This is a genomic window from Paraburkholderia sp., from assembly GCF_050742655.1.
Taxonomy (GTDB): Bacteria; Pseudomonadota; Gammaproteobacteria; order Burkholderiales; family Burkholderiaceae; genus Paraburkholderia.
Map to the genome: position 1 here is coordinate 57,672 of NZ_JBOIGG010000014.1, position 57,671 is coordinate 115,342.

A 57,671-nucleotide genomic window follows, 5' to 3' on the forward strand; every position below is an offset into this window, starting at 1 on the left:
GCCATGCACTCGCGGCTGTCGGCCTCAACGAAAACGCGCGCATCGTGCTGGAGAAACCGCTCGGCTATGACCTGCGTTCGTCGAACGCGATCAACGATGCCGTCGGCGAGATCTTCGCGGAAGAACAGATCTACCGGATCGACCACTACCTCGGCAAGGAGCCGGTGCAGAACCTGCTCGCGCTGCGCTTCGGCAATGCGCTGTTCGAACCGCTGTGGCGTCGCGAGTGGGTCGAGAGCATCCAGATCACGATCGCGGAAGAACTCGGCGTCGAAGCGCGCGGCGACTTCTACGACAACACCGGCGCGCTGCGCGACATGGTGCAGAACCATCTGCTGCAGCTACTCTCGATCGTCGCGATGGAGCCGCCGCATTCGATGGATTCCGATTCGGTCCGCGATGAAAAACTGCGCGTTCTGCGCGCGCTCAAGCCGATCGATCCGCGCGACATCGCGCACGTCGCGGTGCGCGGCCAGTATCACGCGGGCGTAGTCCGTGGCACGTCGGTGCCCGCGTATGCGACCGAACCTGGCGTGAAGCAGGACAGCACGACCGAGACCTTTGTCGCAGTGAAGGTCGAGATCGAAAACTGGCGCTGGGCCGGCGTGCCGTTCTTCCTGCGCACCGGCAAGCGGCTCGCCGACCGGGTCGCGGAGATCGTGGTGAACTTCCGGCCGGTGCCGCATTCGGCACTCGGCCCGACCGCGCTGCGCGCCGGCTCGAACCGTCTCGTCATCCGTCTGCAGCCGAACGAAACGATCCGGCTCTACTGTCTTGCGAAGCAGCCCGGCGAAGGGATGAATCTCGCCAGCGTCCACCTCGACCTCGCCTTCGACCAGTTCTTCCGCGAAGGGCAGATGGAGGCGTACCAGCGTCTCTTGCTCGACGTGATCAACGGGCGGCTCGCGCTGTTCGTGCGGCGCGACGAGCAGGAAGCCGCATGGCGCTGGGTCGAACCGATCCTGAACGAATGGGCTTCGGCGAACAAGCCGCCGAAGCCGTACGCGGCAGGCACGTGGGGACCCGCTGCAGCCAGCGCGATGCTGGCGCAGCACGACACGTGCTGGCTAGAGGAAGAAAACTGAACGGGGCACTGCCCGCGCGCCGAACCGTGCGCGGGTGCTGGAAGGACAATCATCTGGACCGCGCTGCGGTCCGCCCTGTGAACCAACAAAAAAGCAGCATGGAGGAGAAGTGATCGAGCTTCACGCTTTCGACGACCCGCGCGCCCAATCCGACGCGCTGGCGAAGGCGGTTGGCGACGCGTTACATGCGTCGCTGGCCGCGTCGGCAAACACGCCCGCGGGCGCGCGCACGGCGACGCTCGCCGTGTCCGGCGGCACCAGTCCGCGCCCGTTCCTGCAGATCCTGTCCACCCAGCCGTTCGACTGGTCGCGCATCGGCGTGACGCTCGTCGACGATCGCTGGGTGCCCGAGACCGACAGCGCAAGCAACGCGCGGCTGGTTCACGAAACGCTGCTGCAGAACGCGGCGCGCAACGCCGCGTTCGCACCGCTCGTCGACGTGACGCAGCCGCTCGATGCGCACATCGCCGCGCTGAATGCCGACCCCGCGCGCCGCGTGCCCGACGTCGCCATCCTCGGCATGGGTGAGGACGGTCACACCGCATCGATCTTCGCGGACTCGCCCGAGTGGGACTTCGCGATCTCCACGCCCGAGCACTTCGTCGCCGTTCATCCGAGTGCCGCGCCGCATGCGCGCGTCAGCTGGTCGATGAGCGCGCTCAAGCAGGTCGGCCAGCTATATCTGCTGATCGCCGGTCCAAGCAAGCTCGACGTCCTGAATGCCGCTGCCGCCGCGCCACAAAAAAATGCCATCTCGACGCTGGCGAACGACAAGGGAGTGAGACTCGATGTCTACTGGTGTGCAAACTAAGGCTGTGCCCGGTGTGGGCCAGCACGCCGACGGACCGAGGCTTCTCGCCGACATCGGCGGCACCAATGCGCGCTTCGCGCTTGAAACCGGTCCCGGCGAAATCGGCCAGGTGCTGGTGTATCCGTGCGCGGACTACCCCGGTGTCGCCGAGGTCATCAAGCAGTATCTAAAGGATGCGAAGATCGGCCGCGTGAATCACGCGGCGATCGCAATCGCGAACCCGGTCGACGGCGACCAGGTGAGCATGACGAATCACGACTGGACCTTCTCGATCGAAGCGACGCGCCGCGCGCTCGGCTTCGATACGTTGCTCGTCGTCAACGACTTCACCGCGCTCGCGATGGCGCTGCCCGGCCTCACCGATACGCAGCGCGTGCAGGTCGGCGGCGGCGCACGCCGTCAGAACAGCGTGATCGGTCTGCTCGGACCGGGCACGGGCCTTGGCGTGTCCGGCCTGATTCCCGCCGACGACCGCTGGATCGCGCTCGGCAGCGAAGGCGGCCACGCGAGCTTCTCGCCGCAGGACGAACGTGAGGACGTAGTGCTGCAGTTCGCGCGCAAGAAGTGGCCGCACGTGTCGTTCGAACGCGTCTGCGCCGGTCCCGGCATGGAGGTGATCTACCGTGCGCTCGCCGCGCGCGACAAGAAACGCGTCGCCGCTACCTGCGACACCTCCGAGGTCGTGCGCCGCGCGCTCGACGGCGAACCGCTCGCCGCTGAAGCGGTCGACTGTTTCTGCGGGATTCTCGGCTCGTTCGCGGGCAACGTCGCCGTGACGCTCGGCGCGCTCGGCGGCATCTACATCGGCGGCGGCGTGGTACCGCGTCTCGGCGAGGTGTTCGTGCGCTCGCCGTTCCGCGAGCGCTTCGAGGCGAAGGGCCGTTTCGAGGCGTACCTGCAGAACGTGCCCACCTACGTGATCACCGCCGAATATCCGGCGTTCCTCGGCGTGTCGGCGATTCTCGCGGAGCAGTTGTCGAACCGCACGGGCGGCGGATCGTCGGCGGTATTCGAGCGCATCCGCCAGATGCGCGATGCGCTCACGCCGGCGGAGCGACGCGTCGCCGATCTCGCGCTGAACCATCCGCGCTCGATCATCAACGATCCGATCGTCGACATCGCGCGCAAGGCCGACGTCAGCCAGCCGACGGTGATCCGCTTCTGCCGCTCGCTCGGTTGCCAGGGGCTGTCCGACTTCAAGCTGAAGCTCGCCACTGGCCTCACCGGCACGATTCCGGTCAGCCACAGCCAGGTGCATCTCGGCGATACAGCCACCGACTTCGGCGCGAAGGTGCTCGACAACACGGTGTCCGCGATCCTGCAACTGCGCGAGCATCTGAACTTCGAGCATGTGGAACGCGCGATCGATCTTCTGAACGGCGCGCGCCGCATCGAATTCTACGGGCTCGGCAATTCGAATATCGTCGCGCAGGACGCGCACTACAAGTTCTTCCGCTTCGGCATTCCGACCATCGCGTACGGCGATCTGTACATGCAAGCCGCGTCGGCGGCGCTGCTCGGCAAGGGCGACGTGATCGTCGCGGTGTCGAAGTCGGGCCGCGCGCCCGAACTGCTGCGCGTGCTCGAGGTCGCGATGCAGGCCGGTGCTCAGGTGATCGCGATCACGTCGAGCAATACACCGCTCGCGAAACGTGCGACCGTGGCGCTCGAAACGGATCACATCGAGATGCGCGAATCGCAGCTGTCGATGATCTCGCGCGTGCTGCATCTGTTGATGATCGACATCCTCGCGGTCGGCGTCGCGATTCGCCGCGCGTCGCCGGATCCCGACGTCCGCGAAGCGGTCGCAAAGGTCCGCGACGGTGCCGACGACGAAACGACCGCCGTGCTCCACTGGCTGAGTCACGGCGCGGCCTCTACCGCGCGCGACTAAAGCGACCAGGCGCCCGCTCGCAACACGACAGGCTCCTGCCGGAGCCTGTCGTCTCCCCTTTCCTATCCCTTCTGCGACGGCGCGAGCGACGACGGCAACGGCCGGTCGTGCCAACGCACGATCAGCATCCGTCCCACGTAGCAGAGCACGCCAGCCGTACCGATCGTGAAGCCCATGCCGACCGGCGTCGTGTCGTGCCACAGTCCGACCACGACGCTCGCGAGCGCGCCGAGCGCAAGCTGCATCGCGCCGAACACGGCAGCCGCGGCGCCTGCGTTGTGCGGATAGCGATGCATCAGATCGGTCGCGCAGTTGGCCGACAGCACACCCACCACGCCGACCACGAAGAACAGCCCGACGACAATCGACCACAACCCGCCCCACCCCGTCACGCACATCAGCGCGACGAACAGCGAGGCCCCAGCGCTGATCGTCGCGGCAATCGAGATGATGCGCAGCGGGCCCAGACGGCCGACGAAGCGCGTGTTCACAAAGTTGCCGATCATGATGCCGAACACGTTCAGACCGAACAGGAAGCCGTAGTGCTGCGGCGATACGTGGAAATGCTCGATGTATACGAACGGCGTCGCGGAGATGTACGTGAACATCGATGCGAACGCCATCCCGCCGCACAGCATGTGCCCCCAGACCATTGGATCTTGCAGCAGCCGGCCGTATGCGGCGAACGACTGCAGCACAGCTGAACTCGCACGCTTTTCGCGCGGCCAGGTTTCGGGCACGCGCAGATACGCGGTGACCGCGCAGCCCGCGCCGAACAGCGTCAACACGACGAACACGATGCGCCAGCTGCCGAGCAGCAGCAACTGGCCGCCGATCAGCGGCGCAAGCAGCGGTCCGACCGCCGTGACGATCGCGACCATCGACAGCACGCGCGCGGCGTCGGTCGGTTCGTGCGCGTCGCGCGCGATCGCCCGCGAGAGCACCGACGCCGCGCCCGCGCCGAGCGCCTGCAGAAAGCGCACGAACACGAGCGAGCCGATCGAAAAAGAGAACACGCACGCGACGCTCGACACCGTGAACAGCGCGATACCGCCGAGCAGGATCGGGCGGCGGCCGTATGCATCGGAGAGCGGTCCGTACAGCAGCATGCCGATCGAGAAGCCGGCCATGAAGCTCGTCAGCGTGGATTGCGCGACGCCCGGCACGACGCCGAACCCGGCCGCGATCGACGGCAAGCTTGGCAGATACATGTCGGTGGCAAGCGGACCGCATGCGGCGAGCGCGCCGAGCAACAGGATCAACCGGATGTCGGGCCGGTGTCGGATGGGGTGGGACATGGGGCGGGACATCCAGCAGGAGGCGGTCCGTTTTGCGCCACGCGCCGGACCTGATGGAAGAGTGGAGAAATTGGGGCGATTGTACTCGACGTGTCGGATGAGGCAGAACGTGAAAACCGATATGGCCGGCTTGTGCCGGCTTGTGCCGCCTCCTGCCATCCATCGGGCAGGAAGCGGCATACGTCCAGTTCACTACTCAGTCGCTACCACTTCGGTTAAACCGTTAGAAGCGGTATGTCGCGCCGATCTGGAAAAAGCGGCCAAGGTCGGTGTACAGCGACTGGTCGTAACCGGTGATGTCTGGCGTAGCCTGCCACTCGACGTCAAACGGAGGTTTCTTGTCAAACAGGTTCGAGATACCGCCATATATCGTCCAGTGTTTGATGCCGCGATAGGTCGCCATCAGGTTGAACTGACTGTACGACGCCACGGAACCCGTTCCGCCATCGCCAAACTCCGCCGCCACCGCGTTCGTGTAAGGACCTGTGTATTGCCAGGTCAACGCGGTCGTCAGGTTGTGGAAGTCCCAGGCCAGCGTCGTATTGCCCTTCCAGCGCGGATTGCTTGCACCGAACGGTTGCAACAGTGCGAGGTTATTGCCGGCGAAGTTCTGCGTCGCCGAACCCGGGCTACGGAGTTTGTAGTGCCACACGTAGGCCCAGTCGCCCGTCAGCGTGAACATACCGTAAGGCGTGCGCAGTGCCTTGCGGAAGTTCATATCGAAGCCGTCGGTATCGAGCGAGCCGAGGTTGACGAATGGCTGCACGATGTAGCGGATCGTGCCGTCCGGATTGCGAACCACCGTCGCCGGATCGTTCGCCTGAAGTACCGCATTCGGATCTGCTGTCCCGATCACGCTGTCGATGTGGACTTTGTAGAACGCCGCGCCGATATCGGTCAACGCGTCGGGCGACAACTGGAACCCGATGTTGTAGTTCTTCGTGCGCTCAGGCTGCAGATTCGGATTACCGGTGGTCTGCTCTGTCGTGAAGTGCTTCGTCGGCGTGCCGCTCGGATCGTTTGGATCGACCAGATTCTGGTGACCCAGATAGACCGCCTGCGAGTTCTCAACGCCTGTCGGCGCGCGGAAGCCGCGACTGTACGACGCGAAGGTCGTCAGCATACGCACCGGCTGGAAGCGCAGCGCGAAGCTCGGTGAGAAGGCACCGCCGAAATCGCTGTAGTGGTCGTAGCGAGCGGCTTGCGTGAACGTCAGATTGTGGATGATCGGAATATCGATCTGATAGAACAGCGCCGCCACGTTGCGCGAGCTATTGACCGTCTGCACGTTTGCCGGTGCCGTAATGCCCTGCGACGCCAGCGTCTGCGGGTTGATCAGCGACGATTCGTGGCGGAATTCCGTACCCAGCCCCAAGCCGACGTTACCGGCCGGCAGGGCGAACAGGTTCGCCGTCGAGGTCTTGGCGGTCACGCTATCGACCTTCGAGATCGCTTGCTGGTTGTCGTCGCTGAACACGCCGTTCAGACCATTAGGCGTCGAAGACGGATTCGCGAAGTTGTACGTGCCGTTCATCAGCATGTTCTCGACGCCAGCGACGTTCAGGCGATTCGAGTAGCTCGTATCGACCGTGCTCTGCGAATGGCCGTAGTCGGCGGACCAATCCCAGTTTCCGAACCGGGCGGCGTCGAACGAGCCCTTGATGCCAGTCGACGCCATCCAGAACGTCGACACGGTATCCGCCACGCCGACCTTGTTCGGGAACGTCAGGTTGATCGGCGTCGGCACGCCGAACGGGTTGAACGGATTCGATGCCGGCACCGTTCGCGAGAGCGGTGCGACAGAACCTGCCACCGGGTCAAACACGTTCGAATTGGCACTGAGCGCAGCGGGTCCCTGCAACTGCACGCTTTCATCACGGCTCACCCAGAAGCCAGCGTAGGCTTCGGTGTTCTCGTCAAGCTTGAAGGTGCCGCGGACTTTCGCGTTGAAGCGCGTTAGTGCCGGTGTCAGCGAGGTGCCGGGAGCGACGTTATACACGCACGCCTTCGTTCCTTTGCTGCCCGGTGGGCAAGGGTTAAGCGCCGTGTTGCCGTCAGGCGTGGTCCAGTACGATTGCTGGTTCGGACCAAATGGTGCTGCATTGCCGCCGGGGTACTGCGTGAAATCCTGGGACGACGTCATGTCGCGATCGGCAAGCGTCGATCCGCTGTCGCGGTAATAGCTTGCCGCCGCCGTGATGTTGAAGCGATCGGAGTTCAGGTCGCCGAAACCGCCGAGCACGCTGAAGCTGCCCTGGCCATTTCCCGGGTGCTGCGCCTTGCCCAGTTGGGTATCGAGCTGCAGACCCTGAAAATTTTTCTTGGTAATGATGTTGACGACACCGGCGATCGCATCGGAGCCGTAGATCGAAACCGCGCCAGTCTTGACGATGTCGATGTGATCGACGATGTTCAGCGGAATCGTGTTGACGTCGAAGAAGGTGTCGGTGAAGTTCACCGCTTGTGCGTAGTTGGCGACACGTTGCCCGTCGACCAGCACCAGCGTGTACTTCTCGCTCAGGCCGCGCAGTGCGATGCCGGCTCCGCCCGGCGCCGCGCTGTTCATCGTGGACTGCGACCAGCTGGCGCCCGAGTTCGCGGCGGTACCGCGCAGGAAGTCAGCCACCGTGGTGTAGCCACTTTGCTGGATGTCTTTCTGCGTAACCGTCTGGATCTCGGTAGTGCCGACCTTGTCCGAAGTTCGAATCAGCGAACCCGTGACCTCGAATTTCTTGAGCTGCTTGATGCCCGACGCCACGGCGGCGCCAGAACCCGGAGCGGGCGCCGTGGCGTCGTCCTGCGTGCCTGCCTGCGCGACCGTGACGGGCGATTCGACTGCAACCCCTGCTGCTGACGGCTGGCTCTGGGCAAACGCGGAAGTACCGACCATAGCCGTCAAGGCCATTTCCGCCCAAAGTATTTTTCGAATGGCCGATCGTGATTCTATTGGTTTCATATTCCCCTCTCTCGCCACTAACGACAAGTTGTTATGCGAAAAGACCTGGCACGCCTCTTCGCTTGCGGCACCCCACCGCGCGGATTCCAACGCCTGTTTTTCGAGACTCAAACAACGATGAATAAGGTTTTCGATTTCCGATAAACGCCTCCGTCACGTAACACGCAGCCATCCATGTATCGATATAAAATCTCGTTCTTACTCATGTCTATTATTAATTCAGTCATCCTAAATTAAGTGAATTGAAGTGATTCGCGTGGCGAAGCGAAGCAATCTGTTAAAGCAAGCTCGACCTTCCAGGCCTACCGGGTACGAATTCTTTTCCGGTCAGATGGATCCTGCTCCGAGACTACCGACGTGCATACCGAGTAGTCTTCCGCACCCGGTACGAGTGTGGTTCTTCGAAGCTCATTAATTCTTTGCAACGGAACACATAAAAATAATTTCCATTCCCCATGCCGTGCGCCTTCATCCAGGACGACGACTACCTCACCAGCATCCGGGCAAGCGGCTCAAAAAACTTCCGCTGGCCCGGTTACATGATCAGTAAAACTAAATTATTTTCCCAAATCTTGAAAACCAGAACTCAGCAATTCGTCACTGCGACAAATCTGTTTGGCCGACGTTCTCACGTCTACGACGTAATGCACCGTCACGCGAAACGCAACCGTAATGCCGGCGATGAGCCAACGGCAGGCGTTGTCGGGCCGCGTTCATGCTGCAAAAGACACCCTGGAATCTCCCGCTGTCGCAACGTCCTCAACGGTGCGCTGCAGTCACTTGCGAGACGTCCCACTCCACGTCTTTCATTTGCTGTACGGAAACGTATCAGCCCAGAAATATTTCGTCAAAATTTGTTTGATAGCCGAAACCAACATGTGCGATATGCGTAATGTGCCGTTATAGGTATTTACCCTCTCATGACACTGCATAAACGCGTGCGCCCAGCATGCTTTGGGCTACCTGGCGGCAAGACACCTGATTCGGTTTACCCCTGCTCAATCGCACTTCAGGCAACGCGGCGTTGCAAAGACCCCCTGTCGATTCGCACCAGAACACGCGCGGCTCCCTTCATGACTTTTACCAACGATAGCCATCGCAGGGCCTGCCGGAAGAGGCCAGAGCGAAACCGAAGAATTATTCTCTTGCGCAAGATATTGAAATATGCGCGGGTCGCGCACGCCTGAACTTGCGTCAGGTTGGATACGAACACGGTCGTTACGACAGATGAAGTCGTCGACCTCCGTAGCCGAGGGCGACTGCCGCATCGACCGGGTATCTGCGACGAAGCGATTGAGCAAAAAAAGACCTGCTCACCTAAGGGGAGGTGGCAGGTCGAGAGTACTGACAAGTTTACTTATCGAAAAGGATAAGCGGGATAAAGTGTAATGTTAACGAAAATATAATGTAAAGATAAACAATAAAGCCAGATGGTCGTTGACGCCCGAGAGAACGCATCAAGGGACGGTAGCACTTCAGCCTGACCTGGCCGGCGCCGCTCCACCGCGGCACACTGTTGCCCGCTGCGCGCAATCGGTTAAGCTGCCGTTTTTTCCCGCACCCGACGACCCCGCCGTGACCGCCTTTCTGCTGATCTGGAGCCCCAAAAAATGGCCGTGGCCGGAGCTGCCGGACATCGCGAAACGCGTGGCCGCGGGCGAAGCCGTCACCGACGTGTGGGGCTGCGGCGTTGCACGCAGCCTGCTGCCCGGCGACCGCGTGTTCCTGCATCGGGTCGCGTCCGAGCCGCGCGGTCTGTTCGGCTCCGGCTACGTGACGCGCGCGCCGTACGAGGTCGCCGATTCCACGACCAAACGCGGCTACCGGCTGTGCATCGACTTCGTCTACGACTGGCTCGTCGATGCGCACGTGCAGGTGGCGATCGGCCGCGACGCGCTGCGCGTGCATCCGTTCTCGGTGCAGACCTGGGACGCACAAAGCTCCGGCACGTCGATCAAACCGATCGCCGAAGGGGCGCTCGAGAAGCGCTGGGCCGAGCTGACCGGGAAACGCGCGTCGCCGCGACTGCCGATGCAAGGTGTGACGAGCACGGCACCGCCGCAATCGTCGAAAGCGAGCGCGCACGCGCGCCGGAAATCCTCCGCCTGACTGTGCGCCTGACTGCGCGCCCGACACCTGCCCGCGCGGCATGATGCCGCAGCGCCCGGCGTGCCGCACCGCCCGATTGACGGGACTCCGGTACAATTTCAGCCAGTCATTCCGTCGCCGCCAGGACCCGCGGCCCGGGCTCGCGGACGCGCCACCCGCCGCCGCTCCGCCCGCGCCCATCGGCACGCCGGCCACGCCATCCTTCTCGCAGGTCCACGTTCATGTCCAGGAATCAAACTCTCTTCGAACGCGCCCAGGTCAGCATCCCGGGCGGCGTCAATTCACCGGTGCGCGCTTTCCGCTCGGTAGGCGGCACACCGCGCTTCATCGAACGCGCGCAGGGCGCGTACTTCTGGGACGCCGACGGCCAGCGCTACATCGACTACATCGGCTCGTGGGGCCCGATGATCGTCGGCCACGTGCATCCCGAGGTGCTCGAAGCCGTGCAGCGCGTACTCGTCAACGGCTTCTCATTCGGTGCGCCGACCGAAGCCGAGATCGAGATCGCCGAAGAGATCTGCAAGCTCGTGCCGTCGATGGAACAGGTGCGCATGGTGTCGAGCGGCACCGAGGCGACGATGAGCGCGCTGCGTCTTGCGCGCGGCTTCACGAACCGCAGCCGCATCGTCAAGTTCGAGGGCTGCTATCACGGCCACGCGGACAGCCTGCTCGTAAAGGCCGGCTCCGGTCTGCTCACGTTCGGCAACCCGACGTCGGCGGGCGTGCCGGTCGACATCGCGAAACACACCACGGTGCTCGAATACAACAACGTTGCGGCGCTCGAAGAAGCGTTCAAGGCGTTCGGCAACGAGATCGCATCGGTGATCGTCGAGCCGGTCGCGGGCAACATGAACCTCGTGCGCGCGACGCCCGAATTTCTCGGCGCGCTGCGGCGGCTGTGCAGCGAATACGGCGCCGTGCTGATCTTCGACGAAGTGATGTGCGGCTTCCGCGTCGCGCTCGGCGGCGCGCAGCAGTTGTATGGCATCGCGCCGGACCTCACGTGTCTCGGCAAGGTGATCGGCGGCGGCATGCCGGCCGCGGCGTTCGGCGGACGGCGCGACATCATGGCCCATCTCGCTCCGCTCGGCGGCGTGTACCAGGCCGGCACGCTGTCGGGTAATCCGATTGCGGTCGCGGCGGGCCTGAAGACGCTGCAGCTGATCCAGGCGCCCGGCTTCTACGACACGCTCGCCGCGCGCACCATGCGTCTCGTGCAGGGCCTCGCGGGCGCCGCGCGCGACGCGAAGGTGTCGTTCGCGGCCGATTCGGTCGGCGGCATGTTCGGCCTTTACTTCGCGGACGCGGTGCCGGGAAGCTTCGCGGAAGTCACGCGCTCCGACGTGCCGCGCTTCAACGCGTTCTTCCACAAGATGCTCGACGCGGGCGTGTACTTCGCCCCGTCGGCGTACGAGGCCGGTTTTGTATCGAGCGCGCACGACGAAGCGATCGTCGACGCGACGATCGATGCCGCGCGCGGCGCATTCGCCGCGCTCGCAGCCTGAGCGGACGACGATGTTCTCGCAAACCGATTTCGTCCATATGGAACGCGCGCTCGCGCTGGCGCAGCGCGGCATGTACACGACCGATCCGAATCCGCGTGTCGGTTGCGTGCTCGTGAAAGACGACGCCGTGATCGGCGAAGGCTTCACGCAGCCTGCGGGCCAGGACCACGCGGAAATCCGCGCGTTGAAGGATGCGCGTTCGCGCGGCCACGACGTGCGCGGCTCGACCGCTTACGTGACGCTCGAACCGTGCAGCCACTTCGGCCGCACGCCGCCGTGCGCGAACGCGCTGATCGAAGCGCAGATTGCACGCGTCGTCGCCGCGATGGAGGACCCGAATCCGCAGGTGTCCGGCCGCGGCCTCGGTATGTTGCGCGACGCGGGTATCGAAGTGCGCTGCGGACTGCTCGCGAACGAAGCGCAGGAACTGAACATCGGCTTCGTATCGCGGATGACGCGGGGTCGTCCGTGGGTCCGGATGAAGGTCGCGGCGTCGCTCGACGGCCGCACCGGGCTGCCGTCCGGCGCGAGCCAGTGGATCACCGGCGAGGCCGCTCGCGCCGACGGCCATGCGTGGCGCGCGCGCGCATCGGCGATCCTGACCGGCATCGGCACCGTGAGGGAAGACAATCCGCGCATGACCGTGCGCGCGGTCGACACGCCGCGGCAGCCGCAGCGCGTGCTGATCGACAGCCGGCTTGAAGTGCCGCTCGACGCGCACATTCTCGCCGGCGCACCCACGCTGATTTTCTGCGGCACGCTCGACCCACACGACGAACAGCTCGCCGAACGTGCGGAAGCGCTGCGCGCGCGCGGCGCCGAACTCGTGCCGCTCGCGAACGCGGCGGGCAAGGTCGATCTGCCGGCGATGCTGGCCGAGCTCGGCCGGCGCGGTACAAACGAACTGCACGTCGAGGCCGGCTACAAGCTGAACGGCTCGCTGCTGCGCGAGGGCTGCGTCGACGAACTGCTGGTCTATCTGGCGCCGAGCCTGCTCGGTGTCGAATCGATGGGTATGTTCAATCTCGCGGCACCCGGTTCGCTCGACGACCGCGTGCAGCTGAATTTTCATGCGGTCGACCGGATCGGTGACGATCTGCGGATTCTCGCGCGGCTTGCCGCACCGCTCTCCCGTACCGAGTTGCACTGACTGCACTGACAGAGGACACAGCACGATGTTTACCGGAATCGTCGCGGCAGTCGGCCGCATTGCATCGATCACTCCCCTTGGCAGCGACCCCGACGCGGGCGTGCGGCTCACCGTCGACGCGGACACGTTAGGTCTCGACGACGTCGCACTCGGCGACAGCATCGCGATCCAGGGTGCGTGCATGACGGTGATCGAAAAGACCGCGAGCACATTCGCAGTCGACGTGTCGCGCGAGAGCCTGAACCGCACGGTCGGGCTCGCGCAAACCGGCGACGTGAATCTCGAGAAAGCGTTGCGTGCGCACGACCGGCTCGGCGGGCATATCGTGTCGGGTCACGTCGACGGGCTCGGCACCGTCACGCGCTTTGCTCCGGTCGGCGAATCGCATGAACTGCGCGTGCTCGCGCCGCGCGAACTCGGCCGCTATCTCGCGTACAAGGGCTCGATTACCGTCAACGGTGTGAGCCTGACGGTCAATTCAGTGGACGATCGCGCGGACGGCTGCGAGTTCTCGATCAACCTGATCCCGCATACCGTCGAGGTGACGACGCTGCGGCATCTGGTGGCGGGGGCGAAGGTTAATCTCGAGATCGATATGATTGCGCGGTATGTGGAGCGGATGTTGACGTCGTCTCCGGAAGGTTTGTTGCAGCGCTAACGCCAGGTCTGACGGCGGCCGCCCGCTCACTTCGCCGCAGCAGCCGCCCCCGTCAACCACCCATCGATATCCCCCAGCACCGCCTTCTCGATACCGAGAAAACCGTGCGGCGAATGCCCGCCGCAGCCCGTCGACTTGTCGCCGCCGCCTTCCGTTGAATCCACCGAAACGAAATCGAAGTGGTTGTGTTCGGCGAGACGCTTGCCCGCATACGCAGGCGACGACACGCACGCGTCATGCTCGTTCGACACGACCAGCACGCGATGCGTCGTGCCGTCCACATCGAGGTTCGCCAGCGTGCCGCCGCCGCGGCGTGAGAAGGTCACCGGGGACGTGAGCACGAACGCGTCGGCCAGTGCAGGATCGCGTTGCAGCGCGTTGCCGACCGACAGCGTCCCGGCACTCGTGCTGACCAGCGCGATCTTCGCGTTCGGGAAGCGCTGCCGCAGCGTAGCGACGACGACCTGTGTGTCCTTGAACGATTCCTTACCCAGCCGAAAGAGGCCGTCGACACCCTGCGCGTTATCGGACGGCGTATCGACCAGCGCGACCGCATCGCCCTGCTCGATCCAGTAACGCGCCGAGCGGATCAGGAAATTGCCCTTGAGCGTGGTCGCCCCCGCCGCATCCAGATGCAGCGCGCCCGGCGTGCCGGGAAACAGAACGACCACCCATGGCGGGTTCGGCGACGGCGACTCGATGAAGAGGCTCTGCATGACGCCGTCCCGCGTCGGAAACGTCGCGAGGTCGCCATGATCGAGTGGCGTCGCATAAGCATGGGCAGCGACAACGCACGCCGCAATGGCACAGCCCAAGCGTTTCATGCCGATGGAACCGCCGGACGTCGATAGATTCCTCACGCTGATCTCCTTCGAGTTGTTCAGTGCGGCATCCCATTGCCGGGTTATCCGCGGAATAACCCGGCCCTCCCACCCGTTTTATCCACAAGGCAATCGGAAAAACCGGCCCACGCGCGACACATCGGCAGGACAGGAGTGGATCATGAAAAAACTGATTCGTATCGGAATATTGCTCGCCGGTCTCGGCATGCTCACACCCGCGTTCGCGCAAACCGACGACGGGTCGCAAACGGTCGACGCGGACAATTGCCGGGCCGTATCGGGGCAGGCGGAAATCGACGGCACGATGCAGCAGATCGTCGGTCGCGCGTGCCAGCAGAGCGACGGCACATGGCAGATCGTGCAGACCGACGACGGCAACGCGTTGTGGTACCCCGCCGACGCCTATCCGTATCCCGATCCGTGGTGGTACGGTCCGCCGCTTTTCATCGGCGCGGGCATCGGCTTCATCTTCGTGGACCGCTTCCACCACTTCCATCATTTCAACCACTACAACCATTTTCATCAATACGGGTACAACCGCTTCGGTGCGTCGGCGAGGGGCGGCTTTCATCGCGGGTACGGCGGCGAGCATCGGCGTTGACTGCGTCGTCCTGTTGGAGCAACGCGACGGGCCCGGCGAACCGCCCGAAACACAGAAAAGCGAACCTCGATAGTCCGGCGAACGGCCAGGAGGCACGCGGGCGTCCGCGTGGCGTAAAATACGCGCTTTCCCGAATTTCTCGCCAACATGACGCTCGCCTCCACCCTTGAGATCATCGCCGAACTGAAGGCCGGCCGGATGGTGATCCTGGTCGACGAAGAAGACCGCGAAAACGAAGGCGACCTCGTCGTCGCAGCCGAATTCGTCACGCCGGAAGCGATCAATTTCATGGCCCGCTACGGTCGCGGGCTGGTCTGTCTGACGCTCACGCAGGACCGCTGCAAGCAGCTGAACCTGCCGCTGATGACCTACCGCAACGGCACCCAGTACGGCACCGCGTTCACGGTCAGCATCGAGGCGGCCGAAGGCGTCACGACCGGCATCTCGGCCGCCGACCGTGCCCGCACCATCGCCGCGGCGGTCGCGCACGACGCGCGTCCGGAGCACATCGTCCAGCCTGGCCACGTGTTCCCGATCATGGCGCAGCCGGGCGGCGTGCTGATGCGCGCAGGCCATACCGAGGCGGGCTGCGATTTCACGGCGCTCGCGGGCCTGACGCCGGCCGCGGTGATCTGCGAGATCATCAAGGACGACGGCACGATGGCGCGCCTGCCCGACCTGCTGACGTTCGCGCAGGAACACGGCCTGAAGATCGGCACGATCGCCGATCTGATCCACTACCGCAGCCGCACCGAATCGATCGTCGAGCGCGTCGCCGAGCGCACGATGCAGACCGCGCACGGCCCGTTCCGCGCGGTGATGTACCGCGACCTGCCGAGCGGCTCGCCGCACATCGCGCTGGTGCGCGGCACGCCCTCGGCGCAACGCGACACGCCGGTGCGCGTGCACGAACCGCTATCGGTGCTCGATCTGCTCGAAGTCGGCGCGTCGACGCACTCGTGGACGCTCGACGCCGCGATGAAGGAAATCGCGCAGCGTGATCTCGGCGTCGTCGTGCTGCTGAATTGCGGCGATTCGCGCGATCACCTGATCGACGTGTTCAAGGCATTCGACGAAAAAGACCGTGCGGAAGCGCTGAAGCGCCGCCCGGTCGACTTCAAGACGTATGGCATCGGCGCGCAGATCCTGCGCGAACTCGGTGTCGGCAAGATGCAGGTGCTGTCCAATCCGCGCAAGCTCGGCAGCATGTCCGGCTACGGCCTCGAAGTCACTGGCTTCGTCCCGATGCCCGGCTGCCCGCCGCAACCGTCCACCTGACCCGACGCTTCAGCGCACCCGCGCTCCCTCCCCTTCTACGGACCATTTATGGAAATCGGACAATATCAACCGAATCTCGACGGTGACGGCCTGCGTGTCGGCATCGTCCAGTCGCGCTTCAACGAGCCCGTCTGCAACGGCCTCGCCGACGCGTGCATCGAAGAACTCGAACGCCTCGGCGTGACCGGCGAAGACGTGCTGCTCGTCACGGTGCCGGGCGCGCTCGAAGTGCCGCTCGCGCTGCAGAAACTCGCCGAAAGCGGCCAGTTCGACGCGCTGATCGCACTCGGCGCCGTGATCCGCGGCGAGACGTATCACTTTGAACTGGTGTCGAACGAAAGCGGCGCGGGCATCACGCGCGTCGGCCTCGACTTCGGCATTCCGGTCGCGAACGCGGTACTCACGACCGACACCGACGAACAGGCCGTCGCACGGATGACCGAGAAAGGCCGCGATGCGGCCCGCGTCGCGGTCGAAATGGCGAATCTCGGAGTCGCGCTCGAACAGCTCGGCGGCGATGACGACGACGATGAAGAAGACGAAGAAGAGGAACGCGCATGAAGAGCGCCCGCCGACGCTCCCGCGAACTGGCCACGCAGGGGTTGTACCAGTGGCTGCTGTCGGGTGCCCCCGGCGGCGAGATCGATGCGCAGCTGCGTAACGCGCAGGGCTTCGACAAGGCCGACCTCGAGCATCTCAATGCGCTGCTGCACGGCGTGATCCGCGACGCGGACTCGCTGTCCGCGGATCTCACGCCGTGCCTCGACCGTCCGATCGAGCAGCTGTCGCCGGTCGAACGTGCAGTGTTGCTCGTCGCCGCCTACGAACTGAAGCACCACGTCGACATTCCGTACCGCGTCGTGATCAACGAGGCGGTCGAGCTCGCGAAGACCTTCGGCGGCGTGGATGGCTACAAGTACGTGAACGGTGTGCTGGACAAGCTGTCGGCCCGTCTGCGTGCCACCGAGACGCAGGCCGCCCGCAAGTCCTGAACGCCGGCAGGCACAACGGAAGCAACGTATGACCACCGTGACCGAACCCCTGTTGCGGCTCGCCGCCCGCGTCGACGCGATCCAGCCTTTCTACGTGATGGAGCTGGCGAAAGAAGCGGCACGGCTCGAGCGCGCCGGACGCGACATCATCCACATGGGCATCGGCGAGCCCGATTTCACCGCCCCCGAACCGGTCGTCGAAGCGGCGGCGAATGCGCTGCGGCGCGGCGTCACGCAATACACGAGCGCGCTCGGGCTGCACGCACTGCGCGAAGCGATCGCCGGGCACTACGCGCACGCGTATGGCATCGACGTCGATCCCGCGCGGATCGTCGTCACGGCGGGCGCATCGGCGGCGCTGCTGCTCGCGTGCACGGCGCTCGTCGATCGCGACGACGAAGTGCTGATGCCCGACCCGTGCTATCCGTGCAACCGGCACTTCGTCGCAGCCGCGGAAGGCAAGCCGGTCCTCGTGCCAAGCGGGCCCGCCGAACGCTTCCAGCTGACCGCCGCCGACGTCGAACGGCTGTGGACCGACCGCACGCGCGGCGTGTTGCTCGCGTCGCCGTCGAACCCGACCGGGACGTCGATCGAGCCAGACGAACTGCGACGCATCGTCGGTGCGGTTCGTGCGCGCGGCGGCTTCACGATCGTCGATGAAATCTATCAGGGGCTCAGCTACGACGCGCAGCCTGTGTCGGCGTTGTCGTTCGGTGACGACGTGATCACCGTCAACAGCTTCTCGAAGTACTTCAACATGACCGGCTGGCGCCTCGGCTGGCTGGTTGTGCCGCCTACGCTGGTCGATGCGTTCGAGAAGCTCTCGCAGAACCTGTTCATCTGCGCGTCGTCGCTGGCGCAACATGCGGCGCTCGCGTGCTTCGAACCGGATACGCTCGCAATCTACGAAGCGCGCCGGCTCGAATTCATGCGTCGTCGCGACTTCATCGTGCCGGCGCTCAAACAGTTGGGGTTCGGCGTGCCGGTGATGCCCGATGGCGCGTTCTACGTGTACGCCGATTGCAGCACCGTCGCGCATCCGGCCGCGGGCAACAGCGCGGAGCTGACGCGCGCGATGCTGCACGATGCAGGCGTCGTGCTTGTGCCGGGCGTGGACTTCGGCTCTTACGCGCCGCATCGGTATATCCGGCTGTCGTACGCGACTGCTTTCTCGAAGCTCGAAGAGGCGGTCGACCGGCTGCATCGTCTGTTTGGTTGAAGGCCGAACGGCTGCGCTGCTTCTTGTGTAGGGACGTAAAAAAAGCACCCTCGGGTGCTTTTTTCTTTGTGTTGCTGTCGGGCCTGGCCAGCTTGAAACGTCAGGCGCCGAGTTCCGGCGAGGCCGTGCGTTTCGCTGCTGCGTTCGCGTCGTCCTGCTCGGGCGCCTTCGTCGGTGTCGCGGCGACCGTTTTCGCGGTCAGGGGATGCGCGGTGTCGAGCGTTACCTGCACACGCTTCGCCGCACCGCTCGCCGCGTTCGGCGACGCGGGCTGCGTAGCCGCCGTAGCCGTGGCCGGAGCCTGCGGCGCGTTGATCGGTACCTTGCGGCCGTGTGCGACGTCGCGCAGACGACCGCGCTCCGCCATCACCTTCGCGCCGTAGCCGCCGTCGTCCTGCGTCGACGAACCGACGTACAGACGCAGACCACCCGGCAGCGAACCGCCGCGCGCGATGCAATCCTTCAGTACCAGCGCGCCGACCTTGATGTTGGTCAACGGTTCGAGCGCGGTGCTCTGGCCGCCGAAGTACTGGAACTTGTCCGAGTGGACCTTCGACATCACCTGCATCAGGCCCTGCGCGCCGACACCGCTCTCGGCGTACGGGTTGAAGCCCGACTCGATCGCCATCACGGAAAGCAGCAGCAGCGGATCCAAGCCGACTTCGCGGCCGGTGTCGAACGCCGCTTTCACGAGTTCACCGACCGGTTCCTGCGCGACGCGGTAGCGGCGTGCGAGGTACGACGCAACGAGATCCTGTTCGCGGCTGGAGACGAGCACGCGGTCGTCGCGGGCATCGGCAGAGACGCGCTGCGTGGGAATCAATCGCGCGAGCGAACCGACGCTCGGCAGCGTGCGCGGGTCGAGGCCATTGAGCGCAACCGTGCCGCCGTTGCCCGAACCGCTGCCGTCGAAAACGCCGTCATAGCTGGTGTTGGAGGTGCCGCCGCTGGTGTCGCTGCCCGTAGCGGTGCCGGACAGCGAGTCGTCGGACGACGAACCGTTACCGTTGGCCGGCCCGAAGGACGGCAACGGATTACCTTGCAGCAGACGGGCCGGACCGGCCTGCACCGCCGCCGACAGCACCGGCATCAGCCGGGCGGCCAGGGTGCCGCGCCACGAAGGCAACAGCCACAAGGCCAGCGCAAACAGCACGGCGAATCCGCCGACAACGCTAAAAAGATGGTGACTTACACGCGTCCCGCGACGCAGCACTGCGCGTACAGCTTGCGCAAGGCGCTCATCGGGACGCCACGATAACCAGGCGTTCATTCAGATGATCTCCCATGTTGCATGGTCCGCGAAGCGCCGGGCGAGCCGGCAACATGCATGTGTTCGCAGACCAAGACGCCGCGCGCTCTGGTTAGGACGGCAGCGGCGTCGGGAAAAACGGCATAAAACCGTTGGGGAACCGGTGAAAGATCCGCCTGCATGCAACGAAGCACGCAACCGGGGGTTCCCACACGAAAAACCAGCGTCGGATGGCGCTGGCGAGGACAACAAATAGACCGTCTGAAGCCGTGCAGGGGTCGGCTAACGGCGACGCGTTGCGTCTTAAAGGACCGGGGGCGGTGGCGATAAAACTACGGCCCTGCAACCAATGTCGACGGATTCTAGCAGGGTTTTATAGATCGTCAACACTATAGAAAGCCAAAACCATAACCAAATGTAATAATGAACAGCGTTCAGCAGGATGAAAACCGCGCGCTGCGTATGTTTCAGGCCGATGGCATTTTTGCCTTCGAGGGTGCGTCCGCCAACGTACCCGGCAACGCGGGTAAAATTGCCGATCCCTTACGGCATGCGGTTGCGTGCCGCCGCCCTTCTTCCGCCGCACCGTGCGGCCCCGGACCCGATGAAATACAAAGATCTGCGCGACTTCGCCGGCCGTCTCGAAACGTTGGGCGAACTGCGCCGTATCCCGCAAGACGTCTCCCCTGTACTGGAAATGACCGAGCTGTGCGACCGTGTGCTGCGCGCCGGTGGGCCTGCCTTGCTGTTCGAGGCTAAACGGCGCCATGCGTTCCCGGTGCTCGGCAACCTGTTCGGCACGCCTCGGCGGATCGCGCTAGGCATGGGTATCGACGTGGCGGTCGATACGGACGCGGCTTCCGGCCCGAATGCCGGCGATGCAGCCGCGCTGCAGTCGCTGCGCGACGTCGGGCGGCTGCTGTCTGCCCTGAAGGAGCCGGAGCCGCCCAAGGGCCTCAAGGACGCCGGCAAGCTGCTCTCGCTCGCGAAGGCCGTCTGGGACATGGCACCGAAGACCGTGAGCGCGCCGCCGTGTCAGGAGATCGTCTGGGAAGGGGCCGATGTGGACCTCGCGAAACTGCCGATCCAGACCTGCTGGCCCGGCGACGTCGCCCCGTTGATCACGTGGGGGCTGACCGTCACACGCGGGCCGAACAAGACCCGGCAGAACCTCGGTATCTATCGACAGCAGCTGATCGGCCGCAACAAGCTGATCATGCGCTGGCTGGCGCATCGCGGCGGCGCACTCGACTTCCGCGAATTCGCGCTGAAGCATCCGGGCCAGCCGTATCCGGTCGCCGTCGTGCTCGGCGCCGATCCGGCGACGATCCTCGGCGCCGTTACGCCTGTCCCCGATACGCTTTCGGAGTATCAGTTCGCAGGCCTGCTACGCGGCGCGCGCACCGAACTCGCGAAGTGCCTGACGCCGGGCGTCGATACGCTGCAGGTGCCGGCGCGCGCGGAGATCGTGCTCGAAGGCTTCATCTATCCACAGGAAGGCACGCCCGAGCCGGCACCGTCCGGCGCGCCGCCGCGGCCGTCGAAAGGCGCGAGCGCCACGTACGAACACGCGCTCGAAGGCCCCTACGGCGACCACACCGGCTACTACAACGAACAGGAGTGGTTCCCGGTGTTCACCGTCGAGCGCATCACGATGCGGCGCGACGCGATCTACCACTCCACCTATACCGGCAAGCCGCCCGACGAACCAGCCGTGCTCGGCGTCGCGCTAAACGAAGTGTTCGTGCCGCTGTTGCAGAAGCAATTCACGGAGATCACCGATTTCTATCTGCCGCCCGAAGGATGCAGCTACCGGATGGCGATCGTGCAGATGAAGAAGAGCTACCCCGGTCACGCGAAGCGCGTGATGTTCGGCGTGTGGAGCTTCCTGCGCCAGTTCATGTATACGAAGTTCATCGTCGTAGTCGACGAGGACGTGAATATCCGCGACTGGAAGGAAGTGATCTGGGCGATCACGACGCGCATCGATCCGTCGCGCGATACGATTCTCGTCGACCGCACGCCGATCGACTATTTAGACTTTGCATCGCCGGTCGCGGGTCTAGGCTCGAAGATGGGCCTCGATGCGACGAACAAATGGCCTGGCGAAACGGATCGCGAATGGGGTCGTCCGATCGCCATGGACAAAGCCGTCAAACAGCGCATCGACGCGCTGTGGAACGAACTCGGGCTATAGGCCATAGGCCGCGCGGCGCTCCAATGCAACGCGCTCGCGCAAGAAGATCAACCTGAAAGAGGCTGTGGCACGAATGCATGCGTGGTCGATGTTGTCGGATGGGTTTTTTCTGTCGTTGTCGTTGTGTCTCGATATCGGTCTCGTCAACGTCGCGGTCATTTCGCTGACGCTGACGCACGGCTTCAGGCCGGGATTCTGGCTCGGCCTCGGCTCGTGCTTCGGGGATCTGCTGTATGCATCGCTCGCGCTTGCCGGGATGGCCGCGCTGCTGCAGTTCGACGCGGTGCGCTGGATCGTATGGCTCGGCGGCGCGGCGATCCTGTTGTTCCTCACATGGAAGATGGCACGCGAAGCGCTCTATCCTGCATCGGCGCCGCCGGTCGAAGGCGAGGCCGACACGCGGGCGCCTCACCTGAGCGCGTGGCGCGGTTTCGTGCGCGGCGCGTTGCTGGCGATCTCATCGCCGAGCGCGATCCTGTGGTTCGCTGCGGTAGGCGGCGCGCTGATCGCGAAAGCCGGTGCGACCACGCTGACGACCGCGCCTGTGTTCCTCGGCGGTTTCTTGCTCGGTGGCCTGTGCTGGACGCTCTTTCTATGCGGCCTCGCGAGCCACGGACGCAAGCGCGCCGGGACGGGACTGCTGCGGGCGTGTCACGTGCTGTCGGCACTGCTGTTCGCGTATTTCTCGTATAGCGTGATCGTCAACGGATATCACGATCTGATCGTGCACGCCGCGCGCTAAACCGCCGTGGCAACGCATTCACCGCCCCAAAACAAAACGGCGTAACGCGGCAATCATGCCTGCGTTACGCCGTCGAGCGTAAGGCGGAGACGGTCGCCGCACGGGAATTGAATCGCCCGCGCGACACCGGCCGCTTAACGGCGCCAGCCGCGGCCGTAACCGTGGCCGTAGTAGCCGCCGCCGCGATAGTAGCCGTGGTGCCAGTACGGATGACCGTAGTAGCCGCCGACCACGACTGCCGGTCCGCCGTATCCACCATATCCGCCGTAATAGACGGGCGGCGGCGGCGCGTACACGACGGGCGGCGGGGGTGCGTAATACACCGGCGGCGGCGGTGCATAAACCGGATAGGCCGGCGCGAACGGGATGCCGATCCCGACGCCGATCGACACGTGCGCTTCGGCCGCAGTGGTGAGCCCCACGCCAAGCGCGGCGGCAACGATGAACGGAACGATCTTTTTCACTTCTCTTCTCCTGGCGGCGCGGCCCCGTGGCCGTGTCGCAAAACGGGCGTGCTCTCTGGAATTCACTCTATCCAAAAAGGCCATGCACCGCTTTATGCATTTGTTGCAAATTGCAATCGATGCGACAGCTTCCTTAACGACGGTCAACCGGTGCAAAGAAAAAATGGTGGGGTACCCGCTAAAAATCAAGGGTTTGCACGGACAGATGTATCGCAACGGACGATTTTACCGACGTCGAAGCCACCGGCTGGCGCACTCCGGTAACCTTTAATTACAAATGAGCAGGCATGTCGCGTGCGTCGCAGGCAAGAAAAAGCCCGGCGCGTGGCCGGGCCTGGCGAGAAACACGTACGGGAAACAGTAGCCTCAGCCGACCTTCACATACGTGAACTCGCGGCTGACGCTCGGCGGCACGTACGCGCCGCTGATCCGCACGCGCGGCGTGAGACGCTTTTTCTGGTCCCACCAGCGACGGCGCTGTAAAGGGGTGAGAAACCGCAGGTGCTTCCGATACGAAAAGATGCTCATGACGACCTCCCGAATCTGCCTGGAACGGAAAAAATCGACAACGACAGCCACCACATCTGCATGAAAAAACGGCACCAGAGAAATTGTGAGCAGTTTTCGAACCCGGGTGCATCGTGCCGCACGATATTCACCCGCTCGCCTCATACGGCGTGAAAACAGACTGACGAAAACCACGTCGAGATAATGGATCGGCGATACTCGGTGCTTGCCCGACCCCTCCCGATTGCCTGCCTGGAGCAGAACCATGTCCCAGCCCTCGTTGCCACGCGTCGGTTTTATCGGCGCGGGCCGACTCGCACGTTGTCTTGCACGCGGCTTCGCGCGCGCCGGCTATCCGGTCGCAGCGATCGCCAGCCGGACCGCTGCCACTGCGCACGATCTCGCCGGGGAATTCGCGGGCTGCGTCTCGTCAGGCGATCCGCAGACCGTCGTCGAAGCAGCCGATATCGTCTTTTTAACCGTCCCCGATGACAGCATCGGTACGACAGCGAACACTCTGCGCTTCAGTGCATCGAGTTCCACCAGCCGGTCGGCATGGGGGCTCGTGCATTGCAGCGGCGCGTCGCCGGTCGAACTGCTCGAACCGGCGCGCGCGCAGGGCGTCGCGATCGGCGGTTTTCATCCACTGTATCTGTTCAGCGGCGCGCCTGCCGACATCGAACGGATCGTCGGCTGCTCGGTGACGATCGAGGCGGACGGCGCACTTCACGAAGCGCTCGCAGCGATGACGTCCGCGCTCGGCTGCCACCCGCTGTCGATCCCCGGCGGCGGCCGGATGCTGTATCACGCGGCTGCGCACTATGCGGCGAGCTTCGCGCTGTGCGGCCTCGCCGAATGCGTAGCCCTGTGGCGCACGCTCGGTTTCGCCGAGGACGACGCATTGCGCGCGGTACTGCCGATGCTCGCCGGTACGATCGAGACCGCGCGCGACCGCGGCCTGTCCGGCGCGCTCGCCGGCCCGATCTCGCGCGGCGATACCGGCGTCGTGCAAAAGCAGCTGACGCTGCTCGAAACGCTCGGCGGCGATCACGCCGCGCTGTACGCGCTGATGTCGCGGCGCGGCATCGAACTGGCACGCCGGCGGCCGTCTCCGCCTGCCGGCATCGACACGATTGCCGAGGCCGTCGAGAATTCGCTCGCGCGCTCGGTGAATCAGGTATCGGCTGGTGCAAGCGTCAAGTAAGCCGTGATAATGTGACGTCCGGCCGCGACACCGCACACGCATCAAACACAACACACGCGCCGCATGGCCGCCGGCCCACGCGAACAACACCCGAAGCAAAGAGGACACAAGATGTTCGGCGATATCGCCCGCTTTCTGCTCAATACCGTTTTCACCCTGTTCGGCGCAGCGCTGCTGCTGCGCGCATGGCTGCAGTTCGTACGCCTGCCGCCGTATAACCCCGTCTCGAACGCGGTGCTGCAATTCACCAACTGGCTGGTGCTGCCGCTGCGCCGCGTGATTCCGGGAACGCGCGGCATCGACTGGGCAAGCATCGTCGCGACGCTGATCACGGCGCTCGTCTACGTGGTACTGACAATTGTGCTTGTCGGCCTCGATCCGCTCAGCCTGATGCCGGCGCTACTGATCGTCGCGCTGCTCACGGTCGTGAAATGGGCACTCAACCTGATCATCTGGATGACGATCCTGATGGCGCTGCTGTCGTGGCTCAACCCGCGCTCGGCGGCCATGCCGATTCTTTATCAGCTGACCGCGCCGCTGCTGAATCCGCTGCGGCGCATCGTGCCGCAACTGGGTGGCATCGACCTGTCGCCGATCCTGCTGTTCGTGATCGTGCAGGTGCTGATCATGGTTGTCACGCGCGCGGCGGTGTCGTTGACGCTGTTCGGGATTTGACTGGCCGGAGGGGCCAGTTTCGTTACGCGGGTTTGCGCAAACCGGTGGAACCCGCGTAAAATGGCGCGCTCTGCGGGCGTCGTATAATGGTAATACCCTAGCTTCCCAAGCTAGAGCCGTGGGTTCGATTCCCATCGCCCGCTCCAGTTTTTCCAGCCCTCTGTTGCGCCAGCAATCTCCCGGTCAGTTTCCGGTAGCGTTCCATCCGATGCTCCCTGCCCGCACGCTGTCGCCCCACACCCCGCTGCTATAATCCGCGCCTGGCCGGACACCCCGGCCGCGCAGCAATATCATTATGCCCGCCGTGCGACCCATCCGTCGCCTCACCAACCGCTGTTCCCGATGATGATTCACGATCCAAACGAAGCCGGCCGTCCCGATGCCGATCCGCCCACCGACGATTCGCAGGTGCCGCACCTGCGGCGCATCCGCAGCTTCGTCACGCGTGCGGGGCGTGTGTCGACGGGCCAGCGTCGCGCGCTCGACGAAATCGGGCCACGCTTCGTCGTACCGTTTTCCGCAACGCAGCCTGACTGGGACGCCATCTTCGGCCGACGCGCGCCGCGCATCCTCGAGATCGGTTTCGGCATGGGCGCGACGACCGCGGAGATCGCCACGCATCGTGCGGACGACGATTTCCTCGGCGTCGAGGTTCATGAGCCTGGTGTGGGCGCATTGCTGAAGCTGATCGGCGAGCAGAATCTGTCGAACATCCGCATCCTCCAGCACGACGCGGTCGAAGTGCTCGAGCAGATGATCGCGCCGGAAAGTCTCGACGGCGTGCACATCTTTTTTCCGGATCCGTGGCACAAGGCGCGGCATCACAAACGCCGTCTGATCCAGCCGAAGTTCGTCGCGCTGCTGGTGTCGCGACTGAAGCCCGGTGCGTACATTCATTGCGCGACCGACTGGCAGAATTACGCGGAGCAAATGCTCGAGGTACTCAGTGCCGAGCCCGCGCTCGTCAATACCGCGCAGGACTATGCGCCGCGTCCGGATTATCGTCCGGTGACGAAGTTCGAGCGCCGCGGGCTGCAGCTCGGACACGGCGTCTGGGACCTCGTGTTCAGACGACGCGACGCAGTCTGAACATAAAAAAGTCCGCACAAAAGTGCGGACTTTTTCGTATCCACGCATCGCGCGGCATCACAGCGTCCAGCTTAGCCCACCGCTATATCCCACCAGCAGGATCAACAACCCGAAGCCGATCCGATACCACGCGAACGCCGTGAAATCGTGCGCAGCGATGTAGCGCAACAGCCAGCGCACGCACGCGAACGCGCTGACGAACGCCGCGATAAAACCGATCGCGAACGTGCCGAGCATGTCGGCGGACAGCAGGTGCCAGCTCTTCGCCATCTCGTACAACGTCGCGCCGAAGATGATCGGGATCGCGAGGAAAAACGAGAACTCCGTGGCGACGCGCCGATCGAGGCCGAACAACATGCCGCCGATAATCGTCGAGCCCGAACGCGACATCCCCGGGATCAACGCAAAGCATTGCGCGAGGCCGACCTTGAGCGCGTCGAACGGGCGCAGATCGTCGATCGATTGCACGCGCGCCGCCACCGCGCCACGCTCGCGTCCGCGTGCCTCGACCCACAGGATCAGCACGCCGCCGACGACCAGCGCGAACGCGACCGGCACCGGCGAGAACAGCGCGGCCTTGATTGCTTTTTCGAAGAGAAGACCGAGCACGACTGCGGGAATCGTCGCGACGATCACGTTCAGCGTGAAGCGACGCGCGTCGGGCCGCGTCGGTAGACCCACAACCACGCTGCCGATCCGCCGCCGAAATTCCCAGCACACCGCGAGGATCGCGCCGAGCTGGATGACGACGTCGAAGGTCTTCGCGTGTTCGTCGGTGAAATCGAGCAGGCTTCCTGCAACGATCAGATGGCCGGTGCTCGACACCGGCAGGAATTCAGTCAGCCCTTCGACGACGCCGAGAATCAACGCCTTGCAGATCACGATCCAATCCATCCGGAGCCCTTGTCGCTGTATGAAACCGTGACGGGCTTCGCTGCGCTCGACCTCGGCGGAACGCGGCCCGTACGGCCGCGCACGCCGTCATTTTTCGACGATCTGTACGCGTATGCCGTTTGTAAGGATAGTGATTGTACCGGGTTCGTAGCTCACGCCGGCAAATTGCAGTTGCTCGGGCTTGAATGTGTAGATCGGATAGTTGTTCAGCAGCTGGGTGGCGAGCAGTCCGGCGGCCGCGCTGATCTGTTGCGAGTACGCCTGCGCATCGCCGCTGACGTCGACGTGATCGACGCCCGGCGACTTCAGTACGACCGAGCGACTCGCAGCGTCGTACGCGAGCTGGCTCGACAGCGTGAACACAGCGCTCACCGGCTGCGGCATGAACGGGCTCGCGAAGTGCGCGTCGAGCCGCACGGTCACGCGATTCGTATCCGGCAGGAAGCCGACCACCGGATTGGTCAACGCGACGTCGAAGACCTGCGACACGGTGCGTTGATACGGAAACTTCCGCTGCACCGCGTCCTGCACCTGCTGCTGCGAGAACGTGTAGTGCTGCGGGATGAATGGAAACGTCGATGCCGCGCAAGCTGCGAGCGACACGGCAATCCCTGTAGCCGCGCAGGCAGCGAGAAGGAAGCGGCGTCGGGCCGGCAGTGCGAATCGGGTCATGCGTGATCTCCTGTTGAAGCGGACGCGCGTCACCGCGCGGGTCGGGTCTGCTGTTCGAGCTGCGTGAGCCACGCGAGTGCCTCGATCCGCGTCGTGCCACACATCTCCAGTTGCGGTTGCAGACCCGAACAGCACGCGGGCCGCTTGGGCTGGCCGAAGATCGCGCAGCGCAGATCGTCGCCGAGCTGCACGCAGCGCACGCCGGCGGGCTTGCCGTCCGGCATGCCGGGAATCGGACTCGAGATCGAAGGCCCGATGCAGCATGCGCCGCAATCGGGACGACACGCGTGATCGTCAGTACGGAATGCGAGGTCGTGATTCACTACACTTTTCCTGAAGCTTGTTAAGCAGTTGCGAGTAGATCGCGACGCAACGAACTTCGCATTGTGCCATCGCTGCGGATGCGAGCCTTTAGCGCGATCGCAGCAGTCCCTGCGGTATATGTCATATCCAGTCGCCGTTCAGTTCCGTAGCGATTTCCGCGCGGACGACTGCTTGCGCGGCGGCATCATCATGAAATTGATGCGCAATCTCGAATTGCGCATCGACGAATTCGAATCAGCTTATGGCGTTCGCTTCGCGCAAAAGTTCGCGCCGGAGATCGAGCGACTGCAGAGGTTCGAGCGCAACGGGGTGGCACGGGTCGGACGCTACGTCGAGGGGCACGACGCGCGGCACTTCTCGCGCACGGTGTGACGTCGCCCGTGCCTCGCCGGGCCGCCCAGCACCTTGCCTTGCCACCCGTTTTCGGACATAATCCGCCTCTCGCCGCGGGCGCATTCGCGCCGCCGTCAGGCAAGCCCAGGTGGTGAAACAGGTAGACGCAGGGGACTCAAAATCCCCCGCCGCAAGGCGTGCCGGTTCGAGTCCGGCCCTGGGCACCAATAGTTGTTCCGGGATAGGCCGCAGTATTCCAAGAAGCCCCGTAAGATCAATGTCTTGCGGGGTTTTTCTTTCTTCGGCGATCCGGCCTGGCATTTGGACAGCCGGTGATGTCGAGCGGTATTTTCGGTGGTATCGGCTTCGCTGCTGCCCTCTTCCGGCAGGAGAGACCACCATGCCGCTCACCTGCACCCGGGTCGGAAACGCGCGTTGCAACCCGAAGAACAGCGATCGCACCTGGTGTTTCGCGCGTCGCCGTCAGTCAGCAGATCCGCGCACTCGAGAAGTTTCCGGGCAAGAGGCACTGCCCCTCTTCAACTCGCGGTGACATCGTCATCGATCGGCGCGCCCCTCGCTTTAGGCGACATCGCCAATGATGTTACGGGCATGGCTGCCTAATGCCACGATGGCCACGACGCAGATATTCCTCCGAAGGCAACCACGCTTTTCGGGGCGACGGCTAGATCAGAAGATCCCCGAGCAATGGACAACTCGACAAACGCACCGGGCCGCCTGCGGTGACGAGTACTTGCTCCTCCAGCTTTACGCCTTCTGAACCACCCTTTTCCCCAATGAAGCTTTCGACTGAGACCACCATGTTCTCTTCAAAGGTTCCGTCGTAACCCCACTCGTCGAAATCTACCGCATACGCGACGCTCGGATACTCATCAACCAGACCACACCCGTGCACCATCATCATGTACCGGTTATGCACGTACTTTTCCGGCACTGCCCAGCACTTGTCAGCAAACTCCCGAAACGTTACACCCGGTTGTAGCAGACTGCAGTTATGAGAAATCTGATCTCTCGCATGACCGAACAGAGTGCGTTGCTCCGAAGACGGATTTTCCCCGGGGCATATGAAGCTTCTCGAGATATCCGAAAGATAACCACCGGGGCCTACCATGTCGGTATCGAACCCAACGATGTCTCCCGCGTTGATGACGCGGTTGGAAGCATCTCTAAACCAAGGGTTGGTTCTTGGCCCTGAGCTAAGAAGACGCGCCTCACTCCACTCTCCGCCATGGGCGGTGTTTGTGTCTTGAAGCACACTCCACAGCTGGTTTTCGGTAATCCCAGGCTGTAGTGCTTCGCGCATTCTAGCCACGCCAAGGTCACAAACACCCATCGATATCCTATGCTGCTCAATTTCTTGCGGGCCTTTAATCAGACGCGCCATCTCTGTTAAGGGCTGCGCATCGTGCAAAGAAATTCCCTCTGCCCGCAACAGCTCCGCTCCCCATGGATCACATTTGTCGACTGCGAGACGGTTGTTTCCTCCGCCATGCTGACGCACTACGTCGGCGATACAGCGTGCCCACTCGGCGGCCTTTTCGTGAACCCTTGGACCCGCGAGGAAATAATTCCACGGGATCGTTGGTCGGATTTCGTTGATCGATTCAATGCCTTCGCTGTTATGGCGGCTGGTAGCAAAGTCAAAAAGTATAGTAGGACCATCGGTGGCGACGAAGACGTATCGACTGGGCGCGTGCATCACCCATATGCCGAGGCTGTTTGTATCTGTCGCGTACCGGATATTGATCGGATCAGCGAGCAGCATCCCCGCGTAGTCGTGCATTCGCAACTGCATGCGCAGCCTTTCAAGGCGATACGCTCGTAACGCGGGACGATCGACAGCCTCGAAGGCTTCGATCAAGGATTTATCGATTTCACTGGCTCGATGCTCTTTCACTAATCCATCGAGGCGATAGCTACGAGATTCTGCCAAGGTCGCTTCCGATGCATTGATATCGTGGTGATGGCGGCTATCCATAGGGTTACCTGTTCAGCGGTAGATGGAGATCTCCGAACGCCGCGACGAGTTGCCGGTTGCGTGAAAGCAAACCTTCCCGGCCAAAACGTCCGCCCGCTCTCTACCGGCGATTTCTGGGAAAATTAGTGCAATTGCTGAATCTGTATTTGCCGCACATTGCAATCCGGCGTGCAGATACGGCCCGATCATATTGCTCGCTGGACGTCCCTCCGTAAACGCAGGAAAAGAAAGGCGCGAGGTTAATCCAAGGTTAACGTGACTGAATGGTCGTCAGCGAGCGCTCAAAGGGCATCGAATCTATGCCGCATCGCGGTCGCAGAGAAAAGAAGTCTTGATCCACTCGGCAACGGCCTCGGTAGCCGCCGCCCCAGGTGAGAGGACGGTCAAATGAAATCCATGACAGCGGACTGGGTCAGCCTGGATCGGTTGGACAAGGGTTTTGTTTGCGAGGAACTGCCTCATGAGTGGAGGGCCAATAAGCGCGAAGCCCTGACCGTCAAACACCGCCTGCACCAGGTTCGTGTATGTGTTGACGGTGATATTAGACTTGGCCGCATCCATGTTCACACCTTGATTAGTGAACCACGTGGACCATCTTGTCAGGCGATCATACGGCCCCTCAAGATGGATCAACGGATGTTTCAGCAAATCGCCAGGTTTGATCGGTGGACTTCTGTTCGCAAGATAAGTGGCTGAGCACGTAGGTGCGATGGTTTGTGACGTCAGAAGAACCGAATCTGCGTCAGGAGGGGCTGATCCATACGTCACAGCAATGTCTACGCTGTTGTCAGCGCCAGACAGCTGGTCTGAAACGATGAATCGCAGCTCGATATCGGGATGCAGCGCGCGAAAGCCGCCAAAATTTGGCAGGAGCCAGTAGGTCGTAAAACCCGCGGTAGCGCTTATAGTGACAATGTTATCAATAGGCCTTGAGCTGATCTCTATCGTTGCCTGAACGGCCTGTCGCAACGCAGACGATATCGCTGCATGGTATCTGGCTCCGTTGTCCGACAGCCGTATTGTCCTGTCGAGTCGATGGAAGAGCTGTACTCCCAGGAAGCTTTCCAACGCCTGTATCTGCTGACTTACCGCGACTCGTGACACGTTCAACTCGATAGCTGCACGGGAAAAGCTCAGATGCCGTCCCGCGGCCTCAAACGTGACCAACATGTTCGGCGGCGGAAGCGTCATCTTCAACGAACTCATATGCCCGATCTCCCATAGCTCCGGTATGACTACACCGTAACCGGCTCTGTTCCCATCGCTGAAAAGTTACTTTTTGACTATCGTTTCAGCCCATCGCACTCCACTTATGGAGCAGCCGAAACGGACACGACATGCCCAGTGACGTGATAGTTGCGTGGGTCACTTCCAAATGGCTCTCGTTCAGACAGCGTCCTTTCCTGACCGGGCGTCAAACCGAATTCCCTTCGGTAAGAAGTCGTAAAGTGAGAGTGTGATTGAAACCCGCACACGACCCATATCTCTGTCAACGAGATACTGCTTTGCAGTAGCAATTGCCGGGCGCGGCGCAGTCGCAAAGACCGATAGTGTTGCATCACGGACTGCTCGAACGCGACCTTGAACAGGCGTAAAAGCTGCCGTTCGCAAACACCGCTGCGCTCTGACAGTGCGACCAGTGATAGAGGCGTCTCGATGTTACTCTCCATGAGTTCCAGAATGTCGGAAAGTAACTTTCTCGATGAACCATACCGCGCTGTTTTCTGCCTGGCGTCGGAAGTCCGGATGCTCTCGACTGAAAACTGGTCCGAAATCATCGCGACGACTTCTGCTCCCACCGTCAGCCTCACTATGTACAACATCATCTCCAGCGGAGCGATCCCGCCAGCGCAAGTTATCCGGTCACGATCAACCTTGAATATACATTTTTGAAATGCTACTTCGGTAAACGCTTCCGTTTGAGCAAACAGGTATTCCCAATGTATTGCACATGTGTAGCCTGTCAGCACTCCCGCTTTCGCTAAAACATAGGCGCCTGTACAGATGCCACCGAGAAATGTTCCCCCACGTGCGAAGTGCCTGACCAACTTGAGATGGTCCGCCGTGGTTGCTCGCTGAACTTCGTTGCCCGCGCAGACGAAGAGGATGTCCGCCCGGCCGATTCTGTCAACAGGGGCCGTGTCAACCGTTAAGCCATTGCTCGCCATCACAGGCAGCCCATCCGGGCTGAGCACCGACCATTTGAAAATGTCTTGCCCACTTACCTGATTGGTCATCCGTAGGACTTCGAGCGCGTTTACGAACGCAATCATGCTGAAATTCGGAATCAGCAGAAAGACAAAATGCCTCGCGGAAGCTAATCTTGCTTCGGATTCTTCAGCCTTCGAAGATGGCAAGTCTGGCGATCGACTTCTTAGGGTTGACATCTTTGATGTTGACCAATCCTCTAGTCACGAAAGGCCTATCCGAGGAAGCACTCGCAATACCTGGCGGACCAGCATTCCCGATTAAGCCCTGATTACAGCCTTGACTTCGAGATAGGCCTCGAAGCCCGCCTCACCGCATTCCCGCCCGTTACCTGACTGCTTATACCCACCAAACGGGGCGGACGGGTCCCATTGCGGTTGATTTATTTGTACCTGCCCCACACGTAGCCGCGATGCAACTTTTGAAGCTGTTACATCGCTTCCCTGCACGTAACCGGCAAGCCCGTAAGGTGTGTCGTTCGCTATATCGATAGCCTCATCGACACTTTCATATGCGATCAGCGATACGATCGGGGCAAAGGTTTCATCCTTGGCAATGCGCATGTCGGGCGTCACATTCGCGAAAACCGTGGGCTGAATGAAGTACCCTTTTTCGATACCGGCCGGGAGGTCAGTCCCGCCCGTTACCAGAGTGGCGCCGTCGCTCATTGCCGAGTCGATCAGCGATCTCGCCCGATTGAACTGAGCTTCATTGACAACCGGACCGAGTTGCGTCCCCTGATCAAAAACGTTGCCGCAACGAAAGCCCTCAGCAGCTTCTTTGGCTAGAACGACTGCCTGCTCGTAATGGCTGCGGTGAACGAGCATTCTTCCGGGTGCGGTGCAGGACTGACCGGCATTCCGATACGCCGCATGCACACCCGCCTTGACTGCCGTTTGAAGATCAGCGTCCGGCAATATGATGTTTGCTGAATTCCCGCCCAGTTCCTGATGCACGCGCTTCACCGTATCTGCCGCGGCTTTGGCCACAAGCACCCCTGCTCTGGTGGAGCCTGTAAAGGAGACCATGTCCAGACCTGGGTGAGATGACATGGCGGCACCCACAGTCGCACCGTCACCATTCACGAGATTGAACACACCTGGCGGTACATCCGCGTCATGCAACAGCTCGGCGAGATACATGGCACTCAGGGGCGAGTACTCGCTCGGTTTTAGAACGACGGTGCAACCGACCGCGAGAGCAGGAATGAGCTTCGTTATGATTTGCAGCACCGGGAAATTCCACGGCGTGATCAATCCGCACACCCCAACAGGCTCCATAACAAGTGTGGTCCCTCCGCGCGTCCTCTCAAACTCGAAGCGTTCCAGGATCTCAATTCCCTTCTGGATATGGACCAGCGATCCTTCCACCTGAGCCTGTCGGGAGAACGTGATCGGGGTTCCCATCTCAAGGGTCATCCGCCTCGCGAACTCTTCGCGGCGTTCCTTGAATAGTATTTCGATGCGACGGAGCAAGCCGAGCCTGACGTCTGCCGCCGACTTTGAAAACGAAGCAAAGCTTCTTCTCGCTGAAGCGACAGCCGCATCAATGTCCACCGGGCCTCCCATCGCAATTTCGCCGACGGATTCAAGGGTCTCGGGATTGGTGACAGCCCGCCGAGCGCGGCTAACCGCACGAACGAATTGCCCGTCGATATAGAAGTGATCAAGGTAGCGCACTAATTTTCCTTAATTCAAAAGCAGTTGCAAGACGAACCAGGACGAGCGAAAACGTATCCACGAAACGAGTTCAGTCCAACATTCACGCGGCCGCTGATTGGACTACCGTGTCCGACTGGGACAGCACCTTGCGCCCGTCTTCACTCTGCCTCTGACCGCGCAGGTTTCGCGGCACGATTGCACGTATCACATCTCGCATGTCAAGCGTGCCGACAACGATGTCCCCGTTGGTGACCCGGAACGTCCTGTCTGGGTTGCCCTGCGCTTTCACCATCGCAGCTTCCAGCGTCTCACTCCCTTCTATAGAGTCGACTGACTGCATCGGCGCAGGCGTATCGCGATTCATAATTGACTCAACCCTGAGTACGCGTGCCCGGTTTATATCGTTAACAAACCTTTCGATGTACTCGTCGACCGGACTCAGAATGATGCTTTGAGGCGCTCCTTGCTGAACGATCTTGCCATCCTTGAGGATCACAATGTGGTCCGCAATCTTCAGCGCCTCCTCAAGATCATGTGTAATAAAAACCATTGTTTTGAAAAGCTCGCGCTGAAGTTCGATCAGCAGATCCTGCATGTCCGATCGCGTCAACGGGTCGAGAGCAGAGAATGCTTCGTCCATGAGTAGCACACCCGCGTCCGATGTCAATGCCCGTGCAATACCAACCCGCTGCTGCATCCCACCCGAAAGCTGGTGCGGATATCGACTCTCAAAGCCGGATAGACCCAGACGGTCGATCCAGCGCCGTGCGTCTTTCTGTATGGCCTCTTTGCTCTGACCGCAAACCTTCTTGGCGAGCCCAACATTTTCAAGAACAGTGAGGTGCGGCATCAATGCGAAATTCTGGAACACCATCGACACACTCGATCGCCTGAATTCCAGCAACGCCCGTCCGGACAACCTCGTGATATCCCTGCCGTCCATGAGAATCTGCCCGGCCGTGGGAACAATCAGGCCGTTTAAATGACGGATAAGCGTAGACTTCCCTGAGCCTGAAAGGCCCATGATCACTGTGATCTCCCCAGAACGCATGTCGACGTTGATGTCATGCAGGCCTATCACGTGCCCATGTTTCTCGAGCAATTCAGATTTACTGACGCCATCCCGAACCAGAGGCATCATTGACCTGGCGTTTGGTCCGAAAATCTTGAAGCACTCCCGGACGGAGATCTTGATGTCACTGCTCACTAGCGTTCTCCTTGAGTGTGCACACTGAGGCGTGACATCGACGCTTTAGTAACGCGATCGAAAAGTATCGCTAAAAACACGATTGAAAGACCCGCCACCAGTCCGACACCGAGCTCAAGATTATTGATGCCTCGTAGCACCATCACACCCAACCCGGGCGCCGAGACTAGCGAGGCAATCACCACCATGGACAACGACATCATGATGGTCTGATTTACGCCGGCCATGACGCTGGGAAGCGCAAGTGGCAGCTCAACGCCAACCAGCTTCTGGTACCAGCTCATCCCAAACGCGGATGCGGCTTCACCAACATTGCCGTCCACCTGTCGAATACCGAGGTCCGTCAGTCTTATCATGGGAACGATCGCGTAAAGGATGATGGCGATCCCGTAGAGTTTGGGTTCCGTTACGCTAAAGAGGAAGATCAGGGGAATGAGATAGACGAACGAAGGTAGCGTCTGAAGCATATCTAACACCGGCAACATGCTGCTTTTCAGCTTGTCGCTTTTTGACATGGCAATTCCGACTGGCATGCCCACAATGATGCAAATTACCGTACACGTGAACACTATTGCTGTTGTCTGCAGCGCGTAATGGAGGTAATCGACCAGTCCGAGGCAAAAAAGGATTCCGGCGGCCAGTGCCGTTATCTTCTTCGAGCGCGAAAGCCCGTACGTTACGAGCAGGAGTGCGAGTGTAATGACCCACCATGGAACAACGTCCACCACATGCAGCGACAGGTTGAGCATCCAGGACAGGGGTTGGGTAAGCGGATCGAGAACCAGCTTTAACGCATGTCGGATGTGCAGGAAGCCTTGCTCAATGCCCGACGTGAAATCTCGGGTCCTCGGGATTGCGGGACAGTCCGCATTCAATGCGTCCAGCGAAGGAAACGGGACATTCCATCCGCTCGTGTCTTTTGAAGTGGCGGATTTCGCAATAAGTTGGGCGAGCGACACAGGTCCTGCCTGGGCGTTGGCGTCGCACCACTGCCGCAGTCCCGGCGCACCAAAAAAAGCGTTGTAGATGTTCATGGAATTCAATCCTCGCTTCCAGATTCTCTTTGGTCACGTGGCCGCCTCGAAGCAGCGGGGCGCAACGAAAGCGATGCAAGGGCGACAGGCTGAACATGCATGCCCGAGCGCCCTTTGATATGACGTTACTTGATCACTGCGCTGAGTTTGGTAAGCGCGTCGGGCGACAGCCAACTCTTCCAGAGATCTTTGTAGTGCGTCAAAAAATATGCCGCAGTCTCATCCGCCGTCGCCTTATTAGCTTCCTGCCACGCCAGCAGCTGACTCATCAGCGCGTTCGTGAATGAAACGTGGCTCATCAGGCTCACGATGTCGGGATGGGCATCGTGGAACGGCTTGGACATCGTAGTGAGAACGGGCGCGGGAGGCCATCCTGTCTTGCCCGGCGAGGCACAGTCCAGACGAGCATTGCACTTCGCGACGTCTGGGACAACCGGGCCCATGTCCACACTGACCATCGGATACTTGCCAAGCAAAGCGGTAGGCGCCCAGTAGTAGCCGAACCAGGGCTTCTGATCTTTATAGGCAGAAGCCAAAGATGCCGCAAGCGTTTCTCCCGAACCGAAGCTGACCACTTTGACGCCATGTCCCTCGAGGTTGAACGCTTTGACGAGGTTATTGTTGGAAACGGTCGATCCCCAGCCAGGCGGGCCATTATTGAACTGCCCTCCGACCAGGTCCGGGTGTGCAAGGATGCCTGTCAGACTCTTCAACTCAGGATGCTTGTCCACGAGATATTTGGGCACCCACCAGCCGTCTTGCCCTCCGTCGGAAAGCACCTTTGCGACCGCGACAATCTTGCCCTGCTTCTCAAGCGTGTAGTAGACGTCTGCGACCGCCGGCCAGACCTCTGTCAAGATGTCCGGCTTACCGGTTTCTGCCAGTGAGGTCAAAGCCGGAACCGTCGATGTCGGAACCTTCTGTACCTTGCAACCGTATCCCTGTTCCATGAGAAAACTCGACACGGCTGTGACGACGGCTGCTGACGACCAGTTCATTTCCGTGATGGTCACGGAGCCACATTCCGCAGCCATCGTGGGAACCGGGATCGAACTGATCAGCAAAGCTGCGGAAATTGCGAGAAGCGATTTCATACAATGGGTCCCTATCCTATGTTCCGTTGTGTGGTTACTTTCTTCTACCTCGAGCCGCGGGTTAGTGCCGGGTGCTGCCATTCATCCAGTCTGCTCACGCGATACTGGTGAAAGTCTTCAGATGTCGAGCCTTGGTCCCGTAGCGTTCCTCCAGGATCATCTCAGCACCTTTCTCACCGATCACGAGGCTAATCGCGTTCAGGTTTCCGCTTGGGATCTGAGGGATGATTGACGAGTCGACCACTCGCAGACGATCTATGCCGATGACCTTGAGGTCCGGGGTGACAACCGCGTCTGCGTCAACACCCATCTTGCAAGTCCCGCAGGGATGAAAACTTCCACCCGCGTTTTCCCTGATGTACGCCAACCACTCGTCATCTGTCTGGACATCGTCGCCTGGCTTGCACTCACCCATGAAATACGGAGCGAAAGCCTTCGACCGCAGTGCCGACCTGGCGATTCGAGCACCCGCAATTAGCGTCTCGCGATCGTATGGATCGCCAAGCATATTGAACTGGATACTCGGTGACGCAAACGGGTCTGCGGACTTTAATCTCACATATCCGCGGCTCCTTGATCTGTTCACATTCGGTTGCAGGTTAACTGCCGCCTCCTTCTCCATCCGAATGCCCTGATCGGTGTAACTCGAAGAGAACGCGGCAAAGTGATACTGGATGTCTGGATACTTGAGCTCCGGTTGCGTCCGGATGAGACCTATGCCGCTGTACGAGAACGTGGCCTGGCCCGATCGCGACAGAACGAATCGCGCGCCATGCCTGATCATTCCAAGTGCGTTGAATTCCTGGTTTGCCGTGCGGACGTTAACGAACGCCTTGACCTGACAGGCCGGATGCTCCTGAAGATTGCGTCCAACAGCTGGGTTGCCAAAGATGACCCTGATCCCCGCATCAGCTAACTGATCAGTAGGTCCGATCCCCGAATGCATCAGTATTTTGGGAGAGTTGATTGCACTTGCACTCAGCACGACCTCTCCTGAGCAACGCTCGACGCACGTCCGTCCGTCGATGTCGAATTCAACTCCAACCGCCGTATTGTTTTCGATCAGAACCCGCCGTACGAGTGCACCCGTCAAGATCTTGAGATTTGCGCGACCTTTTGCTGGATCAAGATATCCTCGTGCCGCACTCCATCTGATGCCTCGATGCTGCGTCGAATGAAGAATCGCTACGCCTTCGGTTGGCTCGGCGTTGAACGACGCGTTTCTCGGGTAGCCAATCTCCTCCATTGCGTCGAGAAAAACATGGGTCAGCCTGGGCACGCCCTGAATCTCACTGACTACGATGGAGCCCGACTTCCCGTAGATATCGCTAACGCCATCCCGGTTGCACTCGACCTTCATGAAATAGGGGAGAAGTTCGTCGTAAGACCAACCTTTATTGCCGAGCGCCGCCCAATGATCATAGTCACCCCGATTACCACGGACGTACCACGTAGCATTAATTGAGCTGGACCCGCCCAGCACCCTGCCCCTTGGAACAATTTCCGTCCGGTTATTGCGAGTGGGGTCCGGCTCCGTCGGGAACATCCAATCGGTTTCAGGATTGTTCATCGCCTTCATCGCCAGGGCCGGTATCTTGATGGTGAAACGGCTATCGTCGCCTCCAGCTTCCAGAAGCAATACCTTATGACGGGGATCGACGCTCAGACGATCCGCCAGAACGCATCCCGCCGATCCCGCACCTATGATGATGAAATCCCAACTCATTGTTTCGTGCCTCTACCGGTAGCTGACCGAGCAAAAGGTTGCTACATCGTTAACGGATACGGGCAATGGCACACGCCGGACAACGCTTCCCGGTAGTGCGCCGGGCGATTCAGCCTCCGTCGACAGCCACCGTCGCATTCCCCTCCTGCTTTCTGGTTCGGCCGATCAACCGGCTTAGCGTGCGCATCACCACTGCGATCTCCGGCGATGGGACACCTTCCAGCTGGGCATCCTGAAACGCGATCCAGCGTTCCCTGATGGCTTCACGAAGAGCCAGCCCAGCCTCGGTCAGTTGCATGCCACCATTATCGGCACGAGTGAGCAGTGACTTCTTCGCAAGCTCCGAGACTGCGTCCTCGACATCTCGTTGTCCGAGGTACGTTTGACTGGCGATACCGTCTGCCTTTATGCCAGGGTAGCTACAAACACTTGCGAGCACCCTCGCGACGGCGACGCTAACACCTTCGGCACGCCGGTGTTCCTCAAACGCTTCTGAAAGCGAATGATGGGCATTAAAGATTTGTTGCAGCACATTGTTTGAGGGAGTATCGGGCCTTGCATCTGCGATAGCTTCCGGTTCAGCCGGCACGTCAGGATGCTCGCACGGTATGTTGTACTGTCCTTGACTGAAGATCAGAGGAATTCCTTCGAATCTTGCTAGCTGCTTCACATGGCCAATGAGAATCATATGATCACCGCCTTCATGTCGAGCGTCGACGCTGCACTCGAAATGGGCGATGCAACCGGCCAGGAGGGGCGATTCAAAGCGCCCAGCGGCCCATTCAACACTCTCGAATTTATCGACGACCTTGCTCGAAAAGTGCCTCGACAATTCGATCTGTTCAGACGAAAGAATGTTGACGGCGAAATACTTGCATGTTGAAAACGCAGGGAAGCTACGCGATTTCTTGTCGATCGACCACAGCAGAAGCGGCGGATCAAGCGACAGCGATGAGAAGGAATTGACCGTGACAGCCGAGCGATCCGCACCATCAGCGGTCGTCAGGATGGCAACGCCTGTTCCGTACTGACTCAAGCACCGACGGAACATACGCGGATCGTCAGCAGGGTTCCCCTGCTCTACCAGCAGGGCCGCGCTAAGAGTCCGTTGATCGGGTGACTGAACCATCATTTTCGACACTCTCGCAATAGGTTTTACCGAAGTGAAATCGCTTTTCGCCGTTCACGCATACATGCTGCGCGGCTCTCCCAGACCGAGATTCTGGCGCAAGGTTTGACCCTCGTATTCCTCACGGAATCTTCCACGTCGACGCAGTTCCGGGAGCACATGCTCGACAAAATCATTCAGCGCGTGAGGCAAGTGCGTCGGAGTGATGTTGAAGCCGTCAGCGGCTTTTGCATCCATCCACGCTTCCATGGCATCCGCAACGTCACTTCCCGTACCGATGACAGTCAAATGCTCCTGCGCCATCGCGATCCGTTTGTAAAGTTGCCGGATCGACAGCCCTTCTCGCTGGGCTGTCTCGTAGTACATGTTCGCGCTGCTACGCAAACCAACGTTTTCGAGGGGCGGCGCCGGTACAGGACCGTCCAGGTCCAGGTGCGACAAGTCTCCGAATGAGCGTTTCAGTATTGAAAGCCCAACGAGCGGATCAATGAGTTCTTCGAGTTTGCTATATTTTTCCTGGGCTTCTTCCCGCGTCCGACCAACGATTGGAGTCAGTCCGACCATCAGGAGGAGGTCATCCTCAGACCGCTGGCAAGACTCAAGACGGTTCTTGACGGATGAGTAGTAATCTTGTGCCGCCTTGATATTCTGCTGCGCAGCAAAGACGATGTCACAGTGCCTTGCAGCGATCTGCTGTCCCACTTCGGACGTCCCTGCCTGAACAAGAATCGGGCGTCCCTGCGGCGAGCGCCTGACACTAAGCGGGCCGCGCACTGAGAAGTGTTTTCCGACGTGACCAAGTACGTGCAGCTTCGACTCCTCGTAGAACACGCTTGATTCTTTGTTATGTAGAAAAGCGTCCGCGTCCCAGCTGTCCCAAAGGCCTGTCACCACGTCAACGAACTCCGCGGCCCGCTCATATCGGGTCTCGTAATCCAGGTGTTTAGCGCGATTGAAGTTCCAGGCCTCCTGTTCCGACCAGGACGTCACAACATTCCACCCGCAGCGTCCCGCGCTAATCTGATCGAGAGATCCATACTTTCGCGCGATATGGTATGGCTCGTTGTATGTCGTTGACGCGGTCGCCACCAGACCGATACGCTGAGTCTGGCCCGCGAGCGCCGAGAGAAGTGTAAGCGGCTCGAGCTCCACATTGTGACTGGAACGGCATAGCGAACCCTTGGGCACGTCGTCATAGCGGATCCCGATTCCATCCGCGAGGAAAAGAAGGTCGAACTTATTCTTCTCGGCTACTTTCGCGATGCTTAGATACGATTGAAACTGCGACGCGGCATCAGCAAGCAGTTCCGGGTGACGCCACGCGCCGAGGTGATATCCCAGATACCTCATCGACAGGCCAAGTTTCATCTGCTTCTTGCTCATCGGGTCCTCTGATTTTTCCGTTTCAATCGCCGCAAAAGGGAAGGTCGAACCCTCCCGCGCCACGTCGGTCGACCACCATGCTCCGTAACCGGCCCACTTCTCAGTTGTCCGCCCGCACGACACGTGTGTAAGCTGATTGCATCGTATGCGCGACGTAACTGGCCGTAAACGCAGGAAAATAAAAGGCCGTTGTAAAGCCTGGCTTATCAAGACACCTTGCAACGGGATAGACGCCGTCGCCGGACAACAACGTAGCCCGGTCGTCAGCCGGGCAGCGCAGGTATCTTCGGCTTTGTCGCATTCGATTCGATCGAGAAGCCTCTATAGCGCACTCCACCGAGGCTTGGGACAGCGTTTTGTCCATTTGACATGCATCCCATATAAGAGATATTTTCCCAGATATGGAAAATACCTCTTCCCCCGATTCGACATTCGACCGCCAGATCGCCCAACGCCTGAAAGGACTACGCAGCGAACGAGCCTGGTCGCTCGACGAACTCTCGTCGCGCAGCAGCGTCAGCCGCGCGACGCTGTCGCGGCTCGAAAACGCCGAGGTCAGCCCGACCGCGAACGTGCTCGGCAAGCTATGCACCGCATACGGTCTGACGATGTCACGCCTGATGCGTCTCGTTGAAGAGGACTTCGTGCCACTCGTGCGGCGTGCCTCGCAGCCGGTGTGGCGCGACCCCGAGCACGGCTTCCTGCGACGCTCGGTATCGCCGCCCGCGCAGACGCTAGCTGGCGAGGCGCTCGCGTGCGAACTCGCCGCGGGCACGCACATCGTGTACGAAGACACGCCGCGGCCGGGGCTAGAGCATCATCTCGTGCTCGTCGACGGGCGCCTGTCGGTCACCGTCGACGGCCGCTCGCACGACCTGCAGCCTGGCGACTGCCTGCGCTACCAGTTGTTCGGCGCAAGCGCATTCACGACGCCGTCCGACAGCGCGGCGCGCTATTTTCTGTTCATCGTGTGAGCCCGCCATGACCGCCGACATCTCGTCCTGCACCGCCGCCGATCTGTCCGCGCATCTGCGCGAGCTTGGCGAGTTGCTGCACGCCTGTGTGCATGCTGGCGCGAGCATCGGCTTCGTGCTGCCGTTCGTCGCACGCGACAGCGAAGCGTTCTGGACCGACGGTGTGCTGCCGGGCGTGCAGGCAGGCACACGCCTGCTGCTGGTCGCGCGGCAGGCGGGGCATATCGTGGGAGCGGTGCAACTGGATTACGACACGATGCCCAACCAGCGCCATCGCGCCGAAGTGCGCAAGCTGCTGGTGCATCCGGCGTTCCGGCGACGCGGTATCGCGCGGGCGTTGATGCATGAAGTGGAAAGCGCGGCGGCCAGGCTCGGCCGCACGCTACTCACGCTCGACACGCGCACCGGCGATGATGCCGAGCCGCTGTACGCGTCGCTCGGCTACCAGACGGCGGGCGTCATTCCGGGCTATTGCCGCGATACGGTAGAAGACCGTCTCGATTCGACAACGGTCATGTACCGGACGCTTTAAGCGCGACGATGCATCGCGCGAAGGCCAGCGATTACCGGCCGTCCACGCGCACCAGCGCATGTGCCGCTTGCCGCTGCTTCACCAGGTAACCGACCCACATCACGATCAACCACACCGGCACGAGCCACACCGACACCGAGAGGCCAGGCGTCATCGCGAGAATCACAAGCACCATCGCCATGAACGCGAGGCACACCCAGTTCGCGAACGGGAACCACAGCGAGCGGAACACCAGCGTTTCGCCGGCCGCAACCATCGCCTTGCGCGACTTCAGATGCGTGAGGCTGATCAGCGCCCAGTTCAGCACGAGCGCCGCGACGACGAGCGCCATCAGCACGCCAAGCGCCTGCGCGGGAATCAGGTAGTTGACGATCACGCACGTGAACGTCGCGAGCGCCGACAGGCCGATCGCCATGTACGGCACACCGCGCCGGTCCACCTTCATCAGCGCGCGCGGCGCATTGCCCTGCTCCGCGAGGCCGTACAACATCCGGCTGTTCGCATACACGCCGCTGTTGTACACCGACAGCGCAGCCGTCAGCACGACGACGTTCAACACGTTCGCAGTGAGCGTCGACCCGATCTGCGAGAAGATCATCACGAACGGGCTGCCGCCCGCCGCGACCTTGCTCCACGGATACAGCGACAGCAGCACGACCAGCGAGAAGATATAGAACACGAGAATCCGGTAGATCACCTGATTCACCGCCTTCGGAATGCTCCGTTGCGGCTCGTCGGCTTCGGCCGCGGTGATGCCGATCAGCTCGAGGCCGCCGAACGAGAACATGATCACGGCAAGCATCATGAAGAGCCCGTGAAAACCGTGCGGAAAGAACCCGCCGTCGCGCCACAGGTTCGTGATCGATGCCTGCGGGCCGCCGTTACCCGTCACGAGCAGCCAACCGCCGAACAGGATCATCCCGATCACGGCCACCACCTTGATGATCGCGAACCAGAACTCGGTTTCGCCGTAGGCCTTTACGTTCGCGAGGTTGATCGCATTGATGACGGCAAAGCACACCAGCGCCGACACCCACGCGGGCACGCCGGGCCACCAGTAGTGGACATAGGTGCCGACCGCGGTCAGTTCGGCCATGCTGACAAGCACGTACAGCACCCAGTAGTTCCAGCCCGACAGAAAGCCCGGGAAGTCACCCCAGTACTTGTACGCGAAGTGACTGAACGAACCAGCGACCGGCTCTTGCGCGACCATCTCGCCGAGCTGCCGCATGATCAGGAACGCGATCACACCGCCGATCGCGTAGCCGAGGATCATCGAAGGACCGGCGGCCTGCAGCACGCTCGCGGAACCGAGGAACAGACCGGTGCCGATCGCGCCGCCCAGCGCGATCAACTGGATGTGACGGTTTTTGAGCCCGCGCTTCAGGCCCTCTTGCTGCCGTGGATTATTCAAGCTGCGCCCCAGTGTATGGATGTCGACGGCCGGCGCGCACGCTTGTCTCCGTGATGCGTGCCGGCAAAGGCGACGATTGTACTGCGCACCAGCGCAGTGCACTCATGCCGGTCGATACGATTTCCAGCCACAGGGCATCTGGAACGCGCGGAAGTTCGGCGAGAGTCGGGGCCGCCGAACCGCTCCGCCACCGCTACCGCAGATTCGTCGTCGCGAGCTCGACGACTTCGTCGCCGCGGCCGTTCAGCACCGCGCGCAGCATGTACAGGCTGAAGCCCTTCGCCTGCGCCCACTCGATCTTCGGCGGCAGCGCGAGTTCGTGCTTCGACGTGACGACGTCGATCACCGCCGGCCCCGGATGGGCGAACGCGCTGCGCAACGCATCGGCGAGGTCTTCCGATTCGGTCACGCGCACGCCGTAGATGCCCGCGCCCTTCGCGATCGCCGCGAAGTCGGTGGTGGCGAGATCGGTGCCGGTATCGAGGTAGCCGCCCGCCTTCATCTCCATCGCGACGAAGCCGAGCACGCTGTTGTTGAAGACGACGACCTTGATCGGTAGATCGAGCTGGCGCGCGGTGAGCAGATCGCCGAGCAGCATCGACAGACCGCCGTCGCCCGACAGCGACACCACCTGCCGTCCCGGCGCCGCGGCCTGCGCGCCGAGCGCCTGCGGCATCGCGTTCGCCATCGACCCGTGATTGAACGAGCCGTGCAGCGAACGCTTGCCGTTCATCGTCAGATAGCGCGCGGCCCATAGCGTCGGCGTGCCGACGTCAGCGGTGAACACGGCATCCTCGTTCGCGATCTGGTCGACGAGGCTCGTCAGATACTGCGGATGAATCGGCCGGCCCGGATCGGACGGCCGCGCAAGATCGTCGAGCCCCTTGCGCGCCGCCGCGTAGTGCTTGAGCGCGCGATCGATGAAATGCCGCCCGTCCTTGCGTGTGAGCTTCGGCTGCAGCGCCTGCAGCGTTGCGCGCACGTCGCCGACGAGCCCCAGCTTGAGCGGCGCGCGCTTTCCAAGCGCCTTGCCGCGCCGGTCGATCTGCACGATGTTGGCGTGCGGCGGATAGAAGTTGCGATACGGGAAATCGGTACCGAGCATCACCAGCGTGTCGCACGACATCATCGCGTGATAGCCGGAGCTGAAGCCGATCAGCCCGGTCATGCCGACGTCGTACGGGTTGTCCCATTCGACGAACTGTTTGCCGCGCAGCGCATGCACGGTGGGCGCACCGAGCGTGTCGGCGAGCGCGACCACTTCGTCGTGCGCGCCTTCGCAGCCGCTGCCGCACAGCAGCGTGACGGCGTCCGAGCCGTTCAGCAAATCGGCGAGCCGGTCGATGTCCTCAGCGGCCGGTGTCAGGACCGGCGCGCCCGCCAGCGCGGACCATGCGGGCGTCTCATCCGGCGCATCTCCGAGTGCGACGTCGCCGGGCAGCACGATCACCGCGACGCCGCGATCGACGATCGCGGTGCGCATCGCGGTCGCGAGCACACGAGGAAACTGCGATGGGTTCGTCACCAGCTCGACGTAATGGGAGCACTCCTTGAACAACTCCTGCGGATGCGTCTCCTGGAAGTAGCCGAGCCCGATCTCCGACGACGGAATATGCGCGGCAATAGCCAGCACCGGCACGTGATTGCGATGGCAGTCGAACAGTCCGTTGATCAGATGCAGGTTGCCCGGCCCGCAGCTACCCGCGCAGACCGCGAGCTTGCCGGTCGCGGCGGCATCGGCGCCTGCCGCGAACGCGGCGACTTCCTCGTGACGCGTATGCATCCAGCGAATCGAACCGAGTCGGTGCAAGCTGTCCGACAGGCCGTTCAGGCTGTCACCCGTCACCCCCCAGATTCGTTCGACGCCGGCCGCCGCGAGCGTTCGGGCCAGAAAATCCGCGATTGTTTGCTTGCTCATGCTGTACTCCGCTCAGTGGGCTAATCAGTGAGAAAGACAGTGCCGCTGGAATGCCAGAGAGTACCGCTTCCTCGCGAAACGTGTCACCGCACGGCGCAGCGTTCGACGCAGATTCGAGCTAGCGCAACATGAACGACATCGCCGACAGGCAGTTCAGCGTACGCACCACGTATTCCGTCGACTCCGCGTGAAAGCTCAACGTAACCGCGTCGACACGTGTAAGCGTCGGCCACTGGCAGAACAGATCGGCAAGCGCGCTGGTCTGCACGCGCAGTTCGCATTCGGCCGGCTTCGCTTCAGCACGGGTAGATTCCTGCGCGCCCCCGGTGGCGAGATGTTGCTGAACCACTTCGCGTGCTGCGATTTCGATGGCAGCGCGAGCGCTCGCCGGCGATTGCGTGACGCCGCTCGTTTGCCCCGTCGCGCTCTTGGTGATCACAAAGCGCGCACGCGGAAAACGCTGCGCGGTTTCTTCGGCGAAGATGTCGTCACCCGATAAAAGCCCTATCTGTGCCCCATATTCTTCCGCAAGCGCACCGTACACACCAGCCTCGCCCACTTCCATGCCGTTCAGCAATACGCGCGCGAAGGCAAAGCTGTTGATGGTGTGCGCGAGAATGCCGCGCGTCTGGGACATCGCGTGATAGCCGATCATGAAGACCAGTGCCGCGCCGTATTCGAGCCCGGCCATCATGCCGAGCGTGCGCGGTTTGCCGAGTACGATCTGAGCGCGTGCATCGAGTAGATCGGGCAGCAGATTGCGAAACCCGCCGTGAGAATCATTGACCCACACCTGCGTTGCGCCGCCGGCGAATGCACCTTCGATCGCAGCGTTGGCTTCGAGCGTCATCCACCGGCGCGCCGCTTCATATTCGCCGTTACCCGCGCGTGTTTGCTCGGGATGAAACACACCGGCAATGCCTTCGATGTCGGCAGAAATGAGGACTTTCATGAACGAGTGGATTCAAGTAGTTGGGCGAGATCGGGCACGCTGTCGCGTAGCGATAACCGTCGATGGCCATCGCGCCCCGTCACGGATACAGCGCTCCACAGGACATCGAGAATCGCCTGCTCGACGCTGTCCGCACAGGCGGCAAAGAGCGGGTCAAGACACCGGTCGGCAAGCAACGGTGGCAGCGTGATGAAATCGGCTTCATGCGGTACGGTGTAGGCCGTCGAAAACGACAGTGCGATATCGCCACTGCCGTGTCCATAAACCGAGCCAGTGCGCGCGAGGCCCGCTGCCGCGCGCAATGAGAGACGCCTGAGTTGCCGCGCATCGAGTGGCGCGTCGGTGGCGGCGATCATGATGATCGAACCCTGCTCGGGTTTCGTTGGCGGAATCGTTGGTGAATTCGTTGATGAAATCGCGTGCGCCGCACGTTCGGCCAGTACACGTCCGAGCGGCATACCGTCGGCGGTCAGCATCGGCAGCCGGCCGAAGTTTGCCAGCACGAGCACGCCGACGGTGTACCCCTGGCCCATTACGCTCACCACGCGCGACGCATTGCCGATACCGCCTTTCAGATCGAAACACGACATGCCACGCCCCGCCCCGACCGATCCGCTCACCACATCGGCGTTTGCGGCTGCATAGGCGTCATCGAAATGCCGTTCGTCGATGGCCAGCGCCTGGATATCGTTCAGGTAGCCGTCATTGCATTCGAATACCAGAGGATTGACCGTCGACCACTCGCGTCCGATACGCGGATTCGCTCGAACGGCCGCGCGAATCTGCGCCTGCGCAAGTGCAGCGACACCGAACGTATTGGTCAGCGCGATTGGCGTTTCCAGCGTGCCGAGTTCCGCGACCTGCACGAGCCCGATGCTCTTGCCGAATCCATTGATCACCGACGCGGCCGCCGGCACCTTGTCGAGAAATGGATCGCCGCCATGCGGACGAATCACGGTCACGCCGGTCTGAACAGCACCTTGATCGAGCGTGCAGTGTCCGACAGTCACGCCCTGCACGTCGGCAATCGTATCGAGCGGACCGGCGGGCAATATGCCGACGTGCGGCGCACGCTGTGAAACGGTCGAACTCATGGCCGGTCGAGCTTCGGATCGAGTGCGTCGCGCAAACCATCGCCGAGCAGGTTGAACGCCAGTACGGTCACGAAAATCGCCAGACTCGGAAACAGCGCGATATGCGGCGCCGTGACCATATCTGCACGCGCTTCGTTGAGCATCGCGCCCCACTCGGGCGTGGGCGGTTGCGCGCCGAGTCCGAGAAACGACAGACTCGCCGCCGTGATGATCGACGTACCGATACGCATCGTGAAGTACACCACCACCGAAGAGATCGTCCCCGGCAAAATGTGGCGCACGATGATGGTCCAGTCCGACGCACCGATGCTGCGCGCCGCTTCGATATACGTGAGTTGCTTAAGCACGAGCGTATTGCCGCGCACGAGCCGCGCGAACGCCGGGATGCTGAAGATCGCCACCGCGCAGATCACGTTGATCATGCCGTTGCCGAGAATGGCCACCACGCCGATCGCCAGCAGAATGCCGGGAAAAGCAAACAGTACGTCGGCGACCCGCATCGTGATGCGATCCCACCAGCCCTCGTAGTAGCCGGCGAGCAAGCCGAAGAACGTGCCCACCACCGCGCCGATCGCTACGGACAGAAACCCTGCTTCGAGTGAAATGCGCGAACCCGCCAGAATGCGGCTGAAAATATCGCGGCCGAGCGAATCCACTCCGAACCAGTGTGCCGCGGAGGGGCCTGCGTTCAACGCATCGTAGTCGAAAAAATTCTCCGGATCGTACGGGACGAGATGCGGCGCAGCGACCGCGACGGCGATCAGCAGCAGCACGAAGATGCCGGCGCCGAGCGCCATGTGCTGCTTGCGGAACTTGCGCCAGAACTCGCTCCACGGTGTGCGGATCGCGCGTTCGACGGGAGCGGTGCCTGGCGCATTCGGCTCGGTGGCGGTCGTGCTCATGCGGGCCTCACTTGAAACGGATGGTCGGGTTGATCACGGCGTACAACACGTCCACGACCAGATTGATGATGATGAATTCGAGCGAGAACAGCAGCACTTCGGCCTGAATCACCGGATAGTCGCGCATCGACACGGCGTCCACCAGCAGGCGTCCGAGCCCCGGCCAGTTGAACACCACTTCGACCACGATCGAGCCGCCAAGCAGAAAACCGAATTGCAACCCCATCATCGTGACGACGGGAATCAGCGCATTGCGCAGGCAATGTTTGACGATCACGAGCCGCTCGGGTACGCCCTTCGCGCGCGCGGTACGCACGAAGTCTTCGTTCATCACTTCGACGAACGACGCGCGCGTGAAGCGCGCCATCACCGCCGCAACCGCCGCGCCGAGCGTGAGCGAAGGCAGAACGTAGCTCTGCCACGAACCATCGCCGACGACAGGCAGCCAGCCGAGCTTCACCGAGAAAATCTCCATCAGCAACATGCCGAGTGCGAACGCGGGAAACGAAATGCCCGACACCGCGAGCGTCATGCCGAGCCGATCGGGCCAGCGGTTGCGCCACACGGCCGAGACGATCCCGATACCCATGCCCAGCACCACCGCCCACACCATGCTGGCCAGCGTGAGCAGCAACGTCGGCACGAAACGCTCGCCGATTTCCTGGCTGACCGGCCGCTTGCTGCGTGTCGAGATACCAAAATCGCCGTGCGCGATCTTCACGAAGAAGCTGACGAACTGTTGCGGCATCGGCTTGTTCAGGCCCAGGTCGGCCCGCACCAGCGCAACCGTCGCCTCGTCCGCGTCGGGACCCGCGGCAAGCCGCGCCGGATCGCCCGGCAACAGATGCACGAACAGGAACACCAGCACAGCGACGATGAAAAGCGTCGGCAGCAGGCCAAAGAGACGTTTGACGAGGAAGTTCAGCATGACACCCAATCCGGCAATGATGCGGGCAATGAAAAGTCCTGTGCGGCGGCGAACGATTGAACTAGCACGCCGCCGCGCACGGTCCGTTCATCACTTGATCGCGATTTCGTCGAAGTTGAACGAACCGTCCGGCGCCACATAAGCACCCGACAGACGCTTGCTGCGCGCATACACGACCTTCTCCTTGACGAGGAAGATCCACGGCGCGTCGGCCCAGATGCGTTTTTGCGCGTCGGTGTAGAGCGCGGTCTTCTGCGCGCGGTCGGTCGTTTCGAGCGCCTGCTTCAGATCGCTGTCGACGGTGTCGTTTTTGTAGTACGCGGTATTGACCATCTTCGGCGGGAACGAGACGGACGCGAGCAGCGGCGTGATCGCCCAGTCGGCCTCGCCCGTCGACGACGACCAGCCCGAGTAGAACATCCGCACCGGTGCGGTCGCGGGATCCTGAGCGCTCTCCACGCGAGCAACGCGCTGCCCTGCTTCGAGCGCTTCGACCTGCGCCTTGACGCCGACCTGCGCGAGCTGCTGCTGCACGAACTGGATCACCTTCTGCGCGGTTGAGTAGTTATACGCGGACCACAGCGTGGTTTCGAAGCCGTTCGGATAGCCCGCCTCCTTCAGCAAAGCGCGCGCCTTTGCCGGGTCGTACGGCCACGGTCCGAGCTTCACTGCGTAGTCGACACCTTGCGGCACCACGCCGTCGGCTGGCGTTGCGTAACCGGCGAACACGACCTTGGTCAGCGCATCCTTGTTGATCGCGTAGTTCAGCGCCTCGCGCACCTTCAGATTGTCGAACGGCTTCTGGTTCATGTTCAGGCTGATATAGCGCTGAATGATCGACGACGACGCGATCAGGTCGACCTTCGGGCTCGTCTGCAGTTGCGCGGCCTGTTCGAACGGCACCTGAAACGCGAAGTCCGCTTCACCAGTGCGCATCAATGCGGCGCGCGTGTTGTTGTCGACCACCGGCTTCCAGTCGATCGCGTCGATCTTCGGGTAGCCCTTCTTCCAGTAGCCCGCGAACTTCTTCACCGTCAGGTCGCCCGCCGGATCCCATTTCACCAGTTCGAATGGCCCCGTCCCGACCGGATGGAATGCGATGTCCTTGCCGTACTTCTTCAGCGCGTCCGGTGAAATCATCACCGCCGACGGATGCGCCAGCACGTTGATGAACGCCGAGAACGGCGCCTTGAGTGTGATCTTCACCGTGTACGGATCCACCACTTCGGTCTTCTCGATGTGGTTGAACATGTTGTAGCGCTTGAGCTTGTTCGCCGGATCGGTCACGCGGTCGAAGTTGGCTTTCACCGCGGCGGCGTTGAAGTCAGTGCCGTCCTGGAACTTCACGCCGTGACGCAGCTTGAACGTATACACGCGCGCATCCGGGCTCGCTTCGTAGCTGTCGGCCAGCACGTTGATCAGCTTCATGTCCTTGTCGAACCCGAAGAGCCCTTGATAGAACGACTTGGCGACCGCTTGCGAGAGTGTGTCGTTGGCGTCGTACGGGTCGAGCGTCGTGAACGTCGACGCGACGGCCATCACGGCCGTGGTGTCGGCGTGCGCCGCATGGCCCGCGAGCATCGCGAACACCACCGCGCCGCCGCTGATCAGCGCGCGCAAACGAAACGGAGAAGACGGGACTGGCAGGTTCATGAGGTTAGCTCCAGGCTGCGAAATGAACAGGTCGTATTGCTGTAGGATGAGATGTGCTGCTTCGGGTCGCTAGTACGCCCCGCCGACGCGATGCCTGGCGACGAAATGATCTCGTCCGACCGCCACGAGCGGCGCGACGATCGGCTCGTCGTTCAACGCGCGGATCGGGCTCGGAATCTCGTCGGCGGCGAGCGTGCGTTTCGCGTGACGGCGTGCTGGATCGGCGACCGGCACCGCGCCCATCAGCTTGCGCGTGTATGGATGCTGCGGCGCTTCGAACACCGCGTGCCTCGGACCGATCTCGACGATCTGACCGAGATACATCACTGCGACGCGATGGCTGACGCGTTCGACCACGGCCATGTCGTGCGAAATGAAGAGGTACGCCACGCCGAGTTCGCGTTGCAGATCGAGCATCAGATTGACGATTTGTGCCTGCACGGAAACGTCGAGTGCGGAAACGGATTCGTCGGCGATCACGACTTTTGGATTCAGCGCCAGCGCACGCGCGATCGCAATCCGTTGCCGTTGACCGCCGGAGAATTCGTGCGGATAACGGCGCGCGGCTTCGGGCGGCAAGCCGACTTTCTCGAGCAGCCACGCCACGCGCGCCTGAGCTTGCTCGCCCCGTGCGACGCCGTGCACGAGCAGCGGCTCCATGATCGAGAAGCCAACCGTCAAACGCGGATTGAGCGACGCGAACGGGTCCTGGAAAATAAACTGGATATCGCGGCGCAGCGCCTGCAGCGCGGGGCCCGTTAACGAACTGATTTCGCGGCCGTTGAATTCGATCGAGCCGCCCTGACTTTCGACGAGGCGCAGCAGCGAGCGGCCAGTAGTCGATTTGCCGCAACCCGATTCGCCGACCAGCGCGAGTGTTTCGCCGGGCCGCAAATCGAAGCTGACTTTTTCGACTGCGTGCACACGGCCCGTCACGCGGCCGAACACACCGCTCCTGACTGGAAAACGCGTAACCAGATCGCGCACGCGCAAAATCGGCGGCGTGCTCTCTTCCACCGGCGGCTGTGGCTCCCGAGCGACGGCGACAGCAGGACGCACGGCTTCGTCTGCACCGCTCTGGCTCGCCTGCTCCACCGTGAGAATCGGAAACCTTGCCGGCCGATCGGTTCCTTGCATCGTGCCGAGCCGTGGCACGGCAGCGAGCAACGCTTTCGTATAAGGATGCGACGGCGCGGCGAAGAGCGCATCCGACACGCCCTCTTCCACCTTCTCGCCGCGATACATCACCAGCACACGGTCGGCCACTTCGGCGACCACCCCCATGTCGTGCGTGATGAAGATCACGCCCATGTTCATCTCGTCCTGCAGACCGCGAATCAGTTGCAGGATCTGCGCCTGGATTGTCACGTCGAGCGCGGTAGTCGGCTCGTCGGCGATCAGCAGCGACGGCTTGCAGGACAGCGCCATCGCGATCATCACGCGCTGGCGCATGCCGCCCGACAGTTGATGCGGATAACGCGCCGCCACCCGCCGTGACTCCGGAATGCGCACGAGGTCGAGCAGACGTAGCGTTTCGGCGGCCGCCGCGGAGCGGCTCTTGCCTTGATGCAGCGCGATCGCTTCGCTGATCTGATCGCCGACGGTGAAGACTGGATTGAGCGACGTCATCGGCTCCTGAAAAATCATCGCGATGTCGGCGCCGCGAATCGAACGCATCGTGCCGGACGACGCTTTCACGAGGTCGAGCACGCTGCCGTCGCGACGCCGGAATGCGATGCTGCCGCCGGCAAGGCGCCCACCGCCATGCTCGATCAGCCGCATCAACGCGAGCGAGGTCACCGATTTGCCCGAACCCGATTCGCCGACGATCGCTAGCGTCTCGCCACGCTCGACCGTCAGCGACAGATTGCGCACCGCGTTGAACGTGACGTCGCCGCTGCGGAATGCGACGGACAGACCGTCGACGGCAAGTACGCGTTGCGGCGGCAAGGTTTCGGTGAGCGAACCGGCAGTGTGCGATGAAGTCGGCACGGTGACTCCTTTGAACTCGAACAACTCGGGTAACGAAAATTCAGGCGCTGCTTCGTGCAGCGCGGGAGTACACGGACTAGCGGTAAATCGCAGTCACCGGTGTAACGCCCGGCCGCGCAAAACCGCGATACATGCCTTCAGTATTAAACGGCAGCGTGACGTTGCCGTGCGCGTCCACGGCGATCAAACCGCCGCGGCCGCCGATCCTGGGCAGGCGGTTCATCACCACGTCGTCGGCCGCTTCCTGCAGCGACACGTTGCGATAGGCCATCTGCGCGGCGACGTCGTACGCCGCGACCATCCGCATGAACATCTCGCCCGAGCCGGTAGTCGAGACCGCGCAGGTCGCGTCGTCCGCATAGCAGCCCGCACCGATCAGAGGCGTGTCGCCGACCCGGCCGACCTGCTTGTTTGTGACGCCGCCTGTCGACGTCGCAGCCGCAACGTGGCCGTGCAAATCGAGCGCGACTGCGCCGACGGTGCCGAACTTGCGGTTCGGATCGATCGGTTCGTGCGGCGTCGGATCGTCGTCGCTCGAAGGCGGCGCGGCGACGAGCGTGGCACCGTCGTGGTCGAGCATCGGGGGCCGATTGCGTGCGAGCAGCCACTGCCGATGACGACTCTCGGTATGGAAATATTCCAGCTCGACGAATTCGAACCCCTGCGCGGCGGCAAATGCTTCCGCTCCTTCACCGGTAAACAGCACATGTTCGCTGCGTTCGAGCACCCGACGTGCAACCAGAATCGGATTGCGCACGCGCTTGACGCAGCAGATCGCCCCGGCATCGAGCGTGCTCCCGTCCATGATCGCAGCGTCGAGTTCGTGTGTGCCGGCCGCCGTGTAGACCGCGCCATGACCTGCATTGAAAAGCGGACAGTCCTCGAGCAGACGCACGGCTTCGCTAACGGCGTCGATTGCGCTGCCGCCGTCGGCGAGCACGCGCTGGCCGGCGCTCAGCACGTCGTGCAGAGCGGCGTGGTACCCGGTTTCGGCGCTGGCCGACATCGATGCACGCAGGATGGTCCCTGCCCCGCCATGAATGGCAATAACTGCGTTGGAGTTCATCGTTTCGCTTTTTCAGTACGAGGGGTGCGAGCAGTTCGGGGCGCAGCGCGCCTGGCCCGCTGGCCCGTATCGGTGGCAGCGGCTTGCGGATCGACGAGCCACGGCAACAGGAATTCGCTAACTTCGGAGGCCGCTTTCACCGAGCGTTTCGATCGGTACGCCACCGCATCGCACAGCGCTTCGATCACGGCGAGCACGGCCGAATCGGCGTTCGCGGCGAGGCGCCGGTCGGTGCGGATATAGAGCGAGAGATTCGCGAATTGCGCGAGCGGCGAGCGCGGACTGTCGGTGAGCGCAAGCACGCGGGCACCCCGGCTTGCCGCGCGGCGCGCAAGTTCGATCGTGTCTTCGACATAGCGCGGAAACGCGAGACCGATGACCAGATCTTGCTCGTTCGAAGCGAACAGACGACGCGCCGCATGCGACGGCCCACCCATCAGTGCGAGCGACTGCACGTTGTCGTGATACGGCATCAGGCCATGTTCCATCAGGCCCGCGAGAAACGCGCTGGCCCCGTAGCCAAGCACGAAGACACGGCGCGCGGCGATGATCGCTTCGACGGCGGCCTCGGCAACCGCGCCGTCGACAGCGAGGCGTGTGGCGTGCAGATTGCTGGCGGCCTGCTCCAGCGACGCGTCGACGACATCGTCGCCGGCCGCCAGCGATTCCTGCGCGGTGCGCAGCCGCTCGACCGGTGCGAGTGTCGCCTCGAATCCGCGAACGAGCGCGTCACGAAACTGCGGATAGCCGTCGAAACCGAGCGCGCGTGCGAAGCGATTCGCCGTCGCCACCGATGCGCCGACCACGCTGGCCAGTTCGTCGATCCGCATGGTTGCCGCGCGAAACAGATTGGTCAGCACGTAGTCGCCCATACGCCGATGAATCGGCGTGAGGTTCGGCATGGCGGCCGCAATGCGCGCAGCGATGGCCTGCTCGGCGGAACTGGAAACAACGGGCGATTGATGAATCATGGGAGCGGGACGGTGCAGCAGTTGCCCTGGAAATTGATGAAATTATATTTACATATAAATCTCGCCAAAAAAAATTCATTTTCATTTTCGAGGGTTTCCACGGGTGAGACGAACGCGCATCGTTCGCCTCACATGCAAAGACCCGGCCGCCCGAAAGTCTGCTGTCAGAAGGCTGCGGCGCTGTGCTCCGGAATACGCGCAAGCCGCGCGGCGGGCGACATGACGATCACCACCGCCTGAATCACGAATCCGCCTGCCGCCGCAACGAGGCAAGCATCCATGCCGAGGTGGCCGCTGACCACCGCGCCGAGCAGCGCGCCGAGCGGCCGCGCACCGTACGTCGCCGTGCTGTTGATCGCCGACACGCGGCCCATCATCCCGGATGGCGTGATCGCCTGACGCAGCGTCGTCGAGCCGACGGTCCACAGGATCGGCCCGGCGCCGAGCATGAAGAAACTAAGCGCAGCGAGCCAGAACGATGGCACGGCAATCGTCCCGACCATGACCAGTGACGCGAGCAGGCCGCACGTCGGACCGATCGTCAGCATGCGGCCAAATGTAAGCCGCCGCGCGACGGCCGGCGCCGCGAGCGCGCCGCACACCATGCCGACGCCATACGCACCGAGCGTCATGCCGACCGACGACGCGGACAGCCCCAGCCGATGCACCGCGTACGGCACGTACATCGATTGCAGCGTGAAGAAGCCGATGTTGAAGAACACCGCGGTCGCGAGCATCGGACGCAGCAGCGCGTCGCGCAGCACGAAGCGCGCGCCGTCGCGCAACTCGAGCATGAAATGCCGCGGCACGATCTGCGCGCGTGCGGGTTCGCGCAGTCCGGCGAGCAGCGCAACTGCGAGCATCGACAGCGCGGCCGCGCAGCCATACGCCCAGCCCGCGCCGATCCAGCCGACCAGCAAGCCGCCCACCGCCGGCCCCGCCGAATACGCCACGCTGCGCGCGAGTTCGATACGTCCGTTGGCCGCCGCGAACGCTTCGCGCGGTACGAGTGAAGGCACGAGCGCGGGCGCCGCGACGCTGTACGCGACGGTGCCTGTCGCGCCGAGGAAACCGAGTGCCGCAAGC

50 protein-coding genes and 2 tRNA genes (2 of these 52 cut by a window edge) are annotated in these 57,671 nt (G+C 62.1%); 22 read left to right on the plus strand and 30 right to left on the minus strand.

Going from position 1 to position 57,671, the window contains the following annotated elements; all coding sequences use genetic code 11:
• The 3 genes from zwf to ACREXZ_RS19825 all read left to right on the plus strand — a co-directional run.
• Nucleotides 1-1,085, plus strand: partial view of a glucose-6-phosphate dehydrogenase gene (gene zwf, locus ACREXZ_RS19815; RefSeq protein ID WP_431765815.1) — the 3' portion only. The gene continues 376 nt to the left of window position 1, outside the view; the window shows 1,085 of its 1,461 coding nt (coding positions 377-1,461); its start codon lies off the left edge, out of view; it ends in the stop codon at nucleotides 1,083-1,085.
• Nucleotides 1,086-1,194: 109 nt separating this feature from the next.
• Entirely contained in the window at nucleotides 1,195-1,896 is a 702-nt protein-coding gene (pgl, locus tag ACREXZ_RS19820; protein ID WP_431765816.1) for a 6-phosphogluconolactonase, read from the plus strand.
• Nucleotides 1,874-3,790, plus strand: coding sequence for a bifunctional transcriptional regulator/glucokinase (locus tag ACREXZ_RS19825; protein WP_431765817.1), 1,917 nt, complete (start codon nucleotides 1,874-1,876; stop codon nucleotides 3,788-3,790). Before pgl ends, ACREXZ_RS19825 begins: the two co-directional genes overlap by 23 nt.
• 62 nt (nucleotides 3,791-3,852) lie before the next feature.
• On the opposite strand, the gene ACREXZ_RS19830 is transcribed toward ACREXZ_RS19825, so the two are convergent.
• Together ACREXZ_RS19830 and ACREXZ_RS19835 are read right to left on the minus strand one after the other, a co-directional pair.
• Nucleotides 3,853-5,088 carry a Bcr/CflA family multidrug efflux MFS transporter gene (locus ACREXZ_RS19830; protein WP_431765818.1) on the minus strand — a complete coding sequence of 412 codons (1,236 nt, stop codon included), beginning with the start codon at nucleotides 5,086-5,088 and terminating at the stop codon, nucleotides 3,853-3,855.
• A gap of 223 nt (nucleotides 5,089-5,311) precedes the next feature.
• Nucleotides 5,312-8,044 carry a TonB-dependent receptor gene (locus ACREXZ_RS19835; RefSeq protein ID WP_431765819.1) on the minus strand — a complete coding sequence of 911 codons (2,733 nt, stop codon included), beginning with the start codon at nucleotides 8,042-8,044 and terminating at the stop codon, nucleotides 5,312-5,314.
• Between the two features lie 1,575 nt (nucleotides 8,045-9,619).
• On the opposite strand from ACREXZ_RS19835, the gene ACREXZ_RS19840 reads away from it, so the two are divergent.
• From ACREXZ_RS19840 to ACREXZ_RS19855, 4 genes are all read left to right on the plus strand, one after another.
• The gene (locus ACREXZ_RS19840) at nucleotides 9,620-10,153 is read left to right on the plus strand and encodes a hypothetical protein (protein WP_431765820.1); all 534 of its coding nucleotides are present in this window, start codon (nucleotides 9,620-9,622) and stop codon (nucleotides 10,151-10,153) included.
• Nucleotides 10,154-10,374: 221 nt separating this feature from the next.
• The gene (gene hemL, locus ACREXZ_RS19845) at nucleotides 10,375-11,658 is read left to right on the plus strand and encodes a glutamate-1-semialdehyde 2,1-aminomutase (RefSeq protein ID WP_431765821.1); all 1,284 of its coding nucleotides are present in this window, start codon (nucleotides 10,375-10,377) and stop codon (nucleotides 11,656-11,658) included.
• Between the two features lie 10 nt (nucleotides 11,659-11,668).
• Entirely contained in the window at nucleotides 11,669-12,808 is a 1,140-nt protein-coding gene (gene ribD / locus ACREXZ_RS19850; RefSeq protein WP_431765822.1) for a bifunctional diaminohydroxyphosphoribosylaminopyrimidine deaminase/5-amino-6-(5-phosphoribosylamino)uracil reductase RibD, read from the plus strand.
• 25 nt (nucleotides 12,809-12,833) lie between these two features.
• Nucleotides 12,834-13,466: a riboflavin synthase gene (locus tag ACREXZ_RS19855; protein WP_431765823.1), complete on the plus strand. Its 633-nt coding sequence runs from the start codon at nucleotides 12,834-12,836 to the stop codon at nucleotides 13,464-13,466.
• A gap of 26 nt (nucleotides 13,467-13,492) precedes the next feature.
• Here the strand turns inward: ACREXZ_RS19855 and ACREXZ_RS19860 are convergent, their stop codons facing one another.
• Nucleotides 13,493-14,182, minus strand: a complete 690-nt coding sequence (locus ACREXZ_RS19860; protein ID WP_431765824.1) for a hypothetical protein — start codon at nucleotides 14,180-14,182, stop codon at nucleotides 13,493-13,495.
• A 286-nt stretch (nucleotides 14,183-14,468) separates the two neighbouring features.
• Here ACREXZ_RS19860 and ACREXZ_RS19865 point away from each other — a divergent pair, with 286 nt between their 5' ends.
• The 5 genes from ACREXZ_RS19865 (at nucleotide 14,469) to ACREXZ_RS19885 (ending at nucleotide 18,398) form a co-directional block, all read left to right on the plus strand.
• The gene (locus ACREXZ_RS19865; protein ID WP_431765825.1) at nucleotides 14,469-14,909 is read left to right on the plus strand and encodes a hypothetical protein; all 441 of its coding nucleotides are present in this window, start codon (nucleotides 14,469-14,471) and stop codon (nucleotides 14,907-14,909) included.
• A 147-nt stretch (nucleotides 14,910-15,056) separates the two neighbouring features.
• Complete coding sequence (gene ribBA, locus ACREXZ_RS19870) at nucleotides 15,057-16,187, plus strand: bifunctional 3,4-dihydroxy-2-butanone-4-phosphate synthase/GTP cyclohydrolase II (protein WP_431765826.1); 1,131 nt, start codon at nucleotides 15,057-15,059, stop codon at nucleotides 16,185-16,187.
• Between the two features lie 48 nt (nucleotides 16,188-16,235).
• Nucleotides 16,236-16,748 (plus strand): 6,7-dimethyl-8-ribityllumazine synthase, encoded by a 513-nt coding sequence (gene ribH, locus ACREXZ_RS19875; RefSeq protein ID WP_431765827.1) that lies wholly within the window; start codon nucleotides 16,236-16,238, stop codon nucleotides 16,746-16,748.
• On the plus strand, nucleotides 16,745-17,179 hold the full coding sequence (nusB, locus tag ACREXZ_RS19880) for a transcription antitermination factor NusB (protein WP_431765828.1): 435 nt from the start codon (nucleotides 16,745-16,747) through the stop codon (nucleotides 17,177-17,179). Before ribH ends, nusB begins: the two co-directional genes overlap by 4 nt.
• Before the next feature lie 28 nt (nucleotides 17,180-17,207).
• Nucleotides 17,208-18,398, plus strand: coding sequence for a pyridoxal phosphate-dependent aminotransferase (locus ACREXZ_RS19885; RefSeq protein WP_431765829.1), 1,191 nt, complete (start codon nucleotides 17,208-17,210; stop codon nucleotides 18,396-18,398).
• Between the two features lie 100 nt (nucleotides 18,399-18,498).
• Here ACREXZ_RS19885 and ACREXZ_RS19890 read toward each other — a convergent pair whose 3' ends face one another.
• Nucleotides 18,499-19,668 (minus strand): transglycosylase SLT domain-containing protein, encoded by a 1,170-nt coding sequence (locus ACREXZ_RS19890; RefSeq protein ID WP_431765830.1) that lies wholly within the window; start codon nucleotides 19,666-19,668, stop codon nucleotides 18,499-18,501.
• A 583-nt stretch (nucleotides 19,669-20,251) separates the two neighbouring features.
• Between ACREXZ_RS19890 and ACREXZ_RS19895 the strand changes: the two genes are divergently transcribed.
• Nucleotides 20,252-21,844: a UbiD family decarboxylase gene (locus ACREXZ_RS19895; RefSeq protein ID WP_431765831.1), complete on the plus strand. Its 1,593-nt coding sequence runs from the start codon at nucleotides 20,252-20,254 to the stop codon at nucleotides 21,842-21,844.
• 73 nt (nucleotides 21,845-21,917) lie between these two features.
• Nucleotides 21,918-22,586: a LysE family translocator gene (locus ACREXZ_RS19900; RefSeq protein WP_431765935.1), complete on the plus strand. Its 669-nt coding sequence runs from the start codon at nucleotides 21,918-21,920 to the stop codon at nucleotides 22,584-22,586.
• 134 nt (nucleotides 22,587-22,720) lie between these two features.
• Here ACREXZ_RS19900 and ACREXZ_RS19905 read toward each other — a convergent pair whose 3' ends face one another.
• Both ACREXZ_RS19905 and ACREXZ_RS19910 read right to left on the minus strand, forming a co-directional pair.
• Nucleotides 22,721-23,050: a hypothetical protein gene (locus ACREXZ_RS19905; protein WP_431765832.1), complete on the minus strand. Its 330-nt coding sequence runs from the start codon at nucleotides 23,048-23,050 to the stop codon at nucleotides 22,721-22,723.
• 366 nt (nucleotides 23,051-23,416) lie between these two features.
• Nucleotides 23,417-23,824: a hypothetical protein gene (locus ACREXZ_RS19910; RefSeq protein ID WP_431765941.1), complete on the minus strand. Its 408-nt coding sequence runs from the start codon at nucleotides 23,822-23,824 to the stop codon at nucleotides 23,417-23,419.
• Here ACREXZ_RS19910 and ACREXZ_RS19915 point away from each other — a divergent pair.
• The 4 genes from ACREXZ_RS19915 to trmB all read left to right on the plus strand — a co-directional run bounded on the left by ACREXZ_RS19915 (nucleotide 23,823) and on the right by trmB (nucleotide 26,525).
• Nucleotides 23,823-24,761 carry a Rossmann-like and DUF2520 domain-containing protein gene (locus ACREXZ_RS19915; protein WP_431765833.1) on the plus strand — a complete coding sequence of 313 codons (939 nt, stop codon included), beginning with the start codon at nucleotides 23,823-23,825 and terminating at the stop codon, nucleotides 24,759-24,761. The genes ACREXZ_RS19910 and ACREXZ_RS19915 overlap by 2 nt on opposite strands.
• A gap of 111 nt (nucleotides 24,762-24,872) precedes the next feature.
• Nucleotides 24,873-25,436 (plus strand): YggT family protein, encoded by a 564-nt coding sequence (locus tag ACREXZ_RS19920; RefSeq protein ID WP_431765834.1) that lies wholly within the window; start codon nucleotides 24,873-24,875, stop codon nucleotides 25,434-25,436.
• A gap of 72 nt (nucleotides 25,437-25,508) precedes the next feature.
• Nucleotides 25,509-25,582, plus strand: a tRNA-Gly gene (locus ACREXZ_RS19925).
• A gap of 199 nt (nucleotides 25,583-25,781) precedes the next feature.
• Nucleotides 25,782-26,525 (plus strand): tRNA (guanosine(46)-N7)-methyltransferase TrmB, encoded by a 744-nt coding sequence (gene trmB / locus ACREXZ_RS19930; RefSeq protein ID WP_431765936.1) that lies wholly within the window; start codon nucleotides 25,782-25,784, stop codon nucleotides 26,523-26,525.
• A 57-nt stretch (nucleotides 26,526-26,582) separates the two neighbouring features.
• On the opposite strand, the gene ACREXZ_RS19935 is transcribed toward trmB, so the two are convergent.
• The 3 genes from ACREXZ_RS19935 to ACREXZ_RS19945 all read right to left on the minus strand — a co-directional run bounded on the left by ACREXZ_RS19935 (nucleotide 26,583) and on the right by ACREXZ_RS19945 (nucleotide 28,414).
• Complete coding sequence (locus ACREXZ_RS19935) at nucleotides 26,583-27,419, minus strand: undecaprenyl-diphosphate phosphatase (RefSeq protein WP_431765835.1); 837 nt, start codon at nucleotides 27,417-27,419, stop codon at nucleotides 26,583-26,585.
• A gap of 87 nt (nucleotides 27,420-27,506) precedes the next feature.
• A complete protein-coding gene (locus ACREXZ_RS19940; RefSeq protein ID WP_431765836.1) occupies nucleotides 27,507-28,091 on the minus strand; it encodes a DUF1439 domain-containing protein in 585 nt (194 codons plus the stop codon).
• 29 nt (nucleotides 28,092-28,120) lie between these two features.
• Entirely contained in the window at nucleotides 28,121-28,414 is a 294-nt protein-coding gene (locus tag ACREXZ_RS19945) for a YkgJ family cysteine cluster protein (protein ID WP_431765837.1), read from the minus strand.
• Nucleotides 28,415-28,586: 172 nt separating this feature from the next.
• On the opposite strand from ACREXZ_RS19945, the gene ACREXZ_RS19950 reads away from it, so the two are divergent.
• Nucleotides 28,587-28,787: a hypothetical protein gene (locus tag ACREXZ_RS19950; protein WP_431765838.1), complete on the plus strand. Its 201-nt coding sequence runs from the start codon at nucleotides 28,587-28,589 to the stop codon at nucleotides 28,785-28,787.
• Nucleotides 28,788-28,890: 103 nt separating this feature from the next.
• Nucleotides 28,891-28,975 (plus strand) — tRNA-Leu (locus ACREXZ_RS19955).
• Nucleotides 28,976-29,433: 458 nt separating this feature from the next.
• Here the strand turns inward: ACREXZ_RS19955 and ACREXZ_RS19960 are convergent.
• The 10 genes from ACREXZ_RS19960 to ACREXZ_RS20005 all read right to left on the minus strand — a co-directional run bounded on the left by ACREXZ_RS19960 (nucleotide 29,434) and on the right by ACREXZ_RS20005 (nucleotide 42,189).
• The gene (locus ACREXZ_RS19960) at nucleotides 29,434-30,747 is read right to left on the minus strand and encodes a M24 family metallopeptidase (protein ID WP_431765839.1); all 1,314 of its coding nucleotides are present in this window, start codon (nucleotides 30,745-30,747) and stop codon (nucleotides 29,434-29,436) included.
• A gap of 297 nt (nucleotides 30,748-31,044) precedes the next feature.
• Nucleotides 31,045-31,953: a LysR substrate-binding domain-containing protein gene (locus ACREXZ_RS19965; protein ID WP_431765840.1), complete on the minus strand. Its 909-nt coding sequence runs from the start codon at nucleotides 31,951-31,953 to the stop codon at nucleotides 31,045-31,047.
• Between the two features lie 104 nt (nucleotides 31,954-32,057).
• Entirely contained in the window at nucleotides 32,058-33,134 is a 1,077-nt protein-coding gene (locus ACREXZ_RS19970) for a GlxA family transcriptional regulator (RefSeq protein WP_431765841.1), read from the minus strand.
• 81 nt (nucleotides 33,135-33,215) lie between these two features.
• Nucleotides 33,216-34,634 (minus strand): aldehyde dehydrogenase family protein, encoded by a 1,419-nt coding sequence (locus ACREXZ_RS19975; RefSeq protein WP_431765842.1) that lies wholly within the window; start codon nucleotides 34,632-34,634, stop codon nucleotides 33,216-33,218.
• Between the two features lie 82 nt (nucleotides 34,635-34,716).
• Nucleotides 34,717-35,823: a quaternary amine ABC transporter ATP-binding protein gene (locus tag ACREXZ_RS19980; RefSeq protein ID WP_431765843.1), complete on the minus strand. Its 1,107-nt coding sequence runs from the start codon at nucleotides 35,821-35,823 to the stop codon at nucleotides 34,717-34,719.
• A complete protein-coding gene (locus ACREXZ_RS19985) occupies nucleotides 35,823-36,857 on the minus strand; it encodes an ABC transporter permease (protein WP_431765844.1) in 1,035 nt (344 codons plus the stop codon). The genes ACREXZ_RS19980 and ACREXZ_RS19985 overlap by 1 nt, the downstream gene beginning before the upstream one ends.
• 125 nt (nucleotides 36,858-36,982) lie before the next feature.
• Nucleotides 36,983-37,951, minus strand: coding sequence for an ABC transporter substrate-binding protein (locus ACREXZ_RS19990; RefSeq protein ID WP_431765845.1), 969 nt, complete (start codon nucleotides 37,949-37,951; stop codon nucleotides 36,983-36,985).
• A gap of 94 nt (nucleotides 37,952-38,045) precedes the next feature.
• Nucleotides 38,046-39,677 carry a GMC family oxidoreductase gene (locus tag ACREXZ_RS19995; RefSeq protein ID WP_431765846.1) on the minus strand — a complete coding sequence of 544 codons (1,632 nt, stop codon included), beginning with the start codon at nucleotides 39,675-39,677 and terminating at the stop codon, nucleotides 38,046-38,048.
• A gap of 109 nt (nucleotides 39,678-39,786) precedes the next feature.
• Complete coding sequence (locus ACREXZ_RS20000; protein WP_431765847.1) at nucleotides 39,787-40,809, minus strand: flavin reductase; 1,023 nt, start codon at nucleotides 40,807-40,809, stop codon at nucleotides 39,787-39,789.
• 51 nt (nucleotides 40,810-40,860) lie between these two features.
• The gene (locus tag ACREXZ_RS20005) at nucleotides 40,861-42,189 is read right to left on the minus strand and encodes an LLM class flavin-dependent oxidoreductase (RefSeq protein ID WP_431765848.1); all 1,329 of its coding nucleotides are present in this window, start codon (nucleotides 42,187-42,189) and stop codon (nucleotides 40,861-40,863) included.
• A 401-nt stretch (nucleotides 42,190-42,590) separates the two neighbouring features.
• Here ACREXZ_RS20005 and ACREXZ_RS20010 point away from each other — a divergent pair, with 401 nt between their 5' ends.
• Entirely contained in the window at nucleotides 42,591-43,163 is a 573-nt protein-coding gene (locus tag ACREXZ_RS20010) for a helix-turn-helix domain-containing protein (RefSeq protein WP_431765849.1), read from the plus strand.
• 7 nt (nucleotides 43,164-43,170) lie between these two features.
• Entirely contained in the window at nucleotides 43,171-43,695 is a 525-nt protein-coding gene (locus tag ACREXZ_RS20015) for a GNAT family N-acetyltransferase (protein ID WP_431765850.1), read from the plus strand.
• A 31-nt stretch (nucleotides 43,696-43,726) separates the two neighbouring features.
• Here the strand turns inward: ACREXZ_RS20015 and ACREXZ_RS20020 are convergent, their stop codons facing one another.
• The 11 genes from ACREXZ_RS20020 to ACREXZ_RS20070 form a co-directional block, all read right to left on the minus strand.
• Nucleotides 43,727-45,109: an amino acid permease gene (locus tag ACREXZ_RS20020; protein ID WP_431765851.1), complete on the minus strand. Its 1,383-nt coding sequence runs from the start codon at nucleotides 45,107-45,109 to the stop codon at nucleotides 43,727-43,729.
• 193 nt (nucleotides 45,110-45,302) lie between these two features.
• Nucleotides 45,303-47,027: a ubiquinone-dependent pyruvate dehydrogenase gene (poxB, locus tag ACREXZ_RS20025; protein ID WP_431765852.1), complete on the minus strand. Its 1,725-nt coding sequence runs from the start codon at nucleotides 47,025-47,027 to the stop codon at nucleotides 45,303-45,305.
• Nucleotides 47,028-47,145: 118 nt separating this feature from the next.
• A complete protein-coding gene (locus ACREXZ_RS20030; RefSeq protein WP_431765853.1) occupies nucleotides 47,146-47,979 on the minus strand; it encodes a M55 family metallopeptidase in 834 nt (277 codons plus the stop codon).
• Nucleotides 47,976-49,073, minus strand: a complete 1,098-nt coding sequence (locus ACREXZ_RS20035; protein ID WP_431765854.1) for a P1 family peptidase — start codon at nucleotides 49,071-49,073, stop codon at nucleotides 47,976-47,978. The genes ACREXZ_RS20030 and ACREXZ_RS20035 overlap by 4 nt, the downstream gene beginning before the upstream one ends.
• Nucleotides 49,070-49,975: a glutathione ABC transporter permease GsiD gene (gene gsiD, locus ACREXZ_RS20040; RefSeq protein WP_431765855.1), complete on the minus strand. Its 906-nt coding sequence runs from the start codon at nucleotides 49,973-49,975 to the stop codon at nucleotides 49,070-49,072. The genes ACREXZ_RS20035 and gsiD overlap by 4 nt, the downstream gene beginning before the upstream one ends.
• A gap of 7 nt (nucleotides 49,976-49,982) precedes the next feature.
• Nucleotides 49,983-50,903: a glutathione ABC transporter permease GsiC gene (gene gsiC / locus ACREXZ_RS20045; RefSeq protein WP_431765856.1), complete on the minus strand. Its 921-nt coding sequence runs from the start codon at nucleotides 50,901-50,903 to the stop codon at nucleotides 49,983-49,985.
• Nucleotides 50,904-50,993: 90 nt separating this feature from the next.
• On the minus strand, nucleotides 50,994-52,556 hold the full coding sequence (gene gsiB / locus ACREXZ_RS20050; RefSeq protein ID WP_431765857.1) for a glutathione ABC transporter substrate-binding protein GsiB: 1,563 nt from the start codon (nucleotides 52,554-52,556) through the stop codon (nucleotides 50,994-50,996).
• A gap of 69 nt (nucleotides 52,557-52,625) precedes the next feature.
• The gene (locus tag ACREXZ_RS20055) at nucleotides 52,626-54,548 is read right to left on the minus strand and encodes a dipeptide ABC transporter ATP-binding protein (RefSeq protein WP_431765858.1); all 1,923 of its coding nucleotides are present in this window, start codon (nucleotides 54,546-54,548) and stop codon (nucleotides 52,626-52,628) included.
• 76 nt (nucleotides 54,549-54,624) lie between these two features.
• Nucleotides 54,625-55,614 carry an isoaspartyl peptidase/L-asparaginase family protein gene (locus ACREXZ_RS20060; RefSeq protein WP_431765859.1) on the minus strand — a complete coding sequence of 330 codons (990 nt, stop codon included), beginning with the start codon at nucleotides 55,612-55,614 and terminating at the stop codon, nucleotides 54,625-54,627.
• Nucleotides 55,611-56,585, minus strand: coding sequence for a MurR/RpiR family transcriptional regulator (locus ACREXZ_RS20065; RefSeq protein ID WP_431765860.1), 975 nt, complete (start codon nucleotides 56,583-56,585; stop codon nucleotides 55,611-55,613). Before ACREXZ_RS20065 ends, ACREXZ_RS20060 begins: the two co-directional genes overlap by 4 nt.
• 164 nt (nucleotides 56,586-56,749) lie before the next feature.
• Nucleotides 56,750-57,671: the 3' portion of an MFS transporter gene (locus ACREXZ_RS20070; RefSeq protein ID WP_431765861.1), read on the minus strand. It continues 317 nt past the right edge of the window; only the last 922 of its 1,239 coding nucleotides appear in the window; its start codon lies beyond the right edge, outside the window; the stop codon is at nucleotides 56,750-56,752.

Bases quoted from the DNA above. Each gene is read 5' to 3' on its own strand.
- ACREXZ_RS19995 (WP_431765846.1), bottom strand. From the start codon at position 39,677: ATGAGTTGGGATTTCATCATCATAGGTGCGGGATCGGCGGGATGCGTT.
- gsiC (WP_431765856.1), bottom strand. From the start codon at position 50,903: ATGCTGAACTTCCTCGTCAAACGTCTCTTTGGCCTGCTGCCGACGCTT.
- ACREXZ_RS19860 (WP_431765824.1), bottom strand. From the start codon at position 14,182: ATGCAGAGCCTCTTCATCGAGTCGCCGTCGCCGAACCCGCCATGGGTG.
- ACREXZ_RS19835 (WP_431765819.1), bottom strand. From the start codon at position 8,044: ATGAAACCAATAGAATCACGATCGGCCATTCGAAAAATACTTTGGGCG.
- ACREXZ_RS20010 (WP_431765849.1), top strand. From the start codon at position 42,591: ATGGAAAATACCTCTTCCCCCGATTCGACATTCGACCGCCAGATCGCC.
- ACREXZ_RS19970 (WP_431765841.1), bottom strand. From the start codon at position 33,134: ATGTCAACCCTAAGAAGTCGATCGCCAGACTTGCCATCTTCGAAGGCT.
- nusB (WP_431765828.1), top strand. From the start codon at position 16,745: ATGAAGAGCGCCCGCCGACGCTCCCGCGAACTGGCCACGCAGGGGTTG.
- ACREXZ_RS19940 (WP_431765836.1), bottom strand. From the start codon at position 28,091: ATGACCCGATTCGCACTGCCGGCCCGACGCCGCTTCCTTCTCGCTGCC.
- ACREXZ_RS19895 (WP_431765831.1), top strand. From the start codon at position 20,252: ATGAAATACAAAGATCTGCGCGACTTCGCCGGCCGTCTCGAAACGTTG.
- hemL (WP_431765821.1), top strand. From the start codon at position 10,375: ATGTCCAGGAATCAAACTCTCTTCGAACGCGCCCAGGTCAGCATCCCG.
- ACREXZ_RS20030 (WP_431765853.1), bottom strand. From the start codon at position 47,979: ATGAAAGTCCTCATTTCTGCCGACATCGAAGGCATTGCCGGTGTGTTT.
- ACREXZ_RS19885 (WP_431765829.1), top strand. From the start codon at position 17,208: ATGACCACCGTGACCGAACCCCTGTTGCGGCTCGCCGCCCGCGTCGAC.
- ACREXZ_RS19990 (WP_431765845.1), bottom strand. From the start codon at position 37,951: ATGAAATCGCTTCTCGCAATTTCCGCAGCTTTGCTGATCAGTTCGATC.
- gsiD (WP_431765855.1), bottom strand. From the start codon at position 49,975: ATGAGCACGACCGCCACCGAGCCGAATGCGCCAGGCACCGCTCCCGTC.
- ACREXZ_RS19960 (WP_431765839.1), bottom strand. From the start codon at position 30,747: ATGGATAGCCGCCATCACCACGATATCAATGCATCGGAAGCGACCTTG.
- ACREXZ_RS20000 (WP_431765847.1), bottom strand. From the start codon at position 40,809: ATGATGGTTCAGTCACCCGATCAACGGACTCTTAGCGCGGCCCTGCTG.
- ribD (WP_431765822.1), top strand. From the start codon at position 11,669: ATGTTCTCGCAAACCGATTTCGTCCATATGGAACGCGCGCTCGCGCTG.
- ribH (WP_431765827.1), top strand. From the start codon at position 16,236: ATGGAAATCGGACAATATCAACCGAATCTCGACGGTGACGGCCTGCGT.
- ACREXZ_RS19855 (WP_431765823.1), top strand. From the start codon at position 12,834: ATGTTTACCGGAATCGTCGCGGCAGTCGGCCGCATTGCATCGATCACT.
- ACREXZ_RS19910 (WP_431765941.1), bottom strand. From the start codon at position 23,824: ATGGTTCTGCTCCAGGCAGGCAATCGGGAGGGGTCGGGCAAGCACCGA.
- gsiB (WP_431765857.1), bottom strand. From the start codon at position 52,556: ATGAACCTGCCAGTCCCGTCTTCTCCGTTTCGTTTGCGCGCGCTGATC.
- ACREXZ_RS19890 (WP_431765830.1), bottom strand. From the start codon at position 19,668: ATGAACGCCTGGTTATCGTGGCGTCCCGATGAGCGCCTTGCGCAAGCT.
- ACREXZ_RS20060 (WP_431765859.1), bottom strand. From the start codon at position 55,614: ATGAACTCCAACGCAGTTATTGCCATTCATGGCGGGGCAGGGACCATC.
- ACREXZ_RS19865 (WP_431765825.1), top strand. From the start codon at position 14,469: ATGAAAAAACTGATTCGTATCGGAATATTGCTCGCCGGTCTCGGCATG.
- ACREXZ_RS19900 (WP_431765935.1), top strand. From the start codon at position 21,918: ATGCATGCGTGGTCGATGTTGTCGGATGGGTTTTTTCTGTCGTTGTCG.
- ACREXZ_RS20035 (WP_431765854.1), bottom strand. From the start codon at position 49,073: ATGAGTTCGACCGTTTCACAGCGTGCGCCGCACGTCGGCATATTGCCC.
- ACREXZ_RS19830 (WP_431765818.1), bottom strand. From the start codon at position 5,088: ATGTCCCACCCCATCCGACACCGGCCCGACATCCGGTTGATCCTGTTG.
- ribBA (WP_431765826.1), top strand. From the start codon at position 15,057: ATGACGCTCGCCTCCACCCTTGAGATCATCGCCGAACTGAAGGCCGGC.
- ACREXZ_RS20005 (WP_431765848.1), bottom strand. From the start codon at position 42,189: ATGAGCAAGAAGCAGATGAAACTTGGCCTGTCGATGAGGTATCTGGGA.
- ACREXZ_RS19935 (WP_431765835.1), bottom strand. From the start codon at position 27,419: ATGGATTGGATCGTGATCTGCAAGGCGTTGATTCTCGGCGTCGTCGAA.
- ACREXZ_RS20065 (WP_431765860.1), bottom strand. From the start codon at position 56,585: ATGATTCATCAATCGCCCGTTGTTTCCAGTTCCGCCGAGCAGGCCATC.
- ACREXZ_RS19825 (WP_431765817.1), top strand. From the start codon at position 1,874: ATGTCTACTGGTGTGCAAACTAAGGCTGTGCCCGGTGTGGGCCAGCAC.
- ACREXZ_RS19920 (WP_431765834.1), top strand. From the start codon at position 24,873: ATGTTCGGCGATATCGCCCGCTTTCTGCTCAATACCGTTTTCACCCTG.
- trmB (WP_431765936.1), top strand. From the start codon at position 25,782: ATGATTCACGATCCAAACGAAGCCGGCCGTCCCGATGCCGATCCGCCC.
- ACREXZ_RS20015 (WP_431765850.1), top strand. From the start codon at position 43,171: ATGACCGCCGACATCTCGTCCTGCACCGCCGCCGATCTGTCCGCGCAT.
- poxB (WP_431765852.1), bottom strand. From the start codon at position 47,027: ATGAGCAAGCAAACAATCGCGGATTTTCTGGCCCGAACGCTCGCGGCG.
- ACREXZ_RS19985 (WP_431765844.1), bottom strand. From the start codon at position 36,857: ATGAACATCTACAACGCTTTTTTTGGTGCGCCGGGACTGCGGCAGTGG.
- ACREXZ_RS19915 (WP_431765833.1), top strand. From the start codon at position 23,823: ATGTCCCAGCCCTCGTTGCCACGCGTCGGTTTTATCGGCGCGGGCCGA.
- ACREXZ_RS19965 (WP_431765840.1), bottom strand. From the start codon at position 31,953: ATGAGTTCGTTGAAGATGACGCTTCCGCCGCCGAACATGTTGGTCACG.